46 protein-coding genes and 1 pseudogene are annotated in these 47,559 nt (G+C 35.0%); 14 read left to right on the top strand and 33 right to left on the bottom strand.

The genetic code is table 11. The features are described 5' to 3' along the window. The 5 genes from J3U18_RS11665 to ung all read right to left on the bottom strand — a co-directional run. A partial coding sequence (locus J3U18_RS11665; protein WP_267354216.1) for a hypothetical protein occupies positions 1-357 on the bottom strand: 357 nt, incomplete at its 3' end. 762 nt (positions 358-1,119) lie between these two features. Continuing rightward, positions 1,120-2,358, bottom strand: coding sequence for a uracil-xanthine permease family protein (locus tag J3U18_RS11660; protein ID WP_267354214.1), 1,239 nt, complete (start codon positions 2,356-2,358; stop codon positions 1,120-1,122). A gap of 98 nt (positions 2,359-2,456) precedes the next feature. Continuing rightward, entirely contained in the window at positions 2,457-3,083 is a 627-nt protein-coding gene (gene upp / locus J3U18_RS11655) for a uracil phosphoribosyltransferase (protein ID WP_065563803.1), read from the bottom strand. 148 nt (positions 3,084-3,231) lie between these two features. Further along, positions 3,232-4,230, bottom strand: a complete 999-nt coding sequence (gene gntR, locus J3U18_RS11650; protein WP_267354212.1) for a gluconate operon transcriptional repressor GntR — start codon at positions 4,228-4,230, stop codon at positions 3,232-3,234. Next, positions 4,230-4,916, bottom strand: coding sequence for a uracil-DNA glycosylase (gene ung / locus J3U18_RS11645; RefSeq protein ID WP_267354210.1), 687 nt, complete (start codon positions 4,914-4,916; stop codon positions 4,230-4,232). The genes gntR and ung overlap by 1 nt, the downstream gene beginning before the upstream one ends. A gap of 415 nt (positions 4,917-5,331) precedes the next feature. On the opposite strand from ung, the gene grcA reads away from it, so the two are divergent. Further along, the gene (gene grcA, locus J3U18_RS11640; protein WP_065563808.1) at positions 5,332-5,715 is read left to right on the top strand and encodes an autonomous glycyl radical cofactor GrcA; all 384 of its coding nucleotides are present in this window, start codon (positions 5,332-5,334) and stop codon (positions 5,713-5,715) included. Between the two features lie 190 nt (positions 5,716-5,905). Here the strand turns inward: grcA and dnaJ are convergent, their stop codons facing one another. Together dnaJ and dnaK are read right to left on the bottom strand one after the other, a co-directional pair. After that, a complete protein-coding gene (gene dnaJ, locus J3U18_RS11635; RefSeq protein ID WP_267354208.1) occupies positions 5,906-7,042 on the bottom strand; it encodes a molecular chaperone DnaJ in 1,137 nt (378 codons plus the stop codon). Positions 7,043-7,168: 126 nt separating this feature from the next. Then, positions 7,169-9,082 carry a molecular chaperone DnaK gene (gene dnaK, locus J3U18_RS11630; RefSeq protein ID WP_267331099.1) on the bottom strand — a complete coding sequence of 638 codons (1,914 nt, stop codon included), beginning with the start codon at positions 9,080-9,082 and terminating at the stop codon, positions 7,169-7,171. Positions 9,083-9,310: 228 nt separating this feature from the next. On the opposite strand from dnaK, the gene satP reads away from it, so the two are divergent. Next, entirely contained in the window at positions 9,311-9,883 is a 573-nt protein-coding gene (satP, locus tag J3U18_RS11625; protein ID WP_065733562.1) for an acetate uptake transporter, read from the top strand. A 72-nt stretch (positions 9,884-9,955) separates the two neighbouring features. Here the strand turns inward: satP and J3U18_RS11620 are convergent, their stop codons facing one another. From J3U18_RS11620 to polA, 12 genes are all read right to left on the bottom strand, one after another. Then, the gene (locus J3U18_RS11620; RefSeq protein WP_267354206.1) at positions 9,956-10,897 is read right to left on the bottom strand and encodes a hypothetical protein; all 942 of its coding nucleotides are present in this window, start codon (positions 10,895-10,897) and stop codon (positions 9,956-9,958) included. Between the two features lie 126 nt (positions 10,898-11,023). Next, positions 11,024-11,467, bottom strand: a complete 444-nt coding sequence (locus tag J3U18_RS11615) for a PTS sugar transporter subunit IIA (RefSeq protein ID WP_267354204.1) — start codon at positions 11,465-11,467, stop codon at positions 11,024-11,026. 16 nt (positions 11,468-11,483) lie between these two features. Continuing rightward, positions 11,484-11,981 (bottom strand): PTS system mannose/fructose/N-acetylgalactosamine-transporter subunit IIB, encoded by a 498-nt coding sequence (locus J3U18_RS11610; RefSeq protein WP_065563814.1) that lies wholly within the window; start codon positions 11,979-11,981, stop codon positions 11,484-11,486. 27 nt (positions 11,982-12,008) lie between these two features. Beyond that, positions 12,009-12,869 carry a PTS system mannose/fructose/sorbose family transporter subunit IID gene (locus tag J3U18_RS11605; protein WP_267354202.1) on the bottom strand — a complete coding sequence of 287 codons (861 nt, stop codon included), beginning with the start codon at positions 12,867-12,869 and terminating at the stop codon, positions 12,009-12,011. Between the two features lie 38 nt (positions 12,870-12,907). Then, positions 12,908-13,726, bottom strand: a complete 819-nt coding sequence (locus J3U18_RS11600; protein ID WP_416380420.1) for a PTS mannose/fructose/sorbose/N-acetylgalactosamine transporter subunit IIC — start codon at positions 13,724-13,726, stop codon at positions 12,908-12,910. 48 nt (positions 13,727-13,774) lie between these two features. Continuing rightward, the gene (locus J3U18_RS11595; RefSeq protein WP_065733558.1) at positions 13,775-14,755 is read right to left on the bottom strand and encodes a D-isomer specific 2-hydroxyacid dehydrogenase family protein; all 981 of its coding nucleotides are present in this window, start codon (positions 14,753-14,755) and stop codon (positions 13,775-13,777) included. A 313-nt stretch (positions 14,756-15,068) separates the two neighbouring features. Beyond that, positions 15,069-16,742, bottom strand: coding sequence for an asparagine synthase B (asnB, locus tag J3U18_RS11590; RefSeq protein ID WP_065563818.1), 1,674 nt, complete (start codon positions 16,740-16,742; stop codon positions 15,069-15,071). Positions 16,743-16,900: 158 nt separating this feature from the next. Then, positions 16,901-17,239: a YdbL family protein gene (locus tag J3U18_RS11585; RefSeq protein WP_267337758.1), complete on the bottom strand. Its 339-nt coding sequence runs from the start codon at positions 17,237-17,239 to the stop codon at positions 16,901-16,903. Between the two features lie 106 nt (positions 17,240-17,345). Beyond that, positions 17,346-17,531 (bottom strand): YnbE family lipoprotein, encoded by a 186-nt coding sequence (locus tag J3U18_RS11580; protein WP_065563820.1) that lies wholly within the window; start codon positions 17,529-17,531, stop codon positions 17,346-17,348. A gap of 18 nt (positions 17,532-17,549) precedes the next feature. Beyond that, positions 17,550-19,136 (bottom strand): intermembrane phospholipid transport protein YdbH family protein, encoded by a 1,587-nt coding sequence (locus J3U18_RS11575; RefSeq protein ID WP_267354200.1) that lies wholly within the window; start codon positions 19,134-19,136, stop codon positions 17,550-17,552. 44 nt (positions 19,137-19,180) lie between these two features. After that, positions 19,181-20,605 carry a glutamate--tRNA ligase gene (gene gltX, locus J3U18_RS11570; RefSeq protein WP_267354198.1) on the bottom strand — a complete coding sequence of 475 codons (1,425 nt, stop codon included), beginning with the start codon at positions 20,603-20,605 and terminating at the stop codon, positions 19,181-19,183. A gap of 230 nt (positions 20,606-20,835) precedes the next feature. Then, positions 20,836-23,610, bottom strand: coding sequence for a DNA polymerase I (gene polA / locus J3U18_RS11565; RefSeq protein WP_267354196.1), 2,775 nt, complete (start codon positions 23,608-23,610; stop codon positions 20,836-20,838). Positions 23,611-23,815: 205 nt separating this feature from the next. Between polA and folE the strand changes: the two genes are divergently transcribed. The 6 genes from folE to ispH all read left to right on the top strand — a co-directional run bounded on the left by folE (position 23,816) and on the right by ispH (position 30,471). Next, complete coding sequence (folE, locus tag J3U18_RS11560; RefSeq protein ID WP_065733552.1) at positions 23,816-24,472, top strand: GTP cyclohydrolase I FolE; 657 nt, start codon at positions 23,816-23,818, stop codon at positions 24,470-24,472. Positions 24,473-24,488: 16 nt separating this feature from the next. Next, a complete protein-coding gene (locus J3U18_RS11555; RefSeq protein WP_220225363.1) occupies positions 24,489-24,986 on the top strand; it encodes a hypothetical protein in 498 nt (165 codons plus the stop codon). A gap of 181 nt (positions 24,987-25,167) precedes the next feature. Then, positions 25,168-26,106, top strand: a complete 939-nt coding sequence (gene ribF / locus J3U18_RS11550; RefSeq protein ID WP_267354194.1) for a bifunctional riboflavin kinase/FAD synthetase — start codon at positions 25,168-25,170, stop codon at positions 26,104-26,106. Positions 26,107-26,144: 38 nt separating this feature from the next. Further along, positions 26,145-28,952, top strand: coding sequence for an isoleucine--tRNA ligase (gene ileS, locus J3U18_RS11545; protein ID WP_267354193.1), 2,808 nt, complete (start codon positions 26,145-26,147; stop codon positions 28,950-28,952). A gap of 102 nt (positions 28,953-29,054) precedes the next feature. Continuing rightward, positions 29,055-29,519, top strand: a complete 465-nt coding sequence (gene lspA, locus J3U18_RS11540; RefSeq protein WP_065733549.1) for a signal peptidase II — start codon at positions 29,055-29,057, stop codon at positions 29,517-29,519. A 1-nt stretch (position 29,520) separates the two neighbouring features. Then, positions 29,521-30,471, top strand: a complete 951-nt coding sequence (gene ispH / locus J3U18_RS11535; RefSeq protein WP_065563829.1) for a 4-hydroxy-3-methylbut-2-enyl diphosphate reductase — start codon at positions 29,521-29,523, stop codon at positions 30,469-30,471. Here the strand turns inward: ispH and J3U18_RS11530 are convergent. Further along, entirely contained in the window at positions 30,468-30,722 is a 255-nt protein-coding gene (locus tag J3U18_RS11530; protein WP_065733593.1) for a YfhL family 4Fe-4S dicluster ferredoxin, read from the bottom strand. The genes ispH and J3U18_RS11530 overlap by 4 nt on opposite strands. 585 nt (positions 30,723-31,307) lie before the next feature. Between J3U18_RS11530 and J3U18_RS11525 the strand changes: the two genes are divergently transcribed. Together J3U18_RS11525 and J3U18_RS11520 are read left to right on the top strand one after the other, a co-directional pair. Further along, entirely contained in the window at positions 31,308-32,498 is a 1,191-nt protein-coding gene (locus J3U18_RS11525) for an efflux RND transporter periplasmic adaptor subunit (RefSeq protein ID WP_267354191.1), read from the top strand. 1 nt (position 32,499) lies between these two features. Beyond that, complete coding sequence (locus J3U18_RS11520) at positions 32,500-34,467, top strand: MacB family efflux pump subunit (protein WP_267354190.1); 1,968 nt, start codon at positions 32,500-32,502, stop codon at positions 34,465-34,467. 76 nt (positions 34,468-34,543) lie between these two features. Here J3U18_RS11520 and J3U18_RS11515 read toward each other — a convergent pair whose 3' ends face one another. After that, the gene (locus tag J3U18_RS11515) at positions 34,544-35,287 is read right to left on the bottom strand and encodes a DsbA family protein (protein ID WP_267354187.1); all 744 of its coding nucleotides are present in this window, start codon (positions 35,285-35,287) and stop codon (positions 34,544-34,546) included. Between the two features lie 14 nt (positions 35,288-35,301). Then, the gene (locus J3U18_RS11510; protein WP_065563832.1) at positions 35,302-35,571 is read right to left on the bottom strand and encodes a YihD family protein; all 270 of its coding nucleotides are present in this window, start codon (positions 35,569-35,571) and stop codon (positions 35,302-35,304) included. 230 nt (positions 35,572-35,801) lie between these two features. Between J3U18_RS11510 and mobA the strand changes: the two genes are divergently transcribed. Beyond that, positions 35,802-36,395, top strand: coding sequence for a molybdenum cofactor guanylyltransferase MobA (gene mobA / locus J3U18_RS11505; protein WP_267354185.1), 594 nt, complete (start codon positions 35,802-35,804; stop codon positions 36,393-36,395). Between the two features lie 116 nt (positions 36,396-36,511). Here mobA and J3U18_RS11500 read toward each other — a convergent pair whose 3' ends face one another. Then, positions 36,512-37,543, bottom strand: coding sequence for a threonine aldolase family protein (locus J3U18_RS11500; RefSeq protein ID WP_267354183.1), 1,032 nt, complete (start codon positions 37,541-37,543; stop codon positions 36,512-36,514). A 62-nt stretch (positions 37,544-37,605) separates the two neighbouring features. Between J3U18_RS11500 and mobB the strand changes: the two genes are divergently transcribed. Further along, positions 37,606-38,100: a molybdopterin-guanine dinucleotide biosynthesis protein B gene (mobB, locus tag J3U18_RS11495; protein WP_267354181.1), complete on the top strand. Its 495-nt coding sequence runs from the start codon at positions 37,606-37,608 to the stop codon at positions 38,098-38,100. Positions 38,101-38,145: 45 nt separating this feature from the next. Then, complete coding sequence (gene mtgA / locus J3U18_RS11490) at positions 38,146-38,838, top strand: monofunctional biosynthetic peptidoglycan transglycosylase (protein WP_267354179.1); 693 nt, start codon at positions 38,146-38,148, stop codon at positions 38,836-38,838. On the opposite strand, the gene cobB is transcribed toward mtgA, so the two are convergent. The 3 genes from cobB to J3U18_RS11475 are packed head-to-tail and all read right to left on the bottom strand — an operon-like array spanning position 38,835 to position 41,206. Continuing rightward, positions 38,835-39,527 carry a Sir2 family NAD+-dependent deacetylase gene (cobB, locus tag J3U18_RS11485; protein WP_267354177.1) on the bottom strand — a complete coding sequence of 231 codons (693 nt, stop codon included), beginning with the start codon at positions 39,525-39,527 and terminating at the stop codon, positions 38,835-38,837. The genes mtgA and cobB overlap by 4 nt on opposite strands. A 46-nt stretch (positions 39,528-39,573) precedes the next feature. Beyond that, positions 39,574-40,374: a hypothetical protein gene (locus tag J3U18_RS11480; RefSeq protein WP_267354176.1), complete on the bottom strand. Its 801-nt coding sequence runs from the start codon at positions 40,372-40,374 to the stop codon at positions 39,574-39,576. Beyond that, a complete protein-coding gene (locus tag J3U18_RS11475) occupies positions 40,367-41,206 on the bottom strand; it encodes a VanW family protein (protein ID WP_267354175.1) in 840 nt (279 codons plus the stop codon). Before J3U18_RS11475 ends, J3U18_RS11480 begins: the two co-directional genes overlap by 8 nt. A gap of 204 nt (positions 41,207-41,410) precedes the next feature. Here J3U18_RS11475 and J3U18_RS11470 point away from each other — a divergent pair, with 204 nt between their 5' ends. Continuing rightward, a complete protein-coding gene (locus J3U18_RS11470; RefSeq protein WP_267354173.1) occupies positions 41,411-42,100 on the top strand; it encodes an aspartate/glutamate racemase family protein in 690 nt (229 codons plus the stop codon). 4 nt (positions 42,101-42,104) lie between these two features. Here J3U18_RS11470 and J3U18_RS11465 read toward each other — a convergent pair whose 3' ends face one another. The 7 genes and pseudogenes from J3U18_RS11465 to J3U18_RS11435 form a co-directional block, all read right to left on the bottom strand. Continuing rightward, entirely contained in the window at positions 42,105-42,314 is a 210-nt protein-coding gene (locus tag J3U18_RS11465; protein ID WP_065733542.1) for a helix-turn-helix domain-containing protein, read from the bottom strand. A gap of 75 nt (positions 42,315-42,389) precedes the next feature. Then, positions 42,390-42,974, bottom strand: coding sequence for a DUF2975 domain-containing protein (locus J3U18_RS11460; RefSeq protein WP_267354171.1), 585 nt, complete (start codon positions 42,972-42,974; stop codon positions 42,390-42,392). 168 nt (positions 42,975-43,142) lie between these two features. After that, complete coding sequence (gene rpoH / locus J3U18_RS11455) at positions 43,143-44,003, bottom strand: RNA polymerase sigma factor RpoH (RefSeq protein ID WP_065733540.1); 861 nt, start codon at positions 44,001-44,003, stop codon at positions 43,143-43,145. 163 nt (positions 44,004-44,166) lie between these two features. Beyond that, positions 44,167-45,135, bottom strand: coding sequence for a permease-like cell division protein FtsX (gene ftsX / locus J3U18_RS11450; protein WP_267354170.1), 969 nt, complete (start codon positions 45,133-45,135; stop codon positions 44,167-44,169). After that, on the bottom strand, positions 45,135-45,794 hold the full coding sequence (gene ftsE / locus J3U18_RS11445; protein ID WP_065563843.1) for a cell division ATP-binding protein FtsE: 660 nt from the start codon (positions 45,792-45,794) through the stop codon (positions 45,135-45,137). The genes ftsX and ftsE overlap by 1 nt, the downstream gene beginning before the upstream one ends. Before the next feature lie 9 nt (positions 45,795-45,803). Continuing rightward, positions 45,804-46,727, bottom strand: a pseudogene (ftsY, locus tag J3U18_RS11440) (signal recognition particle-docking protein FtsY); the annotation flags it as partial. Between the two features lie 153 nt (positions 46,728-46,880). Continuing rightward, positions 46,881-47,447 (bottom strand): pseudouridine synthase, encoded by a 567-nt coding sequence (locus J3U18_RS11435; protein WP_267354168.1) that lies wholly within the window; start codon positions 47,445-47,447, stop codon positions 46,881-46,883. Between the last annotated feature and the right edge of the window lie 112 nt (positions 47,448-47,559).

Here is a 47,559-nt window from a genome sequence, read left to right as displayed (position 1 = left end):
CGTTGGAACGATCATATCTATATCAGCAAAACTTTGACCTGCAACCGGTAACTCAATGGGGTTTGAAGATGATGAAGTATTCGTTTTAGTCGTGTACTGTTTTCCGTTAGATAGCGTAATACCGAGCAAAGCTTCAATATTAAGAACACGTGTCTTACCACCATCAAAAGTTAAATAAGGCGCATTACCCTGAATCATATTCGAGGTTTTAGCCGTTAATGCATGGCTAGAATAAAAAGGTATTAGCAAAAGGACGAGCGGTAAAAAGATCTGTCGGCGTAATTTAGATCCGAGAGATGATCGACGAGATGATCGGAATGATGATCCAAATGATGATCGAAATAACGATCGGCGCAACGATCGACTACGCGATCTTAAATTTTCGTCGATTAATAAACTGGAATGAAAAAAAATAGGCTGGGAGTTTGAATTTGGCGAATTTAAATTATAGGTTGGCCATGTTGCCTGTTGCCTGTTGCCTGTTGGAAATTATAGAACATATGCGACAATCCTGTCAAGTATATTTATGATTTATTTACTTTTTTATATTTTTTAGTTAAATTTGATCTATTCAACTAAAATGATCCCGAAGTATAGTGACTGAAAAAATATGACGCAATAATTTTTTCATTTTAGATCGTTAATCATTGTAAAGATGATCATTAAAAGATCTAAAATAATGTTAGCTAAATTACGGTTTAATTGATAAATATCAAATTTACAAATCCTTAAAAACCATCATTTTTAATTTTAGGAAAATTTGATTTTTTTGAAGTCTTGTTAATTTATTGATTTTTAAGTGGGGTTTTAAACGCTAAAAACCCCGTTCCTCAACTTTTTTTGATGCAAAAAACAGCTACTAAAAAACGCCGTAGTTTGAAGCAGAATTATTTATATAAGACAACATTTCAAAATAGAATTTAGACCCAAAAAACCCCGCTCCTCACTTTTTTGGGTGGAAAAACAGGGTTAAAGCACCACAGTTAGAGCGGAATGATTTATTTGAGGCAACATTGCAAAGCACAATTTTGATCCCCAAAAAACCCCGCTCCTCAACTTTTTTGTAAAAATCAGTAACTTTTTTAGCCGTTGATCAATTTGATGATTAACCGCTATTTATTAGTCAGTTGATTTATTTGGTAAGATTAAATTTAACAAAATCGCTAAAATGCCACATAAACTAATGCCTTGTAGCGCATAAGATCCAAAATCAAAGATCATTCCGCCGATCCCAAAGACTAAGACTAATGAAACGATACACATATTGCGTGATCTAGAAAGATCGACTTTATGTTTGATCAATATATTTATACCTACTGATGCAATCGATCCGAATAAAAGCACCATAATCCCGCCCATAACAACTGTTGGGATCGTACTTAAAAAAGCGCCGATCTTTCCAACAAATGACATGAAAATCGCCCAAATTGCCGCCCAAGTCATTACTCGTGTTTTGAAGTTACGGGTTAATGTGACCGCGCCAATAACTTCGGCATATGTGATACAAGGCGGTCCACCAAAGAAGCCGGCACTTGAGGTGGCTAATCCATCACCAAGCAATGTTCTTTGTAAGCCTGGATCTTTAGTATAATCTTTTCCAGTTACTGCGCTGATCGCCATAATATCACCAACATGTTCGATGGTTGGTGCAATTACAATTGGGATCATATATAAGATTGCTTGCCAGTGAAACTCTGGAAAGGTGAAGTCAGGTACTTTAAACCATGGCGCATCAATAATCGGTTGAAAATTGACTATGCCCATTATGCAAGATAAGGCATATCCCACCACAATACCGGCAATAATCGGGACTAATCTAAAAAAGCCTTTGGCCCAAATTGCTACAATTAAGGTGGTTAATAGTGACGCCATTGAAATTAGAATTAATTGATAGTTTTCGGCGAGTATTCCACTGTCGGTGCCCATTGCCATTTTGACGGCAACCGGTGCAAGTGATAGACCGATAACCATTATAATCGGTCCGGTAACCACTGGCGGTAAAATGCGATCAATTACGTGCTTTCCGTTAATTTTGACCAAAAAGGCAAAAAACATAAACACAAAACCGGCTGCAAAGAGTCCACCCAATGTGGCAGGTATTCCCCACTGTGCAACGCCAAAAGAGATCGGTGCAATAAACGCAAAGGATGATGCTAAAAATACCGGGACTTTTCCTTTGGTGGTGAGTTGAAATAATAGTGTGCCCAATCCGGCTGTGAATAAAGCAACATTGGTATTTAAGCCGGTTAATAATGGCACCAGTACTAATGCTCCAAATGCAACAAATAGCATTTGAGCGCCGGTAAAAATATCTTGCCACGAATGTTGTGATGTATCATTATCGATAGTTTTAGACACTTTGTCCTCTCTTATTCCACTTAATGTTAATCATCTCTATTTATATTCAAATAGTAAGCATAAAAAAACCGGTTAAAACCGGTCTAAAATTTGAGATTTTATTTGGTGCCGAATATTTTGTCTCCGGCGTCACCAAGTCCTGGTAAAATGTAGCCCTTTTCATTCAACCGTTCATCGATTGATGCGGTATAAAGTTCTACATCTGGGTGAGCTTGTTCTAATACTTTGATTCCTTCTGGCGCAGCAACTAATACAAGTACTTTGATATTTTTACATCCAGCTTTTTTAAGCAGATCAATAGTTGCAACCATTGATCCACCGGTAGCAAGCATTGGATCAACGACTAATGCCATTCGTTCTTCAATATCAGAAGTTAGTTTTTGGAAATAAGGGACCGGTTCGAGCGTTTCTTCATTACGATAAAAACCAACAACACTAATTCTTGCACTAGGTATATGTTCTAAGACACCATCCATCATTCCTAAACCAGCACGTAAAATAGGCACAACGGTGATTTTTTTACCTTTGATTTGTTCTACTTCAACAGGTCCACACCAACCTTGAATTGTGACTTTTTCAGTCGGTAAATTGGCTGTCGCTTCATAAGTTAATAAGCTACCAACTTCACTAGCAAGGTCTCGGAAATCTTTTGTGCTAATATCGTGTTCACGCATTAAGCCGATTTTATGGCGAACTAGAGGGTGTTTTACTTCAACAATTTTCATGGGGGCCTCAGTGTTATTTTTCGATGATCTAATTAGTAGGTATAAATAACCACTGAGAGGTAATTATAGCAGAGTTATCAATTCATGAAAACCCGAAATCCCAATAAAGGCATTATTATTGATGATGTGAATACTCGCTTTTCATTTTTTATAAGCTTTCACCTTCGAGGTATTCAACCGGTAAGTCAATAACCTTTTGCTCGACCTTTTCACCATTGATACGTTTTAGTAGTAATTCGGCAGCAATTTTGCCCATTTCGATTCTTGGGGTTTGGATTGAGGCTAGCTTTGGATTCATATATTGACCAATTTTATGTCCATGGAATCCAACGATGGCTATCTGTTTCGGTATTTCAATGCCAATGCGTTGACATTCAAGTAGTACGCCTAGCGCCAAATCATCATTAGTACTAAATATACCATCGACACTTGGGTACTCTTTTAGTATTTGGTGTAAAAATCTTGCGCCTAGTTCATAGGATGAGGCTTCTTTGGTTGCTAATGTTTTAGGGGGTAATCCTACCTCTTGCATGGCTTTTTCATAACCTTGCTGCCGTATGATGCTTCGCTGATCTTGCCTTGCACTGAAGTAGACTATGTTGCGTCGCCCTTTCTCTATCATGTGGTGAATCATATTTTTGGTAGCAGTGAAGTTATCAAAGCCAACCGCCATGTCGATGCAGGGTGAGACACTGTCCATTATTTCAACGACAGGTACGCCAGATATTTCGATCATTTTGAGCGTAGCCGGATTGTGTATTCTTTCGGTTAATATTAGTCCATCGATGTTGTAAGAGAGTAATGAACGAACCCGTAGCTCTTCTTTATCCGCACTGTATCCGGTGTGGGTGATCATGGTTTGGTACCCTTTTACATCAGTAACCATTTCGATACCTTTTAAAATATCAGCAAAGACTTGGTTAGTTAATGAGGGTAATACCACTCCAATAGCATAACTTTTGGCATTAGATAGCATGTCAGGCGCTTTGTTTGGAATATAGCCTAATTTATCAATAGCCGATGAGATTTTTAACCGAAGTGATTCTGATACTAGGTTGGGATCTCGCAAAAAGCGACTGACTGTCATTTTGCTGATGCCGATTAAGTTGGCGATTTCTTGTAAGCCAGGGCGACGTTTTTTACTCATTATTTATTTTCCGGTAATCTTGGTTGCCAATCGATGGGTGTTTTACCTTGCTGTGTGATGATCGCATTTGCTTTTGAGAAGTGTTTACATCCAAAAAAGCCACGATGTGCAGATAATGGCGATGGGTGTACAGCGGTTAATACATGATGTTTTTGCCGATCAATAAATTGACCTTTCTTTTGAGCCGGCGAGCCCCATAGTAAAAATACCACGCCTTGCAAGTGTTTATCGATCGCGGCAATAACATGATCGGTAAAGGTTTCCCAACCTATTTTGGCATGAGAGTGGGCCTGACCCGCTTCAACCGTTAATACGTTGTTAAGGAGTAGTACGCCTTGAGTTGCCCAGTAACCTAAGTAACCATGATTTGGTATAGTAAATCCGTCAATATCCGTTGAGAGTTCTTTATAGATGTTGAGTAGCGATGGCGGTGGTTTGATTCCCGGTAATACAGAAAAGGATAAACCATGAGCTTGGTTTGGACCATGATAAGGGTCCTGCCCTAGAATTACCACTTTGATGTTATTAAATTCAGTGAAACGAAATGCATTAAACACATCGCGCTGAGGAGGATAAATGGTTTTACCTTCAGCGCGTTGTGTGGCAACAAATTGCATGATATGTTGAAAATAGGGCTTCTCTTTTTCAGAGCCAATAACATCGTTCCAGGTTAATTGATTACTCATATTTTGCCTTTACTATTATTTTATCTAGTACTGCGTTGGTAATAATTATACCTAAAAATAATAATAAGCCTAATGCTAATCAATGTTGGATGATATTAAATAAACACTCTTAAATATTCAGTTAAACACAAAATTGCCATAAATTAACCATATCGCATCAAAGTTAATGGTTTGTAACATTCTAAGTTGCTGCCCATTGCAGTACCTAATAAAAAATTTTCAAATAGGCATATCTATATTGATTTTTAACTTCCAGATATAATTGATGTTTTTACTGACCAGTTATTAAAAAGCTAATCAACGGTAAAACTTATCAGATTAATAGCTTTTTTTGATTTTAATCAAATTTTGAAAGTGCTATATTAGTCTCAATAGTTTAGGACAATAACGTCCAGATCCATTAGGAGGATTTAAAATGATTACAGGTATCCAAATTACTAAAGCTGATAATAAAGCACTACTTAACTCATTCTGGTTATTAGATGATTCAACTAAAGAAGCTCGTTGTGTTGCTGCTAAATCAGTTTATAAAGAAGATCAAGTTGTCCCAACTGCTGAACTTGGTCAAATCGAATATCGTGAAATTCCATTAGATGTAGCACCAACAATTAAAGTTGAAGGTGGTCAACATTTAAATGTGAACGTTCTTCGTCGTGAGACTTTAGAAGACGCTGTTCAACATCCAGAAAAATATCCACAATTAACTATTCGTGTTTCTGGTTATGCTGTTCGTTTTAACTCGTTAACAGCTGAACAACAACGCGATGTTATTGCTCGTACTTTTACAACTAAAATCTAAGTTTCTTATTTGACAATAAGTTTCACCCAGCTTTATGCTGGGTTTTTTTAACTTTTAATTTAGCTTTTATTTCACCCAAGTTAAATACTGCACCGGGTCAAATTTACATTCAATATTTACAGATACATTTAGTTTTATTTGAGTGTCAAAAAAATAGCGAAGCCCTGCTTCGCTATTAAGTCATATTTTTTTATCCAAAAAACTTTTTCACTTTATCAAAAAAGCTTTTTTCTTTTGGGCTGTGTTTTGAGTTTTTGTCCGCTTTGAAACTTTCACCCAATTCTTTTAGTAACTCTTTTTGTTTGCCAGTTAAGTTTACTGGGGTTTCAACCACTACGTGGCAGTATAGATCACCTACTGCGCTACCGCGTAATGATTTAATTCCTTTTCCACGCAATCTGAACATTTTACCTGTTTGAGTTTCAGCTGGTATGGTTAAGCTGACTTTACCATTTAGTGTTGGTACTTCAACTTCACCACCAAGTGATGCTAGAACAATGTTAATTGGAATTTCACAATGTAAGTTTGTTCCATCACGCTCAAAGATTGCATGTGGTTTTACTTGTACCTGAACGTATAAATCGCCAGCTGGGGCGCCATTAAGTCCCGCTTCACCTTCGCCTGAAAGTCGAATACGGTTTCCGGTATCCACGCCAGCAGGGATGGTAACAGATAGTGTTTTCGTTTTCTGAATACGTCCTTCACCATGACATTTTTTACATGGATTTTTAACGATTTTTCCACGACCGTGACAGGTTGGACACTCTTGCTGTACAGCAAAGAATCCTTGTCGCATTTGTACAACACCAGCGCCATGACATGTATCACACGTTACGACATCTGATGATTTTTCTGTTCCTTGTCCATGACATACATCACAAGTTACCCATGTTGGTACTTTTATCTCTTTACTTACGCCACTTGCTGCTTCTTCTAGCGTTAATGAGATGTTGTATTGTAAATCATCGCCTCGTGATGCGGTCTGACCACGTCCTCGCCCACCACCGAAGAAATCACTGAAGATATCATCAAATGCTGAACCTCCACCAAAACCACCAAATCCGCCAAAGCCACCGGCTCCAGCACCACCTTGACCTTGTTCAAAAGCAGCATGTCCATACTGATCATAAGCGGCTTTCTTTTGTGGATCGGTTAAGATTTCATAAGCTTCTTTGACTTCTTTGAATTTCGCTTCAGCTTCTGCTTTATTATCCTGATTTTTATCCGGATGATATTTCATGGCTAGGCGTTTGTAGGCTTTTTTTATCTCAGCTTCAGTAGCACTTTTACTTACGCCTAATGTTTCATAATAATCTTTCTTCGCCATAATTAACCTTTAACTTTAATCATTATATAAACAACTAAACGGGCTTGAGTTACCTCGCGCCCGTTTAATGTTTTACATGTTTAAAACTCGTTGAAATAACTCATTAAAAAACATATTAGTTAATGCTTATTTTTTCTCATCATCAACTTCTTTGAAGTCCGCATCAACTACATCATCAGCAGAGTTTGCGCTATTTGCTTGGCTTGCAGATTGATCAGCTTGAGCTTGTTGTTGAGCTAACTCAAGTAATTTTTTTGAAGCTTCCATTAATGCATTAATTTTCGCTTCGATTTCTGCTTTATCTTCACCGCGTGCAGCATTTTCTAAATCACTCACGGCGCTTTCGATAGCGGTTTTGTCATCAGCTGATAATTGATCGCCAGCTTCAGTCACTTGTTTACGAGTTGAGTGAACAAGATGATCAGCTTGGTTACGAATTTGAGCTAATTCTTCAAATTTACGGTCCGCATCAGCATTTGCTTCTGCATCATTTACCATTTTTTGGATCTCTTCTTCACTTAATCCTGAAGAAGCTTTAATGGTAATGTTTTGTTCACGACCAGTATTTTTATCTTTTGCTGATACATGCAATATACCATCAGCATCGATATCAAATGTTACTTCAATTTGTGGCATACCGCGTGGTGCAGCTTGAATTCCATCAAGGTTAAATTGACCTAATGATTTGTTATCACTTGCACGTTTACGTTCACCTTGTAACACATGAATGGTTACCGCAGATTGATTATCTTCAGCAGTTGAGAACACTTGACTATGTTTAGTTGGAATAGTTGTGTTTTTCTCAATCAAGGTAGTCATTACACCACCCATTGTTTCAATACCTAATGATAATGGTGTTACGTCAAGTAATAATACATCTTTAACATCACCACCTAATACACCACCTTGTACCGCAGCACCTACTGCTACTGCTTCATCAGGGTTAACGTCTTTACGTGGTTCTTTGCCAAAGAAGTCTGCAACGGCTTTTTGTACCATTGGCATACGTGTTTGACCACCAACTAAAATCACATCTTTAATATCAGAAACAGTAAGACCTGCATCTTTTAATGCTGTTTTAACTGGTTCCATTGAGCGTTTAACTAAATCTTCAACTAATGATTCAAGTTTAGCGCGAGTCACTTTGATATTTAAGTGTTTTGGTCCAGTTGCATCAGCAGTGATATATGGTAAGTTAATATCAGTTTGTTGTGCTGATGATAATTCAATTTTCGCTTTTTCAGCCGCTTCTTTTAAACGTTGCATTGCAAGTGGATCATTTTTAAGATCGAATCCTTGTTCACGTTTAAATTCATCAACTAAATAGTTAATTAAACGAGAGTCAAAGTCTTCACCACCTAAATGAGTATCACCATTAGTTGCTAATACTTCGAAGGTTTTTTCACCATCAACGTCATCAATTTCGATAATTGAGATATCAAATGTACCACCACCAAGGTCATAAACTGCAATTGTGCGGTTACCGACATCTTTATCTAAACCATACGCTAATGCTGCTGCTGTTGGTTCGTTGATAATACGTTTAACATCTAAACCAGCAATACGACCCGCATCTTTAGTTGCTTGACGTTGTGCATCATTAAAATAAGCAGGAACAGTAATAACGGCTTCAGTTACTGGCTCACCAAGATAATCTTCTGCTGTTTTTTTCATTTTCTTTAATACTTCAGCAGAAATTTGTGGTGGAGCAATTTTTTGGCCTTTAACATCAACCCATGCATCGCCATTGTCTGCTTTAACAATTTTATATGGCATGATGCCAACATCACGTTGTACTTCAGCGTCTTCATAACGACGACCGATTAAACGTTTAATCGCAAATAATGTATTTTGTGGATTGGTTACTGCTTGGCGTTTAGCTGGTTGACCAACTAGAATTTCGCCATCTTGTGTGTAAGCAATAATCGATGGGGTTGTGCGATCACCCTCGGCATTTTCTAATACTTTTGCTTGGCCGTTATCCATTACTGCAACACATGAATTTGTTGTACCTAAGTCGATACCAATAATTTTACCCATAATCGTTTCTCCTCAAACCTGTATTTTATTCTTTGTATATAAGTCTTAAATATTTAATTTCAAGTCCTTATTTTGACAAAGATATGTAATTGTTTTCACATAAATGGGAACAATATTTTTAATATCAAGGGGCAAAATAAATTATTTTTTCTTAAATCTTGATTATAGACCTCTCTACACTTATTATTGCCGCCTTTTTTATTATGAGAATTAATTTATAGGATCTTTATGGAACAAACTAAATTAGCAAACCCTGGTCCTCTCGGCTTAATGGGTTTTGGTATGACTACAATTTTATTAAATATTCATAACGCAGGTTTTTTTCCTGTCATGACGGCCATTGTGTCAATGGGTATTTTTTATGGAGGACTGGCACAGGTGATCGCTGGAATTTTAGAATTTCGTAAAGGTAATACTTTTGGTACTACAGCGTTTACTTCATATGGTTTCTTTTGGATCGCTCTTGTTGGTATTTGGTATTTACCGACATCACCAGCAACAGCACCAACTGATGCAACTTTTGTGGGTATCTTCCTGGCATTATGGGGAATTTTTACCGCATTTATGTTTATCGGTACTTTAAAAGGTAATCGAGTATTACAATTTGTTTTTGCAAGTTTAACTGTTTTATTTGCTTTATTAGCAATTGGTAACATTTGTGGTAACCATGACATCATTCATATTGCCGGTTTTGAGGGTATTATTTGCGGTGCCAGTGCTATTTATTTAGCGATGGCTGAAGTGCTTAATGAACAATATGGACGTACAATTTTACCAGTTGGTGCAAAATCTCAGCATTGATAAGAACATCACATCTACTAACAAAATTGGTAGATGTGATTTTTTTGAAAAGGAAAATAAAAAATCTAGCTTTTAATTTTTATTTGAATTTATCAATGACTTACATACATTTAAAAGAGACTGGGTATGTTTATTTATTGTTTCTTCAGATAAATTATTATCTTTTGAGCTAAAAGCGTTATTTATCATAATTTTACCACTGTTATCCATTGTTCCCGATGTCATCATAATGTAATTTGGAAATTGGATATCCATTGTTCCTTGTTTAAAAACAATATTTTCTAAATGAATGTTTGACTCTTCAGGTTTTAAATAAATCAATTCATCACCATTTCCAATGCTATCAATAAATATGAATTTTTTATTTTTCAATTGTTTTGCATAGCTTTCCAGCATCTTTAGGCCATATTGTCCATTATTACCATCATCATATAAAACAAAAGCAATTTTCTTCTTTTCTTTTTTATCTAATTCATTAATTAAATTGATAATTGTAATAATACTTGAAGAGTTACAAACAAAATTCTTTTGATTCGGAATGCCACTTTTGTATTTCAAAATAATAAAAAATAATAAAATAGTCGAAACAATAGACGATACGCCGGGAATACTAAAAAAACCCTGCGACTGAATTTTTGGTATGAACACCCAGTAATTTAATACCAATGAGGTGATAAATAAGAAAATAATTGGCGAAATACTTATAAAATAGCCTAATTTACTAAAGTGAGGCGTGAATGCATATTTTTTATTAAAATTAAAATTTTTAATACCAGTATCATAATAGGTACAAATGATTAATTCAGCTTGATCTAAATTACCAATATAAGCGTTGTAATAATTTTCATACCGTCTTGTTGCTAACTTTAATTTTGCTAATTTAGCATCAACTATATAGCCCAATTGAGTAAGTTCTTTAGATATCACTCTTAAAAAAGTGATTTTTTCTTTAGACGTAAATCTTTTGCCAAAAATGACACAGTATCTTAGTACAAGATCTTTAAATTTATCCATTTTTAATAATTATTTAAATTTAGAAAAACTGTTAGTGCGATATTAGTCACACTAACAGCGAAACAAATAGATAATATTAAAATAATGATTATCAAATAATATTATCTATAGAAGATGTTAGTTTAATCAATAATCATCTTCATTTTGAGATTTGGAAAAATTAGCCATATTGCTAATCGCTTCTTGGATATTCTCATGTCCAGTTTCAACACACTCTTTTGCCAAATCAAGTAGTGATAATGAATCTCTATTACATACAGCATTAATTACCATTGGCAAGTTCATACCGGTAATGACGCGGACATTCATACCTAATTTTTCCCATTCTGGCAAACATCGCATTGATGCGTTATAAGGCGAGGCACCCAATAAATCAACAAAAATTAAGACACCTTGCCCTGAGTCTAGAGATTTTGAACAATCAAATAAATTATCTTTTAATTGTTCAATATCTTGTCCTGGATTGAGTGATAGTGATTCAAATTTATCTTGTTCTCCAACAATCATTGATACACTATCTTTAATCCCTTCAGCCATTTTGCCATGACTAACTAATAAAACACCTATCATATTTTCGATACCTATATTATTCAAACATCTTAATCGCTTCGTTTAATGTGACTTTTTTCAACGAAGGCGTCGCTTGAAAATAGATATCCATATTAGGGAAGCTGTTTTGTAAATCGATTAGTAAATCAAGTTGTTCTTTATTAATCGATACTTCTTTAATTATTGAAGTTGCTCCAGGTACTAGCGGTAAACCTCCAATATTAAGATTAGTTATTGGCACACCCGCTTTAATGATTTTATACATAACTTCTATATTTTTTGTTATCAAAATAACATTAAAATCATCATACTGGCGATCATTCCAATATCTTACCGCGCCATCTTCTTTTAATACTCTTATTTTGTGTCCTGTACTTGCCCCAGCACCTAATATAATATTTTTAGTAAATTCATCATTTGCTGAGTAATCATCGGCTACAAATAACGCATTTGCTCCAGCTGCTTTAGAGACATTAGTTGCAACTTGACCATGAATAAGGCGGCTATCTACACGCGCTAACACTACTTTTCCCATAATTTAACCTCTATATTTTTTTTAATTTTATAAAATTCCAATGGCTGCTAATACACCAAGTATTATTGTTAATCCAACTAATGCTTGAGTTACTTTTAACCCTTTCTTAGAAAAATAGAAATATAATCCCATCACGACCATAAGAGGCAATACACCCGGTAGGATTTTATCCAACGTATCTTGGATGACAAATTCTTTACCGGATAAATTGAATTTCAAACTTGATGATACTTTTATGTAGTTAGCAGCTAAAATACCCATCATGAATAGGCCTAGAATGGACAGGCCTTCAATGACCATTTGCATTTTATTACCAACCACTTCGGTAGCCGCATTTCTACCCAATTTGAATCCTAACTGAGCAAAATAGTACCCAACAAAAAGTTGATAGATAACAAATGCAATGAAAGGAAATAAAGCACCAATTGCTAGGCCTTCTTGAGCCCAAGGAAGCGCAATTGCAATAAAGATATATTGCACTGTTCCAGAGTCGATTGCGTCACCTATTCCGGCTAAAGCCCCCATTAAACCAGCTTTTGTATTATAGAGAACGTCGTTATCAATGCTGATCGGTTTATTTTGATAAACTTCATCTGCTCTTACAGCTTCTAGTGACGCCATAATTCCTGAAATTGTTCCGCCACCCCAGGTTAATTGAGTGTTAAAGAACAATAAGTGTCTTTGATAAGCTGCTGAAAGCTCACTTTTTGATTTATATAATTTTTTGAGAATTGGCATCAATCCCCACATTAAAGAAGCGGCTAGATAGCGGTCAAATGAGTGTGGGATTTCATTTGCATAATACCAACGTAACCATGCAATAGTGATATCTTTTTTAGTTATTGCTTCTGGTTTGAGATCAATACTTTCTTGTACGATTTCAGTCATTATAAATTCCTCTTTTTAATTTATTAATCAATTAAAGATTAATAATCGTCATCATCTACTTGATTATTTGAATTACTTCTAGGTTGCTCAGCCGCAGAATTAACCGCTTCATTCTTTGCAAGGACAAAGATAAACGCAACAATAGCGCCGACAATTGCGTAGGTAACCATTGTGATATTCAGTGGTTTTGCAATTACGGCCATGAAGTAAGCTAATAAGAAGAAAATGATGTAATTTTTCTTACCGATAACATAAATAGTTAGCGCAATACCTACTGCAGCAAGACCACCACCAATTACATTAAGGACATGGAAAACAAGTCCACCAGCATTGGATTTAATGATATCTGCAATTATTGGCGCACCAAAATAGAGTGCGACAAACATAAATGGTAAAAAGAGTGCGACACTACAAATGATTGGTAAGATAATAATTGATAAAGTTAATCCCGAACTGTTAGCTTCGTCAGCATATCGTTCAGTTAATTTCATAATCATTGTATTGAGGAAAAATCTTAATTGGTATAAATACGATCCTAACAAACCAACAGGTACGGCTACAGCCACCGCTGCTGCTGGTTGCATATCGCCGAGTAATGCGACAGGTACAGCGACAGCTGTTGCAATTGCGGGTTCTGATGGCATTTGTCCGCCAGGAGAAAACACACCCATATAAATTAACTGTATTGCTGCGGTTATTATCATCGCGTTTGAAATATCATTAAAGACTATTCCAACAATTAACCCCGTCATCATCGGTGAGAATCTGAGTGTTAATGTTGCTCCACCCAGCCCCCGAGACATTACCATTGCAACCCATATTGAAATAATGGTTGCTTGAAGAAACGTTACATGCATTTCTTGCATATATAAACTCCTCGATTTTTTTATAATATTTAAAAAATTTTAAGAAACAATTGATTGTAATTCTTGCTTATTGACAAATTTCTCTACATCTTCGACACATTTCTCACCCATACCCTGCAAACACTCAATGGCATAAGCTGATGTATGTGGAGTAACAAGAACTTTTGGATGCTGAACTAGAGGATTGTCGTTATATGAAGGCTCGACATACATTACGTCAGTAGCATGACCCGCAACAATACCCTCATTCAATGCATGTAATAGTGCATTTTCATCAATTAGTTCGGCTCGAGCTGTATTGGTGATGTAAACGCCTTTTTTCATTAAAGAAAATTGGTGATCTTTTAAGATATGATAACTAGTTTCATTTAATGAAGCATTTAGAGAAATGATATCCGCATGTTTTAGCAAATACTCTAAATCAACAATTTCAATATTATGTTGATTAGCCCATTGTTTATTTACGTTTGGATCTACAACAAGTAAGCGCGCATTAAATCCGTGTTTAAAAATTTCTGCCACACGGCTTCCAATATTCCCACAGCCAATAACGCCAACAACTTTACCCGTAACATTGATACCCAAAAAAGAGGCTCTTTTTTTCCAATCATTTGATTTCACTGCAGCTTGTGACTGAACTGTTTGCCTAATTAATGCAAGTAAATTAGTCACTGCATTTTCGGCTACAGCATCTCGCTCCACTAGAGGCGGTACAATTGTTACAATCGTTCCATGTTCCCTTGCAGCAACAACATCAACATTATTAAAACCTATTCCATGACGAGAAATTAAAAACAAAGGGTCTTTTTTATTATCAAAAAAATCTTTGTTAAAAAAAGGTCTAACACTAGCAATAAAAATATTAAAACCTTCTAAAGCCTTTGCTAATTCCTTCCCTGGTATATCATTATCAAAAGTAAAATGCTTTACTTCACCAATTTTTTCTAATCGTTTTAAATGATCTGGAAAATATTTTCCAAAACTACTTGAGTTAATTATCGCAATTTTATAATTATCCACTCCATACTCCTAATCAATGAATGATAAACGTCACTGCTTTTTATTTAAAATGAACGTTATTCATCCTTTTTCTGACTTAAATGTGACAGGTAACATTGATTATAATTAATATGATTTAAAAAAAAGTGAATTTAGATCACATATTTAACAAATATTATAAAAATCAGCTTTGATAAGGGGATAATTATTTTCTATCAGAAAATATACTAATAATGCTGGAGGGCTTTAAGAATATAGCTTTAGGAATGTAGCATTAGCTAGTTCAAGACATAATAAAAAAGGGCAATCATGCCCTTTATAAAATTTAAGATTGCTATTTTTTATAAGCATCATTATGTACACCAACTGCTGCACGGCCTGACGGATCATTTAGATTTTTAAATGATTCATCCCATTCAATCGCTTTTGCAGTTGAACAAGCAACGGTTGGGCCACCTGGTACACAATGTGCAGCACTTTCAACAGGGAATAATTCGTCAAAAATCTCACGATACATATACGCTTCTTTTGATGTTGGCGTATTGTATGGGAAACGGAATTTTGCATTTTCTAGCTGTTGATCCGTAATTTTGCTTTCAGCAATTTCTTTTAAGGTATCGATCCAACTGTAGCCTACACCGTCAGAGAATTGTTCTTTTTGACGCCATACCACTGATGCTGGTAAGTAAGATTCAAATGCTTCACGAACAATGTGTTTTTCCATTTTACCGTTACTACCACACATTTTATCTTTCGGATTAATACGCATTGCCACATCTAAGAATTTTTTATCCAAGAAAGGTACACGCGCTTCAACGCCCCATGCAGCCATTGCTTTATTAGCACGTGCACAATCGTACATGTGTAACGCGGCTAATTTTCGGACAGTTTCTTCATGAAACTCTTTGGCATTTGGCGCTTTGTGGAAATAGAGGTAACCACCAAATACTTCATCAGCACCTTCACCTGATAGGACCATTTTGATACCCATTGCTTTAATTTTTCTTGCCATTAAATACATTGGGGTTGAGGCACGAATCGTTGTTACATCATACGTTTCGATAAAATAAATAACATCACGGATTGCATCAATACCTTCTTGAATGGTGAAGTTAATTTCGTGGTGAACAGTACCTAGATGATCAGCAACTGCTTGTGCAGCCTTAAGATCTGGGGCACCTTTTAAACCAACCGCGAATGAGTGCAATTGTGGCCACCATGCTTCTGATTTTTCATGATCTTCAACGCGACGAGCAGAAAACTTTTTAGTAATTGCTGAAATAACAGAAGAATCAAGTCCACCAGATAATAAAACGCCATAAGGAACATCTGACATAAGATGACTTTTTACAGACTCTTCTAGTGCAACACGAAGTTCATTGATATCTGTCTTATTATCTTTGACGTTATCATATTCCATCCAATCACGTTTGTAATAGGTTTTAATTTCACCTTCTGTACTTGATAAGTAACTTCCAGGAGGAAAAGCCTCAATCGTTTTACAAACCGGAACCAATGCTTTCATTTCAGACGCAACGTAAAACGTGCCGTTTTCATCATGTCCCATATACATCGGAATGATACCGATATGATCACGACCAATAAAATAGGTGCCTTTATTAATATCATAAAGAATAAACGCAAACATACCTTGTAAGTCATCAAGACAGTGTATACCTTTTTCTTGATATAAAGCTAAGATCACTTCACAGTCAGAGCCTGTTTGGAATTCATAACGATCTTTGTACTGATTTCGGAGTTCTTGATGATTATAAATTTCGCCATTAACCGCTAAAACTAATGTTTTATCTTTATTATAAAGCGGTTGAGATCCAGTATTAACATCTACAATTGATAGACGTTCATGAGCTAAAATCGCTTTATCAGAAGCAAAAATACCAGACCAATCAGGGCCACGATGACGTTGCAGGCTTGATAGCTCTAATGCTTTTGTTCGTAGCTGTTCCGGATCTGATTTAATATCAAGAATACCTAAAATCGAACACATTGAATTTCTCCATTTAAAATCGCTATAGCGATACTATTTACTAATAAAATTTATATTAAATATTATTGCAAGCAAATCACAAAAATAACAGGATACACATTATTGATTAACAATTAAAGTACAATATCGTTATACTTTTCCTATAATAAAGATTGCTTTTATTTTTTTATCCACTGCCCTTGCTGTTTGATGTATTGACCAGCAGGCGTTTTTTCTTGAGCTTTACTTCCTGCTTTGTTTTGAACTTCAACTAGTGGCACGTTACTTTCAGCTGATACTTTTTGGTACTCTTGTTTACGAGCCTGATTAATTAATTGGGCAATTTCGCTTGCATTACCTTCATTTTTTACAACGCCTAAATAACCATCGGTTTGTTCTCCAACTAAACCATTTGCTTTTGCTTGAGGTAGTGAATTAATCGCTTGATCTAAATTTAAAGCAAAAACTGGCATAGCTAATAAGATTGATAATAATGCTACTATCGCTTTTTTATTCATAACAGACTCCTTATTAAATACATCGTATTAAGATGAATTAAATATGTAAAAACGGTTGAAATTTAAATGTTTTGCTATAAAAGTCGTGTTTATGCACTCATTAATATTAATATAAACCTGATTTATTAATAATATTATCTAGCGCTTTGTCCACTTTGATATTAATTTCGTGATCAATCTTAACGTTCAAATTGATATTAATTGGTTCATTTGGTGCTTGCACTTTAACCGTTGGCGTACAACCCATTAGTACAGCACTACACACTATAATTGTAATAATAGTTTTAATCATAGAATAACCTCTTATCTATCAAGATTTCCTTTTTAAATACGCTTCAATACGTTTGCGAATAGGTTCGTTAATTTGATCGGAAAGTTGTAAACTTATTAATAGTTTTGCAATATTCTCTTCAAGATTTATATTCAAATTCACCGCTTTACCATTTTCAACATCACGGTTATTACCTTGAATATTTAGTCCTAATTTAGCAATTTCATTTTGATAACTCACCATACCCGACAACTTAGTATAATGAAAATTTTTGATTATATCAGTGAGAATTTTCATATTCGGGTTAGCTTGGGCATAATTTTTCAGTGCCGTATTTTCAAACTGTAAATATCCTTCATTAACCGTAACTAACTGGCCGTTTTTTATGACGACTTCATTAAAAGCTGTCCCTTTTTTACTGGACGGTAATAATGTTATTGGCAAAGTGCCATCAATTGCCCCATCTCCAGCTAAACCATCGGCAGGATATTTAGCCAAGATATCTTTCAATTGTATCTTTTTTAGCCTTAAATTAAATTGTTGGGGTAATTTAGCTAAATTCAATTGTCCCTGATCAAGAAAAACTGAGCCAGAAAAAATAGCGGCTTGCGCTTTCGTCCATTTCACTAACCCTTTACTCGGTGCATTTAGCGATGCTGAATAACTACCTGCTAATCTAATCTTCTCGAAATTAACACCAATATTAACTTGTTGAATAGTCAATGCGGGCGTTGAAATAGTAAATTGATTGTTATTAAATGAAATATCGATGTTGCCAACTGCGGATTTAAATTCAGTCGCTTTAAATATGCCATCAAATTTATTAATTGTTAATGTTGATTTTGCATTAATTTGTTTCGATTCAAGCGAAATAGGTATTGTTACTTCAAAGGTCAGCTTTCCTACTAATGGTTTAACAATTAAGTCATCTGAAAATTTCGCTTTTTCAATATTAAAAAAAGCGTTGTCTGAACTCTTTAAAATAACTTTATCGCTAGTTAAAACCCCAGTAAATGGTAAAGTCAGATTACCTTTTTCTATTCCAAATTGATTCAAGGAAGTCGTCAAGACCCCCTCTTTGATTTCGAAGCAAGAATTTAACTGATCAAACGAAAGGTTAGCAGTTAATGTGTGTTGATTATTACTTGATAGATTAAGTTGTATTGTATTTTGCTCTTTAGTGGCCTGAACCTTCAGATTAACTAACTCTTTTTTCTGTTGATAAAATGTTAAAGAGTCGACATTGATATTATTTGGAAGCCAATAAATGATAGTCGATACAGTGGAAGAATTAGAAGAAGATTGATTGAGCTCTTGTGTATCTGTCACCTTTGGCAAGCCTGATTTATCAGTTGAATCGGACCAGTAAATATCAATACTTTTTGCCGTAAAGGTTGACAACGATAGTTTGACATTGCTCGCTTTTAACGATAATTGTGGCTGTTGTGAAATAGTTAGCTCATCAAAAGATAATCCGCCGAGGCCGATATCAATACCTTGCCAATCTATAGAAAGATTATGTTCATCCTTGAATGATAACCAATATCGCCAACCATATAAGCTTAATATCACTATTATGAGTAATATAAGAGATGGAATCCAATAACGTTTTTTTAAGCGAGCCATAATAAACTCTCAACAAGTGGATCGCCGAATAGTATCGGCGATTATTATGCTTGTTCTCTGTTAGCAATATAAGCCAATGCCTTGTCAATTCTTGCTAATGTACGTTTTTTACCAACAGCATAAACAGTTGCGTCAACAGAAGGCGATTGCCCAATTCCCGTCACTGCAACACGAAGTGGCATACCTACTTTACCCATCCCGACTTCAAGCTCGGTGGCTGTTGCCTCAATAGCATGATGAATTTTATCAATTTGCCAATCAAAATCTGAAATTGCTGCAATTTTAGCTTTGATTGCCTCTAAAGGTTCTTTTGCAACAGGTCGTAAATGTTTTTTAGCTGCATCAGCATCAAATTCATCAAAATCTTGATAGCAATAAGTACATGACTCTGCCATTTCTTTCAATGTTTTACAACGTTCACCAAATAGTTTCACTATAGTAATTAAATCAGGACCTTGTGTTAAATCATAACCTTGCTGATTCATATGCCAAACTAAATGCTGTGCAACATAATCAGCATCTAAATGATTAATATAATGATGATTTAACCAAAGTAATTTTTCAGTATTAAATGCACTGGCAGATTTACTTACTGCATCTAATGAAAAGAAATCAATCATTTCTGGTACGGAAAATATCTCTTGATCGCCATGAGACCAGCCTAGACGAACTAAATAGTTAAGCAAGGCTTCTGGCAGATAACCATCATCACGGTATTGCATCACACTCACTGCGCCATGACGTTTAGAGAGTTTTTGTCCATCGTCACCTAAAATCATTGATACATGACCATATTCAGGTAATGGTGCCCCTAGTGCTTTTAAAATATTAATTTGACGAGGCGTATTATTAATATGATCTTCACCACGAATAACATGGGTGATTTCCATATCCCAATCATCAACAACGACGCAAAAGTTATAAGTTGGAGAACCATCAGTGCGACGAATGATTAAATCATCCAGCTCTTTATTGGCAATTTCAATAGGACCACGAATTAAATCGTTAAAAATAACAACGCCATCGACCGGATTAGCAAAGCGAACAACATGTGGTTCGGTATGTGAATGCTGTTTTTGTACTTCATCACAACGACAATGACCATCATAACGCGCTTTTTCGCCTTTTGCCATTTGCTCTTCGCGCAATTTTTCTAAGCGCTCTTTTGAGCAATAACAACGATAAGCCGTTTTATTGGCTAACATTTCGTCAATAACTTGATTATAACGATCAAAACGTTTGGTTTGGAAATATGGGCCTTCATCCCATGATAATTTTAACCAATTCATACCTTCCATAATCGCATCAATCGCCTCTGGTGTTGAACGTTCAAGGTCGGTATCTTCAATACGCAATACAAAGGCGCCATGCGCATGGCGGGTATAAAGCCACGAATAAAGCGCAGTACGTGCACCACCAACATGTAAGTAACCAGTTGGGCTTGGTGCAAAACGGGTTTTAATTTTCATGAAATAATCCTATTAATAAAGAGCCCTAAAATGTCAATTTATCACTTATGCTCTTTTTATTTAACCGCTTTCCATCAATAGGAAAGGCAATTGCAATAAGTTCAATTTAGTTGCTTATTTTAACACGTCAAAAGGTTTGAGCAAGCCGTCAGTAATAGACAAAATTAGCAACTAATTTAAGTAGTTACTCAATATAAAATCGAGTATAAAAATATAAATTATCAAAGTTATTAATGAGCTTCATCCCAATTATTACCAATACCAACATCCACTTTTAATGGTACTGAGAGTTGATAACAATTTTCCATGATAGATTTAATAGATTTACTATATTCACTAACAAGCTCTTCTTTAACCTCAAATACAAGTTCATCGTGTACTTGCATTAACATTCTGATATTCCCGTTAGGCTGGGTTTTAATCCATTCACTCATCTTGATCATAGCTGTTTTAATAATATCAGCTGCTGTACCTTGCATTGGCGCATTAATTGCTGCACGCTCAGCACCTCGTTTTTCATTAACTCTAGATGAGCTAATTTTTGGTAAATATAATCGTCTTCCTGATAAGGTTTCAACGTAGCCTTGCTCGGATGCTTGTTGACGAATTCTGTCCATATACACTTGTACACCAGGATAACGTTCAAAATAACGATCAATATAGAATTTTGCTTCTTTACGAGGAATATTAATTTGTTTAGATAACCCAAAAGCACTCATGCCATAAATTAATCCGAAATTTACAGCTTTAGCTCTTCTTCGCTCTTCTGCGGTAACTTCTGGCTCTGGTTTACTTAGAATTTCACTCGCTGTCACCCGATGAATGTCTTTATCATGAGCAAAAGCATTTAGCAAACTTTTATCCTGCGATAAATGCGCCATAATACGTAGCTCAATTTGCGAATAATCAGCTGAAATAATTTTATAACCTTTTGGGGCGATAAATGCTTGACGAATACGGCGACCTTCCTCGGTTCGAACAGGAATATTTTGTAAATTAGGGTCGTTTGATGATAATCGTCCTGTTACAGTACCAATTTGGTTATAATTGGTATGAATTCGGTGATCAATTGGACTAATCATCAACGGTAGTTTATCGGTATAAGTATTTTTTAATTTGGCTAACCCTCGGTAATATAAAATTTTACGAGGTAATACATATGTATTTGCTAATTCATTTAATACTTCTTCACTTGTTGAAGGATCACCTTTAGGCGTTTTTTTGAGTACGGGTAATTGGTGTTTATCAAATAAAATTGCTTGAATTTGTTTTGGTGAACCCGGATTAAATTTTTCACCCGCAAGGAATTGTAACTCTTCTTCAGTATCCTTTAATATTTTGCTAAGTTCTTTTGAATACGCTTTTAATTGTTCAGCATCAACAAGAACCCCTGTTCTTTCCATGTCAGCTAAAATAATTGCTAGCGGCATTTCAATGTCTGAAAATAACTTAGTCAGTTTTTCATTTTTTTCTAGCTGTGGCCATAATTTTTGATGTAATTGAAGAGTAATATCCGCATCTTCTGCTGCATATTGGGTTGTTTTTTCAACATCAATAGTATCGATACTTGATTGCTTTCTACCAACTTTAGTTAATTCATCATAAGTAATTGTTTTATATTTCAAATAGCGTTTTGCCATACTATCCATGTCATGTCGTTGAGTGCTATTTAATACATAGGACTCTAACATGGTGTCATAAGCAATACCCTGCACTTGAATGCCATAGTTCGCCAATACACTGTAATCAAATTTGGCATTTTGGACGATTTTTTTAATTTGAGGATTCTCTAATATTGGTTTTAATTTTGCCAATACATCATTAAGCGGTAACTGCTCTGGAACACCTAGGTATTGATGAGCTAGAGGAATATAAGCAGCTTGATGTGGAGTAACACTTAGCGATATCCCAACAAGCCTAGCATGGAAATGATCGACATTATCCGTTTCCGTATCAAATGCAAAGGCTTCACAACTAGTTAATTTTGCAATCCATTCATCTAATTGTGTATCGGTTAAAATACATTGATAATCCTTTTCGTGTACTTCAGTCTCTAGCTCTTCTTGGTCAATCGAGGACAATTCCCCTTCAATTTCGACAGGAATTTGACTTTGCTGATTTAAAAAGTTACCCGTGATTAATTCTTTTTGCCAACGGTGGAAATCATAATAAGCAAACAATTCAACTAATTTAGTTGTATCGATATCACCTATAAGCAATTGTTCCGTCGTAAAATCTAATGGAACATCCGTTTTAATTGTCGCCAATAAATAACAAAGGTCAGCTTCTTTCTTATGATCAGCCAATTTACTTTTCAATGATTTAGCACCACGAATAGGCAATTTTTGAATTTCATCCAAATGGCTATAAATATCATTTAAACTTTCAAAATGCGTTAATAAATTTAGTGCCGTTTTTTCACCAATTCCCGGAACACCAGGAATATTATCAGACGTATCACCTCTTAGTGCTAAATAATCAATCATTTTTTCTGGTGGAACACCAAATTTTTTCATAACACCTTCTGGGTCAAGAATTGTGTTATTCATGGTATTTATTAGTGTGATTTTATCACTGACTAATTGTGCCATATCTTTGTCACCAGTACTGATTAGTACCTCAAGATTTTCTTTTTCCGCTTGTCTAGCCAATGTGCCTATCACATCATCAGCCTCAACTCCATCTACGCAAAGCAGTGGTAATCCCATCGCTTTTAAAATAGTATGAATTGGTTCGATTTGAGGTCGTAAATTTTCAGGCATTTCTTCACGAGTAGCTTTATATTCGCTATAAAGTTCATTACGGAAAGATCCGCCACTTGCATCAAAAACGACAGCAATATGAGTTGGATCATATTGATTTATTAGACTGCGTATCATATTGACCACACCAAAAATAGCCCCAGTAGGTTCACCTTTGGAATTAGTTAATGGAGGGCATGCAAAAAAAGCACGATAAAGATAAGAAGAGCCATCAATCAAAATAATTGGCGTATTATTTGGCATTAATAGTTACCCAAATGTTATTTAATACAGTTATTATTAGTATAACCTAATTAGTAACAATATTCTTGTGAGTACCGATAATATAGTGTAAAAATATTCGAGATCGCATCGATCTTTAAGTCAAATTGATTAATTAAAAATACTGTATATCCCTATATCACTATTATATAATACTGATATCTATTTTCGTCTGAGTATCAAATAAATGACAGAATTAAGTCCTGCAGCACAAGAGGTCAAAAAAGCACTAGCAGCTAAAAATCTTGAAACCCCATCATGTCGTTTACCTATGGACAATAGCGAAAGGAAAGCAAAAATAGAAGCACATTTTCGAGAAATCATGAAACTTATGGAACTCGATTTAAGTGATGATAGTCTTGCTGAAACTCCGCACCGCGTTGCAAAAATGTATGTTGATGAGATCTTTTCCGGACTTAACTATCATAACTTTCCCAAAATCACCCTGATTGAAAACAAAATGCAGGTTGATGAAATGATTACCGTTCGTGATATTACTTTAACCAGTGTTTGTGAGCACCATTTTGTGACCATTGACGGTAAAGCCACCGTTTCTTATATCCCAAAAGATAAAGTGATTGGTTTATCAAAAATCAATCGGATTGTTGAATTCTTTTCCCAGCGCCCGCAAGTGCAAGAAAGATTAACCCAACAAATTTTGGTGGCACTACAGACGCTATTAGGAACAGTTAATGTTGCTGTTTCAATTGATGCTACTCACTATTGTGTTAAAGCTCGAGGTATTAAAGATTCCAATAGTTTAACTACCACGACCGCATTAGGGGGAGGCTTTAAAACTAATCCAAGCACCCGACAAGAGTTTTTACGCGCATTAAATCATTAATAATAAAGGATATTGAATGAAATATTTATCACTCATGTTTATGATACTGTTTATTACAGCCTGTTCTGAACAGGAATCTAATCATAATGATAAATTTATTGGTTTTTGGGTTGAAGGTGGTCCGGATTATAAACATACGGCGTCGATCGCCAATCTTGTTGAAATAAGTAAACAAGGAGACAATTACTTTATCAATGAAAACTACGTTTATGGTAATGGTCAAACCATTGCGATGCGAAAACTCACAAAATCACAAGACAATTTCGACGGACTGGCTTATCCATCAGAAAGAAATTTTGGTTTAGAAAACAAAGTGACTATGGATGATGATACAAAAATCGGTATATTTAATACCCATTTCTTTCGAATTTCAAAAGAAGAAGCAGAGCACATTAAACGCGATGTAAAAGAGTGCGAAGAGATAGAAAAAAACCGTTTTTTTATTCCTAATGAGCAACAAGCTGAATATAAAAAACGGGCAAAAGAACTGGCTTATTGTCGGATTTTTTGGTAACAATCCAAATTCACGCCAATCTAAATTCAGTGGATTTTTGTGACAGTCGTATGGGAATTGATTATTCATCAAAATCCCAAAATCAAATACAAATCAGCTTTATATTACGTGCATCTTTAAGAAAGATTGGTATAATTCACAGCTATTTTAGTTAAAACATCACAATTAATAGCACGCTTTCATGAAGATCATTCGCGGTATTGATAATTTAAACAATCAATTTACTCAATGTGTACTTACATTGGGCAACTTTGATGGCGTGCATTTAGGACACCAACAATTAATTAACCATTTAATAAAACAAAGTAAGAAATTAAACTTACCAACAGTGGTTATGTTATTTGAGCCTCAACCTTTAGAGTTTTTTTGCAAACAAAATGCTCCCGCTAGGTTAACGTCTTTTAAAGAAAAAGTGGAATTAATTAAAAAATTGGGTATCGACTATATTATTGCGGTGCCATTTACCCAAACCTTTGCCAATATGTTAGCCCCAGATTTTATTCAAGATTGGTTGATAAACAAATTACAAGCTAAATATATTGTTATTGGCGATGATTTCCGATTTGGTCGTGAGCGTAAAGGTGATATTAATCTTTTACAACAATATACTCATAACAATCAATTTGTAGTTGAGAGTATGCCCACGTTTGTTTGGAATGATTTAAGGATCAGCAGTACAGCTGTTCGTGAGGCGTTATTTAATAGTGATTTTAAATTGGCTCATTGCCTTTTAGGCCGTAATTATGCCATTGAAGGGAAAGTGGTTCATGGCAATGCGTTAGCCAGACAATTAGGATTTCCGACAGCCAATATTCATTTAAATCGAAAAAAAACCGCTTTACAAGGCGTCTATTTTGTAAAAGTCAAAAACTGTTGTAGTAATCAGCATTATCATGGCATTGCCAATATCGGTATAAGACCAACCATTGAAGGCAAAAAGGCTATTTTAGAGGTTAATCTATTTGACTTTTCAGGTGATATTTATGGACAATATTTAGACGTTATATTCGTTCATAAGTTACGCGACGAGAAAAAATTTGATTCGCTAACCGATTTAAAACAACAAATTGCACAAGATGTTTGCACTGCGAAACAGATCAGTGCAAAATTAACCAATTAAAAAGTAGTTTCAACAAAAATTAACTGGAATAAATCAGCATGACAGACTATAAAAACACATTGAATTTACCGGAAACCGGATTCCCTATGCGAGGTGATCTTGCTAAACGTGAACCGGCGATGTTGCAAAATTGGTACGATAAAGAACTTTATCGCAAAATCCGTCAAGGCAAAAAAGGCAAAAAAGCTTTTATTCTGCATGATGGACCTCCTTATGCAAACGGAAAACTTCATATTGGTCATGCCGTTAATAAAATAATTAAAGACATTATTATCAAATCAAAAGGCTTAAGTGGTTATGACTCCCCATATATTCCAGGATGGGATTGTCATGGTTTGCCGATTGAGCAAAAAGTCGAGGAGCAAGTCGGTAAACCAGGTGTAAAAGTAACACCAGCTGAGTTTCGCCAAATTTGTCGCGATTATGCTGCCTCACAAGTTGAACTACAAAAAGCTGATTTTATTCGCATGGGTGTGCTTGGGGATTGGCAAAATCCATACCGTACAATGGACTATGATACTGAAGCGAATATTATTCGTGCTTTAGGTAGAGTGATTCAAAATGGGCATTTAGTCAAAGGTGCTAAACCAGTTTATTGGTGTACAGATTGTATGTCAGCTTTAGCGGAAGCTGAAGTCGAATATTATGATAAATCATCGCCCGCAATAGATGTAAAATTCAAAGCCGTAGATAACCAAGCTGTTGCAAGTAAATTTGGTGTTAATACCGACCTAACTATTTATGCCGTGATTTGGACGACAACACCTTGGACATTACCTGCCAGCCGAGGTATTGCCTTAAATGCTGAATTTGAGTATCAACTAGTACAAATAAACGATAAAGAATGCTTAATTTTAGCCGCTGATCTGGTCGAATCAGTCATGAAACGTGCCGAAATTTCAGAATGGAAAGTACTTGGCAGCTGTAAAGGTGATGCGCTTGAGCTATTACGCTTTAAACATCCTTTCCTTGAGTTTGATGAACCAATTGTACTTGGTGAACATGTGACAGTTGACGCAGGTACAGGTGCAGTGCACACGGCGCCTGGTCACGGTGTTGAAGACTTTTTAGTTGGTCAAAAATATGGGCTTGAAGTTGCTAACCCAGTTGGTGGCAATGGCTGTTATTTACCTGGAACAGGTGTTGGTTTAGATGGTTTATTTGTTTTCAAAGCTAATAAAGTGGTAGTTGAACTATTAAAAGAACGCAATGCTTTACTACACTTTGAAAACATTGAACATAGCTATCCTTGTTGCTGGCGACATAAAACGCCTGTTATCTACCGTGCAACACCACAATGGTTTATCAGTATGGATAAACAAGGTTTACGTGCTCAATCACTAAAAGAGATCAAACAAGTTCGTTGGATTCCAGATTGGGGACAAGCTCGAATTGAAACTATGGTAGCGAACCGTCCTGATTGGTGTATTTCACGTCAACGCACATGGGGCGTGCCTATGACGCTATTTGTGCATAAAGAAACTGAAGAGTTACATCCAGACACACTACAACTAGTTGAGAAAGTGGCTAAATTGGTTGAACAAAACGGTATTCAAGCATGGTGGGATGCCGATATTAAAGATTTATTAGGTCCTGATGCTGATGATTATCGTAAAGTGCCCGATACACTAGATGTATGGTTTGATTCAGGCTCAACATTCTACTCAGTGGTTGGCGTGCGTCCTGAATTTGCAGGACACGAAGCTGATATGTACTTAGAAGGTTCAGATCAGCATCGTGGTTGGTTTATGTCTTCATTAATGCTATCAACGGCAATTGATAACAAAGCACCGTATAAACAAGTATTAACTCACGGTTTTGTGGTCGATGGACAAGGACGTAAGATGTCTAAATCACTTGGTAACATTGTGACCCCTCAAGAAGTGATGAATAAACTTGGGGCAGATATTTTACGTTTGTGGATTGCATCGACTGATTATTCAGGCGAAATGAGTTATTCAGATGAAATCATTAAACGTGCAGCCGATAGCTACCGTCGTATTCGTAATACCGCACGCTTCTTACTGGCTAACTTAAATGGTTTCGATCCAGCTAAAGATATGGTTAAACCAGAAGATATGGTAGTACTTGATCGTTGGGCTGTCAGTATAGCTAAAGAAGCTCAAGAGCAAATCATTCAAGCTTATGAAAACTACGATTTCCATAGAGTCGTACAACGTATTATGCAATTTTGCTCAATCGAAATGGGCTCATTCTATTTAGATATTATCAAAGATCGTCAATATACAGCAAAAAGCGATAGTGTTGCGCGCCATAGTTGTCAAACTGCGTTATATCATATCGCTCAAGCGATGGTTCGTTGGATTGCACCAGTTTTATCATTCACTGCTGATGAAATTTGGCAATATCTACCTGCTACTGAAAAATCTGAATTTGTATTTGAAGATGAATGGTATACCTTGCTATTTACCTTATCAGATAGTGAAACATTAAACAGTGCTTATTGGGCTCAAATCTTAGCTATTCGAAGTGAAGTCAATAAAGTTTTAGAACAAGGCCGTAATGATAAAGTTATCGGGGGATCACTTGAAGCAGCGGTAACCCTTTATGCTAATAGCGAAATAGCAACGGCACTCGCTAAATTAGAAAACGAATTACGCTTTGTATTACTGACTTCACAAGCGACGGTGAAACCTTTAGAAAATGCACCACAACATGCGGTACAAAGTGATATTCAAGGTCTTAAAATTGAACTTGCTAAAGCACAAGGCGATAAATGTCCTCGTTGCTGGCATTTTACAGTTGATAACAACCCAACCACTCACTTATGTAAACGTTGTGAACAAAACATTCATGGTAATGGTGAAGTTAGACATTTTGCCTAAGTGATATAAAAATAAATAGGGCTATAAAAATAATTTTATAGCAATTAAGAACACTTACCGCCGACGATTGTCGGCGGTATTATAATAATGAGCATAAACTATATGAAAAAAGATAACGGACTTCACTGGTTATTATTTGCGGTTGTCGTTTTTATTATCGATATCGCAAGTAAATTCTGGATTATAAATAATTTTTACTTATTTGAATCTGTAAATCTTTTACCCTTCTTCTCTATCACCTATGTACATAATATTGGCGCAGCTTTCAGTATTTTTGAAGGTCAACGATGGATACTTGCTGCCGTAGCTTTTGCTGTTAGTGTCGTAATTGTTTATATGTTATATCGCAGTAACCATAAGCAAAAATTAGAAAATTTTTCATTAGCATTAATTTTAGGTGGTGCATTAGGAAACCTATTTGACCGTCTTTACCATGGATTTGTTGTCGACTTTCTAGATGTCAATTTTGGTGATTGGCACTACCCAACTTTTAATATTGCTGATTGTGCGATTTGTTTAGGTATTGGATTTTACATCCTAAGCAATTATGCTAAAAAGACTGACTAATATGCAGATTATACTCGCTAATCCTCGTGGCTTTTGTGCTGGAGTAGATCGAGCTATTACTATCGTTGAACGCGCGCTTGAGCTATTTGGTGCTCCTGTTTATGTTCGCCATGAAGTTGTACATAATCGCTACGTAGTTAACCGTCTTAAAGAACTTGGCGCAATATTTATCGAAGATCTCAATGATGTCCCAGACGATAGTATCCTTATTTTTTCTGCCCATGGGGTATCTAAAACAGTTCGTGATGAGGCCAAACGTCGTCAGCTACGAATATTCGATGCAACATGCCCTTTAGTAACTAAAGTTCATATGGAAGTCGCCAGAGCAAGCTATCGAGGTGAAGAGGTTATTCTTATTGGTCATGCTGGCCATATTGAAGTAGATGGCACGATGGGACAATATAGTAATCCAGCAGGTGGAATCTATTTAGTCGAATCAATTAAAGATGTACAAAACTTGCAAGTAAAAAATGACAATCATCTCTGTTTTACAACACAAACAACCTTATCGGTTGATGATACCGCAGAAATCATTGAAGCGTTAAAAAATCGATTTCCCAATATTCGTAGCCCTCGTAAAAACGATATTTGTTACGCCACCACTAACCGCCAACAAGCAGTTAAGCAGTTATCATCTCAAGCCGATATTGTCTTAGTGGTTGGATCTAAAAATTCATCAAACTCCAGTCGATTAGCAGAGCTTGCAAGACGAAACAGCAAAAATGCCTACTTAATCGACTACGCCTCAGACATCAATCTTAAATGGCTAGAAAATGCTCAAACTATTGGTGTCACCGCTGGCGCTTCTGCCCCAGAAATTTTAGTTAAACAAGTTATTGAGCATCTAAAAAGTTTAGGTTGCACATCAATGATTGAAACCGAAGGTATTTCAGAAAATATTACTTTTGAAATTCCCAAAGAGTTACGTATAGAAGTTAAAACAACTGATTAAGAAGCATGTGTTAGTTGCTTAAATTTTTCTAATAACTCTTCTTGGGTTTCGACATGCTCTGGATCAGCAATAATCGCATTTTGAATTGGACAGACGCGTTGACAGGTAGAATGATCATAATAACCGACACACTCAGTGCATTTATTTGGATCAATCTCATAAGTATCGAACCCCATTGAAATGGCCTCATTTGGACATTCAGGTTCACACATATCACAATTAATACACTTATCAGTTATTTTTAACGCCATTGCTACAATATCTTTAACGAATAAAAAATTTGCGCCATTATAACGCAATACTAAATAAATCCTAATACGGATCTACATTTACATTAAGTATTGACAAAACTTTTGCAAAAAATTTTGAGGAACGGGGTTTTTGAAGGTCTAAAATTGCATAAATTTGGAAATTAAAGCCTAATTCATATCAAAATAAGTGTTCCTAATCAGATTATCCACTTAAAAAGTTATTAAAATTTTAAATTATTTTAGAAACTTATCAGCTTGACGCGCAAATAGTTTTATTAGTAAATTGAACGAAGGAATGCCTCAAAGCTTCACTAATTTCCATTAGTAAGTTAATAAGGAATTGCCTACTTTTTCTGTGCAATAAACAGGTATTCCTATGTATGATTATCTAATGATATTTATAATTAAATTTTTAAGTACATATTGAAAGAAAGGTGATTTTTCTATCAATTCAGAAATATCTTTAATATGTTATACAGTTAAAAATTTTCATAAAAATTACAATTTATTATCTTTAGTTATCATTGCAAATGAAATTAATACGATACAATGCTCAAAAAATAACAAAAACGAAAGGATGAAAAATTGGCAAAATTCTTTAGATTCAAATATATCGTTATCTTTATTGCCACTTTAGTTGTGCTTTATTTAGGAAAATTAATTTTTTTTCCTTCAGAGCCTGCCGTTAATTATATTACGTCGCCAGTAACGAAAGGAAATGTTGAGAAAACGGTTCTTGCTGATGGCACTATAAGCGCTTTTAAACAAGTTAGTGTTGGTGCACAAGTTTCTGGACAAATCAAAAAATTGTATGTTGAACTTGGCGATGAAGTTAAGCAGGGAGATATGATTGCTGAGATTGATGATCTTAAACAAAGTAACGATCTCAAACAATCTGAAGCAAAATTAAACAGCTTGGAAGCTCAGCGTACATCTAAGCAAGCAAAATTAGTTAACTATCAACTAACTTATGAACGCCAATTAAAACTGGTTAAAAAAGGGGTTGGTGTCCAATCAGATTTAGATTCAGCAAAAGCCGATCTTGATGCAATCAAAGCTGATATTGCAGCGCTTGATGCAGATATTGTTAGCGCTCAAGTGGCAGTTGATACTGCAAAAGTTAATTTAGGTTATACCAAAATACGCTCACCAATTGATGGTGTTATTGTTGCCATTCCTGTCGACCAAGGGCAAACGGTAAACTCGGTACAAAGTGCTCCGACTATCGTTAAAGTCGCTCAATTGGATAAAATGACCATTGAAGCACAAATTTCGGAAGCCGATGTTATTGGTGTTAAAAAAGGTATGCCCGTTTATTTCACTATATTAGGACAACCAAACAAGCGGTTTGAGGGATTAACATTAAGATCGATTGAGCCTGCACCTGACTCAATTAATACTGAAAACTCTACGTTAAGCGCATCATCTACCACCAAAAGTGCAATTTACTACAATGGTTTATTTGATGTTGATAACCCTGATCATCTTTTACGTATTTCAATGACAGCTCAAGTATATATTGTGTTAGCTGAAGCGAAAAATGTACTGACTATTCCATCCCAAGCTGTTCAAAAAAATTTAGCAGATAATAAAGCGATTATTTATCTACTTGATCAACATAATAATGTTGAAGAACGAGAAGTCAGTCTAGGTATCAATAATAATATCAATGTGGAAATCAAATCGGGACTTAAAGAAGGTGAAGTCGTCATTATTGGTAGTAACAATGGCGCATTATTTAATCCTAATGGACGCACGCCGAGGATAAGATTTTGATATGACAAATAATCCACTTATCAAACTTGAAAATATTGTTCGTGAATTCCCAGCCGGTGATTCAACCATACAAGTGCTTAAAAATATCAATTTAACGATTAATGCCGGTGAAATGGTTGCCATTATTGGTGCATCTGGCTCAGGCAAATCGACGTTAATGAATATTTTAGGTTGTTTAGATAAACCAAGCTCGGGAGTCTATACAATTGGAGGTCGAACCACCAATAAATTATCACCCGATGAATTAGCTGAATTACGTCGAGAACATTTTGGATTTATCTTTCAACGCTATCATTTATTAAGCGCCTTAACTGCACAAGGTAACGTTGAAATTCCCGCCATTTATGCAGGAATCACTAATGAACAACGAAAAAAACGAGCTATTGAAATATTAACGCGTTTAGGGCTTGAAGATAAAACTAATAATAAACCCAGCCAATTATCGGGAGGTCAACAACAGCGTGTCAGTATTGCTCGAGCCTTAATAAATGGCGGACAGGTTATTTTAGCAGATGAGCCAACAGGCGCACTTGACCGTAAAAGCGGATTAGAAGTTATGGCTATCTTGCGAGAACTTCATAAACAAGGACATACTGTGATTATTGTAACGCATGATAGCAATATTGCCCAAAGTGCAGAGCGAATTATTGAAATCAGTGACGGAAATATTATCTCAGATTCAATCAATCCTAACTATCAGGTAGAAGAAAAAAAAGATAATCGCCAAGTTAAACAGATCGAAACAACTAAAACCCAAGACAACTTTCAAGCTAAATACAATCGCTTTCGAGACGCCTTTAATATGGCGATATTGTCGATGCGTTCTCAACGATTACGCACTTTTCTAACCATGCTTGGTATCATCATTGGCATAGCTTCTGTCGTTTCCATGGTTGCATTAGGAGAAGGTACAAAACAAAAAATACTCTCGAATATAAACTCATTAGGAACAAGCACGCTAGAGATTTATCCCGGTAGCGGATTTGGGGATCGTAATGCAGATAAAATTACCACCCTACGCTCATCCGATGCTGACTTTTTAGCGAAACAGAATTTTGTTCATAGCACAACCCCAAATCTGGCAACATCAGTCTATTTTCGAGTCAAAAATTTGGCGATGACTGGTACAGTAAATGGTGTGGGAGAGCAATTTTTTGCCGTTCGTGGTTATGACATCACCCAAGGCATTGCTTTTGATCAAGCTAGCGTTGCATCATCAGCACAAGATGCCGTTATCGATGAAAATACCGTTAAACAGTTATTTAAGAATGAAAATCCAATTGGAAAAATTCTTATGGTGGGTCAATTACCGGTAAGAGTAATTGGTGTTGCCACCAAACAACAACAGGGATTTGGTAATAATGAGAGTCTCAATATCTGGTTACCTTATACCACTGTCATTAATCGCATGGTTGGACAAACATCGTTAAGAAGTATTACGGTTCGGATTAATGATAATGTTGATTTATCAGTTGCTGAACAAGCGATTAATAAAATCATGATACAACGGCATGGTGTTAAAGACTTTTTTATCTTTAATTCAGATAGTATCCGTGAAACGGTTAATTCCTCGGCTTGGGTGTTAACATTATTAATCTCAACCATTGCATTTATATCACTGTTAGTCGGTGGTATTGGGGTAATGAATATCATGCTAGTATCGGTTACCGAAAGAACTCGAGAAATTGGTGTGCGCATGGCTGTTGGAGCACGCTCGAGTGATATATTGCAACAGTTTTTAATCGAAGCGGTATTAGTGTGTTTGATCGGCGGAACATTAGGTATTTTATTATCATTTGTGGTCGGTGGGATTTTTAATTATTTTGTCACATCATTTGCAATGCGTTTTTCAATCATTTCAATTATCGCCGCCTTTAGCTGTTCAAGTATAATTGGCATAATTTTTGGGTATTTTCCAGCAAAACGAGCCGCAAAACTTGATCCAATTTATGCATTAGAAAGAGAATAAAAAGCGCTGTTAAAATTAAATCCCTTTGCACGATAAACTGCAAAGGGATGACAATTTGTTAATAACCGTTTAAAAATTAATTATTTTGTTCTTCACTTTCAGTTTTTTTATCAATTTCTATTTTAACATGCGGATCTAAATCCACTAAGTAAGCAGTAACTCTCGCATAATCTTTGACATAATCAGTGGTATTTTTAGTATTAAGGCCACGCGAGTTCACAAAAAACTTACGATTAACCACAACAGTTGGAATTGACTCAGGTCTTAATTGGTTATAGGCCTCAGTTTGTTGTGTCATAAACGCTTTAACTAAAAAACTTTGTTTGGTTTTATCAAACTTTTCAGCATCAACACCTAAGTCTGCAAAGACAGCTTTAATATCATCAGCAGTTTTTAATTTACGCTCGGTTTGTACAGCTTTATAAAGTGGATCTGACACTTTATCTTCAATACCTAATACATTAGCCACCGCCCATGCTTCAGCTAGCTCTTTAGCTAACGGACCAAAATTGTCTAAATGATAACGTTTAAATTTAGTATCATTTGGTAAAGCTTTAGCAATCGCGTCTGTTGCATGAAATTCGCTTTCAAATTTAAAACAGCTAGGACAATTGAATGAGAAAAACTCTACAACTTCTTTATCTGGAGAGGGTTCAAATGGTAAAACACCATATTGTTCACCTTGTTCAATCGGTTTTAATTGCTCAGCAACATTTGCTGTAGTTGGTTGAGTATCATTTTTATTATCTGCCGGCGCTTCTTGCGCAAAACAGGTTATAGAAGTTAATAATACTCCAATAGCAATAAGCGTTTTTTTCATTTAATTTATTCTCCTTATTCTTTAATAATTCCGCGAGCTTTTAATATTGCTGATTTAAAATCATCTTCATAATCTTTTTTTAATCCAGGTATAGCTTCGTTTTTATCTGAATTACGCATTTTTAAATGATAAATTAAAACTTCATCACTAAGATCTTTTAAATTTCCATCAAAACCAGCTTCTTTACCCAATTTATCTAAAAGCTGTAATAAATTGAGATCTGAATCGTTTTCCCAAGCTGGTTGTAATAACTCAATTAACTCATCAATACGATGACATTTCATAATAACTACCTTTTAATTATTCAACTAAGTTGATAGGTGATGACATAAACCTTTATGTTAATCTTTACTTTACAATCTATATATTAATAAGCTTCTAGTATATACTCGGCTTTAAATTTCAATTGTCCATTTAGAGAGATTCATAAACATATATATTTTATGTCTAAAAAATAACTTTGCTATATAGTAATGTTATTTTGCTTTTTGGCAATGTAAAAGAGAAAGAATTTATGGAAAAACTGCCTATTACTGCTATTATTTTAGCTGGTGGTCAGAGTAACCGCATGAATGGTGTGGATAAAGGCTTGATGTTATTAGCTGGGAAACCACTTTTTCAGCATGTAATTGATCGCATTAAACCTCAAGTCGATTTTATAATGATTAATTGTAATCGGCATGCTGATCAGTATGGCTCGCTAAGCTACCCCATTTTTGGTGATGATTTAAAAGGATTTTTAGGACCGCTTGCCGGAATTTATAGTGGCTTATTACGAAGCAATACAGATTGGAACTTATTTATTAGTTGTGATACTCCTTTTTTACCAGATGATTTGCTCGCTCGTTTAGTAAAATTTACAGCTACTCATCAAGCTATTTTCCCTTTTGATGGTAAGGATAATCATCCAACCATTTTATTAATCAATAAATCGGTCATTACTCAACTAAAAAAATATTTGGAAAACGGTGATCGCAAACTGATGCTGTTTTTAAAGAAGATTCATGCAACTGCTGTTGATTTTAGCGATACGCCTACTAGTTTTATCAATATTAATACAGTTGATATGCTAGAAAGTGCCAATTTGGCAATTGAGGCGAATAAATAAATCACAAATCGGGCCTTTTTATGCATTAGCTTATTGATTTTTTTTGTTTAAAAACCCCGTTCCTCAACTTTTTTTATATTTTAATTATTAACAGTTTGATAGATAAAAACTTACTGTCATTTTTTAAGCAATTTTTTTAATTCTTGAGCAAAGCTTTCTATTTCAACTTCTTGTGTTGACCACGAAGTGCAAAAACGTAAACAAATATGGTTTGGATCACTTTGCCCCAAATTATCCACAGCATAACGTGAAGTAATTTTTTTAGCTAATTGATTCGGTAAATTGACAAACAGCTGGTTGGTTTGTGGTTTGGCTGCAAAGGTGAATCCCTCATTTTCAAATAAGTTTGTAAGTTTTTCAGCCATCATATTGCTATGTTTGCCTAATGAAAGATAAAGGTTATTTTGCATTAACGCTTTAAATTGTACAGCTATAATCCAACTTTTAGCTAATATTGCTCCTTTTTGTTTCATATTAAAACGGAAGTCGCGATTAATATTATGATTATTAAATACCAACGCTTCACCAGCAAAACCACCAACTTTAGTGCCACCAATATAAAATACATCGGTATATTTGGCTAAATCAGGGAAAGTAATGTCATTATCTTTAGCGCCTAATGCCATAGCTAAACGCGCACCATCTAAATAAAGATATAAATGATTTTTTTGACAAAATTGATACAGTTTTTTTAGCTCTTGTTTGGTATATAGGGTACCTAATTCGGTAGTGTTGGAAATGTATATGAGCTTTGGTTGGACCATGTGCTCGTCACAATGATAATCTAAAACAGGTTTTATGGATTCTGGTGTTAATTTTCCATCTTCAGTTTTCACCATTACAACCTTATGCCCTGTGGCTTCAATTGCACCCGTTTCATGCACATTGATGTGTCCGGTTTCCGCTGCAATCACAGCCTGATATGGTTTGAGTATATGTGAAATGGTTGTTAAATTGGTAATTGTCCCACCAGCCATAAAATGTATGTCTGCATTCGGGGATTTTAATCTTTTCCTAATCTGATCGATTGCATCATTACAACAATCATCTAAGCCATATCCAATCAACTTTTTATTATTGATATTGATAAATTCTTCTAACAATTTAGGGTGTACTGTTTGATTATAATCATTTAAAAAATCGTACATATCATTAATCTTGTATAAAATAATATTTACGTTTAAATATAGCACGTTATTGTTGAGAATCTATGAATAATAAAAAAATTATTGGTATCACTGGATATAGTGGATGTGGTAAAACTACTTTGCTAAAAAAGATTATTCAGTTAATGGTTTTGCGAAATATTAAAGTAGGTTCATTAAAACATGCCCATCATGATATTGAGTTAGATATCCCTGGCAAAGATAGTTATGAGCTACGCAAATCGGGGGCATTACAAACTATTGTTGCCTGCGATAAACGTTACGCATTAATTGAGGAAACACCAGATACCCCAGCAGATCTAAAAACGCTTATTAATCGGTTTACCGATGTTGATGTGATATTAATTGAGGGATTTAAAGATGAACAAATTCCTAAAATTATGTGTCATCTAAAACAATGTCAAAAACCATTATTTATTGATGATTTTACCATTGCTGTTGCTAGCGATGAGCCGTTAATAACATCTTTACCTGTATTAGATATTAATCAACCAGAGCAAATTGTGAATTTTATAAATAATTATTTATTTTGCCGTTAATATATCGTATTTTACTTAACTGTTTTTTTAACTAATATTATCATTATGAAATTTCGACTAAGAAAAACTATAAGCATTGCCAAGAAAGTCCTAATTGGATTAATGCTTTTCTCTGTTTTTCTTATTCTGCTTATGCGTTGGGTTAATCCTTGGGGTTCCATGTTGATGGTCGAAAGAAAGATCGCTAACTGGAATATTAATCAACAACGAATTTGGAAAGATTGGGATCAAATTTCAGATAATATTAAGATTGCCGTTATAGCTGCTGAAGATCAGCAATTTGCCCATCATTGGGGATTTGATTTTAAGGCTATAAACCGTGCGTTAAATTATAATAAAAATAATAGAAAAATCCGTGGCGCCAGTACCATCACTCAGCAAGTTGCGAAAAATATTTTTTTATGGTCATCGCGAAATTGGATCCGCAAAGGTGTTGAATCATGGTTCACAGTTTGGATTGAGCTTATTTGGTCAAAGCAACGGACACTTGAGATTTATTTAAATAGCGTTGAATGGGGGGAAGGGATTTTTGGTATTGAGGCCGCCTCACGCCACTACTTTGGTGTCAGTGCAAAGCAATTAACCAAAGAGCAAGCTAGTTTACTGGCTGCAATTTTACCTAATCCTAGAAAATGGAGTCCAGTTAATCCTAATATCCTTACACAAAAAAAAGCAAAATGGATCCTAGGCCAAATGGAAAATTTAGATACGAAAAAATATTTGAAGAAACTTAATTAATTAACGCTTAATGTTTCTACAAATTCAGGCACAATTTTACTTGCTGGGCCGTAAATTTTGGTTTGAAATAAACTTTCCCCCAAACTCGGCTCTAAATTGAGCTCAACAGTTTTTGCCCCCGATTGATTAGCAACCTCTACAAAACCCGCTGCCGGGTAAACATTGCCCGATGTACCAATCGAAATAAAATAGTCAGCTTGTGAAAGCGCATGGTAAATTTTATTCATCTCTAATGGGATTTCACCAAACCATACTATGTGAGGACGAATAAGCTTATTTTTTACATAATCCACATCTTGATGACAATCAATAATTTGCCCGGTTTGCTCATTACGAACTTTCAATAATTCGCCATGCATGTGAATAATATTTTTAGAACCCGCCCGCTCATGAAGATTATCAACATTTTGTGTCACAATTAATACATTTTCACTGCCGAGCTTATGTTCAAGCTCAGCTAAAGCAAAATGCGCTAAGTTTGGTTTTACCTCAGGGCTTTGTAATTTTTTTCGTAGCATATTATAGAAAGAATGGACCGCAATGGGATCGCGACTATAACCTTCATAGGTTGCAACATCATTAACATCATACCCTTCCCACAATCCATTTTGTGCACGGAATGTCGATAGTCCAGATTCCGCAGAAATACCCGCACCAGTTAAGATAACAAATTTAGGTTTTTGCAGCATATCTATCTTCCTTCTTATTAATAAGCCTTATTATCAATGAAACAGATTATTGACTATATTCTGTCGTAAATATATGTAAGGCTGGTTTGCTTAACTTTTGATATTGACTATAAGCTGTTGCTACTTCAAATTTTATTTCATCTTTTGATTTACCATCCAACCAACTATTGATCATAGCATGAATACTATAAGCTTCTGGCGCCATACGGTGCAAGGTTAAGATCAACGGGTTAATACCTAAACGAGATAGTGGTGGTGTAAAATATTTCTGACTTTTACAAGCAAATACTGCTGCATAGCGTGATTTTTGTTTTTCTTGTACATTTTTGGGCAAAGTGTCCCAGCGTAAATTATCGGGTAAATAATTTCGCCATGACCACTCCATTAAGGAGTCATGACCAATATAAATAACTAAATTGGCTTTTCCCCCTGCGATAATTTGAGTATTATCGATTGAATAAGACGCTTCTTTCTTCCCAGCTGAATAGGTTATAAAATCATTAACAGCATCATCAATATATTTACCATCATAAGCCTGTGCTATAATATAGACATCTTTTGTTTTATGTTTATAAATTATTTCTTCCAAAATTTTACTATTCTCTGGTTTATTTATTTTTATCTGTTGCCACTCTTTTTGTTTATCAAAATAGGTTTTAAAACCATAGGCCGCCCCCCAATAAAGATTATTTTTTGGATCTTGACCATTACCAATTGCTTTAGGAACCGGAGCTATTCGCTGATATTTGTTATCACATAAAGCGACAACAACATGAATCACTTTTGAATCAGCAAAACATGAAAAAGATAAACACATTATTGGTATTAATAATAGATATTTACTCATTTTCTCCATTTATTATCAAATCTCCATTCACTTCGTATTTTACAATTACATTATTTTTATACATCATTTCAGAACGAATACATGCCGGAGCACCACCGACATTGTTTTTGGTCATAGTGTCTCTCCAGATTTCATTTTTTCTATAGATAACACCTTGCCTTTTAATAAAGGCATGCTGCTTTTCATAAACATGATAGCTGTATAGTCTTTCTGCATCACATAATAGCTCACCCTCTAGTTGGTGATCGCCAACATGAAGCATAATTTGAAACGTTTTATCGGTAGGATTATGAATAATAAGATCAATATAATTATAAAAAATAGCGGCACCCGAACCAAAAGGTAACACTCGACCATCATCAGGAAAAGGATCAAAGCTATGATTTGCTCGTTCGACTATTTGGAGTTCTGAATGGAGAGCTAACCAATGAATTAAATTACTGATCTGACATATACCACCGCCAATACCTGAACGAGCTACGCCAAATGAAAGTTCCATTCCATTCACAAATCCTCGCTTTTTAGTTGGTTTTCCGACTAATCGGCAAAACGAGAAATATTTACCAGGTTTAATTAAGATTCCATTTAACGAATCAACGGCAATTTTTAGGTTTGTGACTTTATTGTATTGAAGCTGAATATCGCTGTTACCCAATCGACGTATTAATTTGGATGTATGTTTTTTATAACGATATGGTAAACGTAAATCATGACTTCGTTCTAAGCTATATTGACGTGAAGAATAATACCAAAACAAATGACGAAACAAGCGACGCTGATTTACCCTTAACCAATAAAGTAAGGGATGATAACTGGATAACGGCTTTCGCATTATTGCTTTTTCCTTATATTCTACTAATATCGATTATAGCATCAAAAGATTTATATACTATGTTATATAAGTTTTTTAAGTTTAAAAAATTGTTACAAGACGCTTTGGTTTATTTACCAAAATACCTTAACATTTAACAAATTTAATCTCTTCGACATAATTTTAATCACACAGTTCGCTTAATACGTTTAGGAAATGGATAAAATGAAAACAATAGGTTTAATCGGTGGGATGAGCTGGGAAAGTACAGTGACTTATTATCAAGTGATCAATCAAATGGTAGGAAAATCATTAGGAGGATTACATTCAGCCAAGACGCTTTTATATAGTGTCGACTTTCAAGAAATTGAACATTGTCAGTCCAATGGTGAGTGGGATAAAAGTGCGCTCATTTTAATTGATGCAGCGAAAAGACTAGCATTAGCTGGAGCAGATTTTATCGTGATTTGTACCAATACGATGCATAAAGTCGCAGATCAGGTTCAAGCTGCCATTGATATTCCCATTCTCCATATTGCTGATGTTACGGCACAGCACTTAATCAAAGGCAATATTCAAACGGTTGCTTTGCTAGGAACAAAATATACGATGGAACAAGACTTTTATAAATCAAAACTGATTAATAAAGGTTTAAAAGTGCTTATTCCCGATGAGCAAGATAGAATGATCATCAATCAAATTATCTATGATGAACTCTGCCATGGCATAATTAAGCCAAGCGCTAAACAAGCTTATCTTGATATTATTGATAAACTTGTTAAGCATGGGGCACAAGGCGTTATACTGGGTTGCACTGAAATTGGCTTGTTAATCCAACAGGCAGATTGCCTGACGCCATTTTTTGATACCGCTTTATTGCATGCCGAGGAAGCCGCCTTATTTGCAATAAGTTAATCATTTACTCTTTATCAGTATATTCTAATATATCACCCGGTTGGCAATCTAAGTGTTTACAGATTGCCTCGAGGGTTGCCAGTCTGAATCCTTTTACTTTACCTTGCTTTAGTAATGATAAATTTTGTTCAGTAATACCGATTGCGGCTGCCAAGTCTTTGGATTTAACTTTGCGTTTAGCCAGCATTACATCTAAATTTATAATAATTGCCACATTAAGATCCTATTAAATCGTTTTCTAGGTTAACGTCATTGTATCGTACTCAACGTTATTATTTATATGCCATATTTAGATAAACTGTCTATTTTCTTCAGCGATCTGACTGGCTTTTTTTAAGATCTGACCAATTAGCATAATACTGATTGCTAAAAGCAGTGTCATAAAATCTTCACTAGTAAACGATACCGTAAAATAACGCTCAGGTTGATTGTAACTTAATATTGCCGTTATTACCGGTTCTGAAAGTACGCCCATTACCGCCCAAATCACCAAAAATTTACCAAAGTTATAACAGTATTTTGTTGATTTAACAGAAAAATAGTCTGCTTGCGCAAAATTAACCAGCATTAATCGTAGTTGATTAAAAGCATAAATTAAAATAACAATTCTGCCGGTATCAATAAGTGTTGCTAAGGCAGCTTGCCAAAAGTTTAGGTCTGTAGAAATGTCGATGCTATCATCCATTGTCGTGGAAATGAAAAAAGAATATCCATCCGATCCAAACCCAATATTGTTCTTATCAAAAAAGTAAAATAACAAAGGCGATATCGTTCCAATCAGCATACATAATAAGATAGGGATCAAAATTAATACTGACATCAATTTACAATATTGATTTAAGCGAGTCTGATTTTTAGCTATATCTGTGTTCATTTTTATTTCCTTTTGGTTAAATTTACCAAATAGAGTATAAGCTGAGGGAAATAAAAAAACAACAATTTATTAAAGTAAAACGATAATAATTTATCGTTATTCACTTATTTGTGATTATAAAAAAGCCTTGCTGTTTAACGGCAAGGCTTCAAAAAATTAACTAATTATTTATGCTTCAATAGCAACACGTAGTTTTTTCATTGCATTTTTCTCGAGTTGGCGTATACGCTCAGCCGAAACACTATATTTATCAGCCAAAACCTGCAATGTTGATTTGCTATCATCAGCATCTAACCAACGCGCTTTAATAATATCTTGGCTACGCTCGTCTAATTGAGATAATGCATCATGTAATTTATCAGTTGCATCATTTTCCCAATTATCATTTTCAATTGATTTAGAAAAATCAGAATTAACATCTTCTAAATAAAGCGCAGGAGCAACAATTGAATTATCATCGTCATCACTATCAATATCAAATGACATATCTTGCGCTGACATTCGTGATTCCATCTCTAGTACATCTTTACGACTTACGCCAAGCTCATCAGCAACCATATCAACTTCAGCACTATTAAACCAACCTAAACGTTGTTTATTTTTTCTCAAATTAAAAAATAATTTTCTTTGCGCTTTAGTGGTTGCGACTTTTACAATACGCCAGTTTTTTAGTACGTATTCGTGAATTTCAGCTTTTATCCAGTGTACCGCAAAAGAGACTAAACGTACTCCCATTCCTGGATTAAAACGACGTACCGCTTTCATTAAACCAATGTTACCTTCTTGAATCAAATCAGCTTGTGGTAGACCGTAACCAGAATATCCACGCGCAATATGCGCAACAAAGCGTAAGTGAGACAAAATTAATTGTCTTGCTGCATCAACATCATCATGATAATAAAGTCTTTCACCTAGAGACTTTTCTTCCTCAGCTGTTAGCATCGGATAAGTATTTATCATACGAAGATATGATTCAATATTTCCTTGTGGGATTAAAGCACCTGCTTGCATTTTTAAATCAGTACTCATTTAATTCCCCCCTTAAATTAGACTAATTTTGTTACATCTTACTTGTGTAACAAGTTAAATTCTTTCTTTTAATTTAGACCACTAAAATGTGATTTAGTTCACATTTTTATCATAATTTTTATTATGTAGGATCTGGTAAAAATGGCAAATATTTAATCCACCATTATGAAGCTATAACCATTTTATTCAAATACTTTTTAGTAGCAATAAATGCTGAAAACCAACCTATAATCATCGAGAATAAAATAATTAATAAGCTTTCATCCCATGAAAGACCATTTATATTAACTATTGTTCCAAAAACATCCGATACATGCAACATGGTTGAATCTATTTGAAGGATAAATACTTTCGATAGAACCAAAGCCAAAATAGCACTAATTAATCCAGTAAAAATACCATTATATAAAAATGGTCGTAAAATAAAGCCTTCCGTTGCCCCAATCAATTGCATAACCGTAATCGTTTGCCTGCGAGCAAATATATTTAACCGAATGCTGTTCCCAATAACCAGTGACACAGCAATGATCATAAAGATTGAAATCGCCCATACTATTGATTTGACCATATTGGTTAATGCTGTTAATCGCGTAAACCAACTGTCATCAAGCTGTACATCATCGACACCATCTATTTTTCGTAATTGTGCTTGTAGATCGTGTAATTTATTAGTTTGCTTAGCTTCTTCAACTGGAAAAATGATAGCAACTGCAGGCAATGGATTGTCAGCAAGTAAATCAAGTGCATCATCAAATCCTGACCAAGTTTTGAATTCATCGCGTGTTTCATCTCGAGAAAGATAAGTCACATTTTGAACTTCAGGAATCGTTTTAAATTCGTCAATTAAATTATTAGTTTGCTCTGGCGTTAGTGTTTTGTTTATATAAACTGTTACGTTAGGAGTTGGATACCATTGCTCTGCTGCTTGATTTGCATTTTTCAATAGTAAATAGCCTATTGTCGGTAAAGTAATTGAAATAGCAATAACAAAAATAGTCAGCAAAGAGGCAAATATATTTTGATAAAAATAGTTAAATACATTATGCCATGCATAGCCAATCTGCCTTTTCCACCGCCCTAAAAAGCTATTATTCTTTTTTTGTTTAGATGGTTTAATTTTGGCTTTTATCATCAACTTTTAACCTCTAAACGTCCTTGATTTAAATTGAGTATTCGATGGTGTTTTCGACGAATAAGCCCCATGTTATGCGTTGCCATCAGTACAGTTACACCAGTCTGGTTAAACTCTTCAAATAATTTCAATATATCTTTTGAAAGTTTATCATCTAAATTACCAGTAGGTTCATCAGCAAGTAATACGGTTGGGCGATTAACAATAGCTCGAGCTATTCCTACGCGCTGCTGCTCCCCGCCAGATAACTGTATTGGATAAAATTTCATTTTATCAATCAATCCAACTTTATCTAATGCTGCTGAAACTCGTCTTTTAATTTCTTCGGCTGGCTTTCCTAAAATGATTAATGGAAAAGCCACATTCTCATAAACAGTATGATCTAATAATAATTGGTGATCTTGAAATATCATACCTATTGTACGACGCAAAAACGGCACTTGATGTTTTTTTAAACGAGAAACATCAACACCATTAAGTAATACTTTACCATCATTCGCTTTTTCTAAACCACAAATCAAACGCATTAATGTGCTTTTACCTGCACCTGAATGGCCTGTTAAGAAAGCCATTTCCCCTTGCGATAAAGTAAATGTTATATTTTGCAAAGCTGGCTTTCCACCAGAATAAACTTTACTAACACGTTCAAATCGAATCATGATTTATCTCTATTCTTCTGCTTCATCAAACAGTGCGTTAATAAAATCATCAGCCACAAATGGTCTTAGGTCTTCTATTTTTTCACCGACACCGATATAACGGATTGGAATATTAAACTGATCAGCAATGCTGAATATAATACCACCTTTCGCAGTACCATCTAATTTAGTCAATGTCATCCCTGTTACACCAACAGCTTCATTAAATAATTTAGTTTGGCTAATAGCATTTTGGCCTGTTCCAGCATCTATTGTTAACATGATTTCGTGAGGAGCAGTTTCATCTTGTTTTTTAATTACTCGTACAATCTTTTTTAATTCATCCATCAGATGTGATTTATTTTGCAAACGTCCTGCAGTATCAGCAATTAATACATCAATATTTTTCGCTTTTGCAGCTTGAATGGCATCAAAAATTACCGATGCAGAATCAGCATTAATGTGTTGTGCAATTACTGGGATATTATTACGTTCACCCCAAACCTGTAATTGTTCAACAGCAGCAGCGCGAAAAGTATCGCCAGCTGCAAGCATAACTGATTTACCTTGTTGTTGAAATTGACGAGCTAATTTGCCAATTGTCGTCGTTTTTCCAACACCGTTTACACCAACCATCAATATAACAAAAGGTTTATGACTTTCTATATTTAGAGGTTGTTGAGCACCATCTAAAATAGATTTCATTTCATTTTTTAATAGATCATGTAATGCATCAGCATCTTTTAATTCTTTTCTTGAAGCTTGTTGTGTTAATGTGCTTATTAATTTTTGTGTGGTATCGAAACCAACATCAGCAATGATCAATTGCTCTTCTAATTCTTCAAACAGTTGATCATCAATCTTTTTTCCTTTAAATAAGCTAAGAAAACCAGATCCTATATTTTGTTTAGTTTTAAAAAGACCTTTTTTTAAACGAGAAAAAAAACCTTCTTTTTTTTGTTCAATCATAAATAACTTATCCCATGATCAATATCAATGATCATTTTATCTTATTTTATTATAAAGCCCAACGTATTCGATCAAAGAGAGTCATATTATTGATCTATTTGATCCTTGAATCTTTTAAGGATCGTGAATTAAATTTAATTATTTAATATAAAGATCGTTGAGAGTAATAGATCGCCATTCTCCTTGGGTTAGGTTGTGAGTAAATAAATTATACTTGCCAATCTGAACTCGAATTAAACGTAAGCAAGGAAATCCAACGGCGGCACACATTCTTCTAACTTGTCGATTTTTTCCTTCTGTTATAGTAATACTTATCCATGAAGTGGGAATTGTTTTGCGTTCTCGAATAGGTGGGACTCGTTGCCACAAATTAATAGGCTTTTCTAAAAAATCCACGATTGCAGGTGCGGTGTGAAATTCCTTTAATTGTACACCACTGATTAATTTATCAATCGCTTGCTTATCAATTAACCCTTCAACTTGTACCCAATAGGTTTTAGGTAATTTAAATTTTGGAGAACTAATTTTAGACTGCAATTTACCATCATTGGTCAGTAATAATAATCCTTCACTGTCAGTATCTAAACGACCAGCAGGATAAAATCTAGGCATGGATATATAATCTTTTAATGTCTGATATTTTTCATGAGCAGAAAACTGTGTCACGACATTAAATGGTTTATTAAAAGCGATTAATGAACTCATTCTATCCTCAGAAGAATTAAATAACCTTAGAATGCAAAAAAGCCCAGCATTGCTGCTGGGCTTTCGCTCTAATTTAAAAGTCTGGCGGCACCCTACTCTCACATGGGTAATA

This window comes from Gilliamella sp. B3482 (genome assembly GCF_026536805.1).
Lineage (GTDB): Bacteria > Pseudomonadota > Gammaproteobacteria > Enterobacterales > Orbaceae > Gilliamella > Gilliamella apicola_E.
The sequence above is the reverse complement of the archived record's forward strand: the minus strand, read 5'-3'. Positions and strand labels throughout refer to the sequence as shown.

Bases quoted from the DNA above. Each gene is read 5' to 3' on its own strand.
- ribF (WP_267354194.1), top strand. From the start codon at position 25,168: ATGAAGATCATTCGCGGTATTGATAATTTAAACAATCAATTTACTCAA.
- J3U18_RS11620 (WP_267354206.1), bottom strand. From the start codon at position 10,897: ATGGATAAATTTAAAGATCTTGTACTAAGATACTGTGTCATTTTTGGC.
- J3U18_RS11520 (WP_267354190.1), top strand. From the start codon at position 32,500: ATGACAAATAATCCACTTATCAAACTTGAAAATATTGTTCGTGAATTC.
- mobA (WP_267354185.1), top strand. From the start codon at position 35,802: ATGGAAAAACTGCCTATTACTGCTATTATTTTAGCTGGTGGTCAGAGT.
- J3U18_RS11580 (WP_065563820.1), bottom strand. From the start codon at position 17,531: ATGATTAAAACTATTATTACAATTATAGTGTGTAGTGCTGTACTAATG.
- J3U18_RS11435 (WP_267354168.1), bottom strand. From the start codon at position 47,447: ATGAGTTCATTAATCGCTTTTAATAAACCATTTAATGTCGTGACACAG.
- upp (WP_065563803.1), bottom strand. From the start codon at position 3,083: ATGAAAATTGTTGAAGTAAAACACCCTCTAGTTCGCCATAAAATCGGC.
- J3U18_RS11475 (WP_267354175.1), bottom strand. From the start codon at position 41,206: ATGCGAAAGCCGTTATCCAGTTATCATCCCTTACTTTATTGGTTAAGG.
- grcA (WP_065563808.1), top strand. From the start codon at position 5,332: ATGATTACAGGTATCCAAATTACTAAAGCTGATAATAAAGCACTACTT.
- J3U18_RS11600 (WP_416380420.1), bottom strand. From the start codon at position 13,726: ATGCATGTAACGTTTCTTCAAGCAACCATTATTTCAATATGGGTTGCA.
- mtgA (WP_267354179.1), top strand. From the start codon at position 38,146: ATGAAATTTCGACTAAGAAAAACTATAAGCATTGCCAAGAAAGTCCTA.
- dnaJ (WP_267354208.1), bottom strand. From the start codon at position 7,042: ATGGCGAAGAAAGATTATTATGAAACATTAGGCGTAAGTAAAAGTGCT.
- J3U18_RS11470 (WP_267354173.1), top strand. From the start codon at position 41,411: ATGAAAACAATAGGTTTAATCGGTGGGATGAGCTGGGAAAGTACAGTG.
- gntR (WP_267354212.1), bottom strand. From the start codon at position 4,230: ATGAGTAAAAAACGTCGCCCTGGCTTACAAGAAATCGCCAACTTAATC.
- ftsE (WP_065563843.1), bottom strand. From the start codon at position 45,794: ATGATTCGATTTGAACGTGTTAGTAAAGTTTATTCTGGTGGAAAGCCA.
- J3U18_RS11530 (WP_065733593.1), bottom strand. From the start codon at position 30,722: ATGGCGTTAAAAATAACTGATAAGTGTATTAATTGTGATATGTGTGAA.
- J3U18_RS11480 (WP_267354176.1), bottom strand. From the start codon at position 40,374: ATGAGTAAATATCTATTATTAATACCAATAATGTGTTTATCTTTTTCA.
- J3U18_RS11585 (WP_267337758.1), bottom strand. From the start codon at position 17,239: ATGAATAAAAAAGCGATAGTAGCATTATTATCAATCTTATTAGCTATG.
- asnB (WP_065563818.1), bottom strand. From the start codon at position 16,742: ATGTGTTCGATTTTAGGTATTCTTGATATTAAATCAGATCCGGAACAG.
- J3U18_RS11555 (WP_220225363.1), top strand. From the start codon at position 24,489: ATGAAATATTTATCACTCATGTTTATGATACTGTTTATTACAGCCTGT.
- folE (WP_065733552.1), top strand. From the start codon at position 23,816: ATGACAGAATTAAGTCCTGCAGCACAAGAGGTCAAAAAAGCACTAGCA.
- ftsX (WP_267354170.1), bottom strand. From the start codon at position 45,135: ATGATAAAAGCCAAAATTAAACCATCTAAACAAAAAAAGAATAATAGC.
- dnaK (WP_267331099.1), bottom strand. From the start codon at position 9,082: ATGGGTAAAATTATTGGTATCGACTTAGGTACAACAAATTCATGTGTT.
- rpoH (WP_065733540.1), bottom strand. From the start codon at position 44,003: ATGAGTACTGATTTAAAAATGCAAGCAGGTGCTTTAATCCCACAAGGA.
- J3U18_RS11575 (WP_267354200.1), bottom strand. From the start codon at position 19,136: ATGGCTCGCTTAAAAAAACGTTATTGGATTCCATCTCTTATATTACTC.
- satP (WP_065733562.1), top strand. From the start codon at position 9,311: ATGGAACAAACTAAATTAGCAAACCCTGGTCCTCTCGGCTTAATGGGT.
- ung (WP_267354210.1), bottom strand. From the start codon at position 4,916: ATGAGTAATCAATTAACCTGGAACGATGTTATTGGCTCTGAAAAAGAG.
- J3U18_RS11500 (WP_267354183.1), bottom strand. From the start codon at position 37,543: ATGTACGATTTTTTAAATGATTATAATCAAACAGTACACCCTAAATTG.
- lspA (WP_065733549.1), top strand. From the start codon at position 29,055: ATGAAAAAAGATAACGGACTTCACTGGTTATTATTTGCGGTTGTCGTT.
- J3U18_RS11460 (WP_267354171.1), bottom strand. From the start codon at position 42,974: ATGAACACAGATATAGCTAAAAATCAGACTCGCTTAAATCAATATTGT.
- J3U18_RS11615 (WP_267354204.1), bottom strand. From the start codon at position 11,467: ATGATAGGTGTTTTATTAGTTAGTCATGGCAAAATGGCTGAAGGGATT.
- polA (WP_267354196.1), bottom strand. From the start codon at position 23,610: ATGCCAAATAATACGCCAATTATTTTGATTGATGGCTCTTCTTATCTT.
- mobB (WP_267354181.1), top strand. From the start codon at position 37,606: ATGAATAATAAAAAAATTATTGGTATCACTGGATATAGTGGATGTGGT.
- ispH (WP_065563829.1), top strand. From the start codon at position 29,521: ATGCAGATTATACTCGCTAATCCTCGTGGCTTTTGTGCTGGAGTAGAT.
- cobB (WP_267354177.1), bottom strand. From the start codon at position 39,527: ATGCTGCAAAAACCTAAATTTGTTATCTTAACTGGTGCGGGTATTTCT.
- J3U18_RS11610 (WP_065563814.1), bottom strand. From the start codon at position 11,981: ATGGGAAAAGTAGTGTTAGCGCGTGTAGATAGCCGCCTTATTCATGGT.
- J3U18_RS11515 (WP_267354187.1), bottom strand. From the start codon at position 35,287: ATGAAAAAAACGCTTATTGCTATTGGAGTATTATTAACTTCTATAACC.
- gltX (WP_267354198.1), bottom strand. From the start codon at position 20,605: ATGAAAATTAAAACCCGTTTTGCACCAAGCCCAACTGGTTACTTACAT.
- ileS (WP_267354193.1), top strand. From the start codon at position 26,145: ATGACAGACTATAAAAACACATTGAATTTACCGGAAACCGGATTCCCT.
- J3U18_RS11510 (WP_065563832.1), bottom strand. From the start codon at position 35,571: ATGAAATGTCATCGTATTGATGAGTTAATTGAGTTATTACAACCAGCT.
- J3U18_RS11605 (WP_267354202.1), bottom strand. From the start codon at position 12,869: ATGACTGAAATCGTACAAGAAAGTATTGATCTCAAACCAGAAGCAATA.